This window comes from Bordetella genomosp. 7 (assembly GCF_002261415.1).
In the GTDB taxonomy this organism is placed as follows: Bacteria; Pseudomonadota; Gammaproteobacteria; order Burkholderiales; family Burkholderiaceae_B; genus Bordetella_A.
The window spans coordinates 285,521-334,496 of the sequence record NZ_NEVI01000015.1; the positions used below are offsets into that span (position 1 = coordinate 285,521).

A 48,976-nucleotide genomic window follows, 5' to 3' on the forward strand; every position below is an offset into this window, starting at 1 on the left:
CGGCTGGCATAACGGAAGCTGTCGCCCGCGTGCAGCAGCAAGGCCCGGTCTTCGAGCCAGAGCTCAAGCGTGCCTCGCAGCACCAGGCCGATCTGTTCGCCCATGCTGGTGAAAAACAGGTCGTCCCCGGTCGAGCCACCTGGCGCGATGCGCGCCCGGCATAGGTCCAGCGAGCGGCCCGTGGGCGGCGTGTACATCTCTTTCCAGATGCCCTTGTCGTGCAATTCGATGCGCCGATGCGAGCCGGCTCGCGCCACGTGGCCCGCCGCTTCGCCATCGGCCAGATCGGCCCCGCGCAACAAGGAATCTACGGGTACGCCGAACTGGTCGGCCAACAGACTGAGCAGCTTGACCGACGGCGAACTCAGCCCGCGCTCGACCTGGCTGAGCAATCCCACGGACATGCCGCAGGCCTTGGCCACCTGTACCAGCGACAGGCCATGCTGCTTGCGCAGCTGGCGCAACTGCTGGCCCAGCCAGAAATCGATAACCGACGCAGGCTGCGGCGCGTCAGGCACAGGGGCTGACGGGTCCGGCATGCTGGCGGCCAACTTGGGCATATGAAAATTTCACAGGGAAATAATTTTCAAAATGCTAGCAGGGCACGCAGCGGCCGGCCATGGGGACTTCCCTAGCAGCGGAAATGAAACAATATTGCGGGCGGCGCCCCGCCGGCAAGGGAAGGCCGGCGGAAAATCTACCCGCTATTCAGAGAGGCCAGGAACCGTTCGTCGGCCTTGCTCAGCCAGCCATTACGGCGAGCGCGCTCGATGAGTTCGGGCCGGCGGGCGGCTGTCAGGCGCAACGACTGCTCGCGCCGCCAGCGCGCGATGTTGGCGTGGTGCCCACTGAGCAGTTCGGAGGGCACCGCGTGGCCGTCGTAGATTTCGGGGCGGGTGTAGTGAGGACTGTCGAGCAGGCCCGACAAGTTGTCGTTGAAGGAATCCTGCAGCGCCGAGTCGCCGTCGTTGAGGACGCCCGGCAGCAAGCGGATGGCGGCATCCATGACGGCCAGCGCCGCGATCTCGCCGCCTGAAAGGACGAAGTCGCCAAGCGAGATCTCGTCCGTGACGCACCGATCGATGAAGCGCTGGTCGATACCTTCGTAGCGGCCGCAGATCAGCACGGCACCCTGACCCGACGCCAGGGATTGGGCGGCTTGCTGGTCGTAACGCCGCCCGGTGGGCGACAGCAGCACCACGGGCGCCCTGTCCAGGCCCTGGCCTGCGCGGGCCGCTTGCGCCGCCGTTACGGCGGCTTCGAGCGGCTCGGCCATCATGACCATGCCAGGGCCGCCGCCGTAGGGGCGGTCGTCGACGGTGCGATGCACGTCGTGGGTGTAGTCGCGGGGATTCCAGGTGTGCAGGGCCCACAGGCCCTGCACATGTGCCCGGCCGGTGACGCCGAGGTCGCGCACGGTTCCGAACATGTCCGGAAAGAGCGTGACGACGTCGAAACGCATCAGAATTCCGTGGGCCAGTTGCTGTCGATACGGCGCGCGGCGAGGTCCACCGACAAGATATGCGCGCCGACGAAAGGCACCAGCATTTCGAGTGGACGCCCCTTGGCGTCGAGACGAGGCTCGGGCTCGCCGCCCGGCGCGGGCGCGCGCTGCAGCAAGACGCGCAGGATGGCGTGAGCGCCGTTATCGAAGACTTCTTCGACCGTGCCCACGCGTGCGGGCTCGCCTTCGGCATTGGTATAGAACGCGCAGCCGATGAGATCGACCCAGTAGTATTCGTCTTCGCCAGCAGCGGGGAACAGGCTGCGCGACACCTTGACCGCGTATCCGCGCAAGGATTCGGCCTGGTCGCGGTCGGCGATGCCTTGCAGTTGGGCGACAACGGTAGCGCCATGTGCGCGCGCCTGCTCCACCTTGTATGCAGCAGGCGCAGACGCAACAACGCCTCGCGCCGATTCAGGAGCGAGGCGAGTCAGCCACCAGGTAGACGACCGGAGCAGCACATCAGACTGGGCTGAATGCGGCTGCACCTTGACCCAGCCCTTGATGCCATAGGCCCCAACGATGCGGCCCAGCTCGACCAGGTCGCCGGGTACCGCGCTTGACGTTGCAGTATCAGGCATGCAGCCGGCCGATACGGCGTGGGGTTACGCCTGGCGCGCCATCAGGCGGCGGCGGAAACCTTGGCCGAATATTCTTTGACCAGGCGCTCGACGGCGGGCGACAGCAGCGCGCCGTTGTCGGTCCAGTGTTGCACGCGGTCCATCGCGATACGCAGGTTTTCGGTGCCTTCGCTGGCAACCGGGTTGTAGAAACCCACGCGTTCGATGAAACGACCATCGCGGCGGTTGCGCGAATCGGTGGCTACCAAATTGTAAAACGGACGCTTCTTCGACCCACCGCGGGCCATGCGAATCACCACCATAGGTAATCCCTTGAATTAGTTGTGAAAAACGGAAGATTCTAGCATTGAAAAGAAGGCCCTGGCAAGAAAGCCTTCTTTCGTTGCTGCAGACGCAAGCATACACCCGCGGCGACCCCTGCGGCAGCAACCACCTATCGGCGTCTGAGGAAGTGCAATACGGCCTCTGGGGACTCCTGCTGCGCCAGCAGGGCGTTGCCGCTTTGCTTCGCAAAGGCCTGGAAGTCGCGCACTGCCTTGGGGTCGGTAGTGGTGACCCGCAGGACCTGGCCGCTTTCCATCTGCGCCAGCGCCTTTTTGGCACGCAGGATGGGCAGCGGGCAGGTCAGCCCGCTGGCGTCGACTTCGTGCTGGAACGCCGGCAGGTCGGCCACGGACTCAGAGGCGCTCATGGACCCACTCCTGCACGCTGGCCACTGCTGCCGGCAATGCTTGGGCGTCCGTGCCGCCGCCCATGGCCATGTCGGGGCGGCCACCGCCCTTGCCGCCAACCTGGCTGGCGACAAAGCCGACCAGGTCGCCCGCCTTCACCTTGCCGGTGAGGTCGGCCGTGACCCCGGCCACCAGGCTGATCTTGCCTTCGCCGCCGGCGCTGGCAAGCAGGACGACAGCCGGCTTGAGGCGGTCTTTGAGGTTGTCGACCATGCCGCGCAAGGCTTTGGGGTCTACATCGCCCAGGCTGGCCGAGAGTACCTTGACCCCCTTGATCTCGGCGGCCTTGGCCGCGAGGTCGTTACCCGCGCTGGCCGCCAGCTTGCTGCGGGCCTGTTCGAGATCTTTTTCGAGCGCGCGCAACTGTTCCTGCACTTGCACGATGCGGTCCGGTACGTCGGCCGGCGTACTGCGCAGCAGGCCGGCAGCGCGCAACAGGATGGCATTGTTGTTCTGCACCCATGCGAGCGCGTTGTCGCCGGTGATGGCTTCGACACGGCGCACGCCGGCGGCCACGCCGCCTTCGGCCACGATCTTGAACAGACCGATGTCGCCCGTGCGGACGACGTGCGTGCCGCCACACAGTTCGCGCGAGAAACCGATGTCGAGCACCCGCACGGTGTCGCCGTATTTTTCGCCGAACAGCGCCATGGCGCCGCCCTGGACCGCGTCGTCGTAAGCCATGACGCGTGCCTGGGTGGGATGGTTGGCCAGGATCTCGGCGTTGACGATGGCCTCGACCTGCGCGATCTGCTCGGCCGAAAGCGGGGCGTCATGGGCGAAGTCGAAGCGGGTCTTGTCGGGATCGACCAGCGAACCGCGCTGCTGTACGTGAGCGCCCAGCACCTGGCGCAGCGCCTTGTGCATGAGATGGGTGGCCGAGTGGTTGCGCACGGTGCGCGCACGGCGCACGGAATCGACGCGCGCCACCAGGGTGTCGCCCACCGACAGCGTGCCGGACTCCAGGGTGCCATGGTGACCGGACACGCCGGGCTGTATCTTTTGCGTATCGGCCACCGCAAAGCGGGCGCCGCCGCCTTCGAGCAGGCCGGTGTCGCCGACCTGCCCGCCCGATTCGGCGTAGAACGGCGTGGCATCGAGTACCACGATGGCGTTCTGGCCAGCCTGGACCTGCTGCACGGACGTGCCGTCGACATACAAGGCGGCGACCTTCACGGCGTCGAGCTCGAGCTTTTCGTAGCCTTCGAAGCGCGTATCGGCGCCCTCGTAGCTGAGGCCTTCGGCCATCTTGAACTTGCCGGCGGCACGCGCCTGCTCACGCTGGCGAGCCATGGCGGCGTCGAAACCCGCCATGTCGACGTCAACCTGGCGTTCGCGGCAGATATCGGCGGTGAGATCCACGGGAAAGCCGTAGGTGTCGTACAGCGTGAACAAGGTAGTGCCGTCGAGCTGGCCGCCAGCGGGGACGCCCGCCAACGCACCATCGAGGATCTTCATGCCATGCTCGAGCGTTTCGCCGAAGCGCTCTTCTTCTTGCTTGAGCACCTGTGCGACGCGCTCGGCGGCTTGCGCGAGCTCGGGATAGGCCTGCCCCATTTCGGCCACGAGGTCGGGCACCAGCTTGTAGAAGAACGGCTTGGTCTGGCCCAGCTTGTAGCCGTGGCGCAACGCCCGGCGCACAATGCGGCGCAATACGTACCCGCGACCTTCGTTGCTGGGGATGACACCGTCCACGATCAGGAAGGAACACGCACGGATGTGGTCGGCGATGACCTTCAGGGAGTTGTCTTCCAGATCGCTGACCCCGGTTTCGCGCGCCGCCGCGCGGATCAGGTTCTGGAACAGGTCGATTTCGTAGTTGGAATGCACGCCCTGCAGCACGGCGGCAATGCGCTCGAGGCCCATGCCGGTGTCGACACAGGGCTTGGGCAGCGGTTCCATGTTGCCGGCGGCATCGCGCTCGAACTGCATGAAAACGAGGTTCCAGATTTCGATGTAGCGATCGCCGTCTTCTTCGGGCGAACCCGGAGGGCCGCCCCACACGTCGGGGCCGTGGTCGTAGAAAATTTCGGAGCACGGGCCGCACGGACCGGTGTCGGCCATTTGCCAGAAGTTGTCGGACGCATAGCGTGCGCCCTTGTTGTCGCCAATGCGCACGATGCGCTCGCGCGGCACGCCGATTTCGTTGGCCCAGATGTCGTAGGCTTCGTCGTCTTCCTGGTAGACGGTCACCCAGAGCTTTTCCGCGGGCAGCTTATATACCGTGGTGAGCAGTTCCCAGGCGTACTGGATGGCGTCGCGCTTGAAGTAATCGCCGAAGCTGAAGTTGCCCAGCATTTCGAAGAACGTATGGTGCCGGGCGGTATAACCGACGTTTTCCAGGTCGTTGTGCTTGCCCCCTGCCCGCACGCTGCGCTGCGATGACGTGGCGCGCGTATATGACCGGGCTTCTTTGCCGGTGAATACGTCCTTGAATTGCACCATGCCCGAGTTGGTAAAGAGCAGCGTGGGGTCGTTGCCCGGCACAAGCGAGGCCGAAGGAACGATGGTGTGCCCCTTCGACTGGAAGAACTGCAGGAATTTCTGGCGAATCTCTGAGGATTTCATGCTGGACGAACCGGGGTTTTAGGCGAATCTTTGATTATAGAGGCTCGGCAGTCCGGCGCTACAGCCGCCGCCTGCCGGCCTGCCCGGACGGCTATCCCGCGCCGACACATACGTATGCGTTGGTGCGCAAGCCATCCGGCCCCCACAGGTCGGACGAGACGCGAACCGGCGTATACCCTTTGGGACACGAGCACTTGCCCGTAATGGGATTGACGCTGGAATAGGCTCCGCAGCCATCCGCCCCGGCGACGGCATAGGCGCCGCCGAAGCCGGCGCCGGGCGGAGCTTTCCAGCGCCCGCCGCGGCACTGGAGCAAGCCGCCATCGGCCCCGCGGGCGAACAGGCCGGCCAGGGCCGCCGAGCAGGTGCTGCCGGCGGTGGCCGCAGTTCCGACAGACAGATAGCCGCCGGCGGACAAGTCGCCCTGCGCCGATATGCTGCCGCCCACCGTAAGCGACGCTTCCAGTTCCGGGTCGCGGACATCATGCCTGCGCACATACAGGTCGTAGTCGCTTGCGCCATATCCCGTCCAGACCGCCAGCGTGCCCGGCGCCACGGCGGGCGCGCCGGCAGCCGGCGGATTGGGAAAGTCAAAGTTGACGCCCCTGATTCGCGACTCGACGGCCCAGCCCCCGTACCCGTGCGTGGCCTCGACAGCCGCGCCCAGGCGCATCATGTCGGGCAACCCGTCGGCGGCCAGCAACGGCTGGCTGGTATACGCCAGCACGTCGATGCGGCAGGCCTCGCCCGGGCAGCGGCCGTCGCGCAGGACGCGAATGACGACGTCCTGTCCGAAGGCGCCGGTTTCCGGAAATCCGGCCGGCAGGTGCCCCTGGGCCTTGAGCTCGGACAGGCGCGGGGCGAACAGGTCGCCGTACAGCGGCAACCCGTCTTCGCCGAGCGCCGGCGTGCCTTCCGCGAGGCTGTCGAAATGCCGCTCCAGCATCCTGTCCAGGCCGCGCTTGAGTTCCAGCAGCCAGACACCCGTGGCGCGGCCGGCCGCATCATCGGCCTGATGCACCAGCCGGTTGGCCGTCCAGATAAGGACCATGCTGGCCAGGGCGAGCGCGATGGCCAGTTCCAGCAAGGCAAAGCCTGACTGCCCGGCGCGGGCCTGCCGTGCGCTCCGTCGCCGGGCTGGGAGTAAAGCCGCTTCCATATACCGCCCTTCAGCGCACAGTGAATACAAACGTATTGCTGTCGCCTTCGGCGCACTGCGCCTCGGCGGCGGAGGCGCTGTACGGGACTCGCGGCACGGCAATATTGTCTTTCACGATTGCGGCGCCGCCTCGGCCCTCGATGCTGATGATGTCGGACATGCGCTGCATGACCGACGCCAGTCCCGGACATGCGGCGTTGTTGACGTTGGTGAGGGTGATGGAAAAACCCGACCCTGCGCCCGCCGCGGCGATCGAGGCAGGCGCGATGCTGATGACACCATTGCTGCCCGTGCCGCTGCCGCCAAGCCCATGGGCAACTACGGCGGCCGCCCCCGTGCCTGAAACTGACACCACGCTGGAATCGCGCAACGCATTGGCCAGCGACCCGGTATCGAGATCGGCATAGGGAACGGCGCCCGAGCCTTGCGCGTTGGTCTTGATGCGCGCCACGTAGCGCTGCAGCTCTTCGCCTACCTTGGGCACCTTGTTCTCGATGACGTAGGCTCCGATGGCAGGTATGCCGATGATGGCAATCAGCAGCACGATGGCCGTGACGATGGACACCTCGACCAGTGAGAAGCCGGACTGGCGGCGCCGGGCAGAAACGGAAAATGTACGAGACATGAATGACTCCGGTTGAGATAGAACAGGAAAGGCCGCGCCATTTACTGGCTGGCGTAGAAATTGGTCAGCGCGCGCCGCAGCTCGTCGATGACGGCGTAGTGCCATAGCGTCAACGCGAGCACGGCGGCGACCGACAGCAGCAAAAGCCCCCAGCGCAATGCCTGTGCTTCGCGCCGTATGCGACGCAGCGCCCGCGACTCGGCCCGCAAGCGTGCTTGCTGCACGCCGGCTTCGAGCCCGCGCGCGGCAATGACGTCGCCCATGAACCAGGCGGTTTCGCGATCAAACAGGCCTGTTTCGAACGTACCGGCCCCCACAATGCCGTGCTCGACGCGCGACAGCATTGCGTTTACATGCCAGGCCAGCCATGGCCGGGCGCGCCGAGCCAGCGCCGCGAGCGCTTCGCGCAGCCTAGTATCCAGGTTGCCGCGCTGCCGCAGCATGATTGCCAGCATGGCAAGGAACCGGATCGCATGCGCATCGCGATACAGCCGCCAGGGAAACCAGCGGTCAAGCCGCACGCGCCATGGCCCCACGGCCATGGGCGCGGCCCACACCGACAGGCCTGCGCCACCGGCCAGCAGTACGGCCCAGAAAGGCAGCCAACTCTGCAGCGCGCGGGCCAAGCCGAACAACCCGCGCGTGAGTCCGCCGTAATAATCGGCGGGTACGGCCTGGAAGACCTGCTGCAGGCGCGGCACGGTGAAAAACGGAACGGCCGTCAGCACGCCCACGGCTACTGCCAGTGCCACGACACCAGCGGCCGTTGCGCCCGCCAGCACCTGACGCGCCTGTTGGACGAGACGCACCGCATCGGCCAGCCCGCGCAGCGCATGCGGCAAGGCGTCTCCACCCGCCCGCTGTGCCGTGCCTATCAGTTGCGCTTCGTCATGGGGGATACTGCGTGAGAACGTCGCCGCGAGGTCTCCGCCGGATTCCTGGTAGCGATGCAGCCAATGCAGCGCCAGTCGGCCTCGCACCATGCGGCTGCCATAGCGCCTTGCGTCATCAGCGAATACGTCACGCAGCGTCTTGCGCCCATCCAGGCTGACGATGAGATCGGCCAGATATTCGTAGTAATCGGCGCGCCGGGCCTGGAAACGGCCGGCGTCCCACCACGCGCCAATGCGACGCGCCCAGACGGAAAAGCTCACAGCCAGGCGATCAAGCATCAAGAGCCTCCGCTTGCGGCATGGCCCGCATGCCGGCGGGAGCCCCCGGCAGACGAAAGTGCGATGCGACCGGACGCGGATCCAGTAGCCCGAGCGCAACCTTGTAAAGCGCGCACTCGGCCGCCGACTTTCCTGTCATGTCAGCGTGTTGCAAGGGCGTGCGCGGCCGCGAACGTACATAACGCAGCAGGCCAAGGTTGTCTCTGCGCCGCACATAGATGAGCAAGCCGTCATCCTGGCCCGGCTCGATCATCTCGGCCACTACGGTGCGCCCCGTCAGGCCGTTTAACTGTGGCAGGCCTGCACGCCTGCAAGCCGCACAACCCTGCGGGTTGCGAGCGCGCAGAGATCCGGGTTCGAGCTGGTGAGCGCGGGCGAAGGCCGCCGCCCACTTGCCCCAGTCGTAGCCGCAATCACCCCGCGCCGCTGCGCTGAACGGCAACGCACACGAGGAACACAGCTGCGGCATGAGCGCCTGGTAGACAAGCAGCTTGAGCACCCCAGGAGTCGCCAGAAAATCGCGCGATATGCCGATGAAGTCGGAAGCCAGGCGCTCGGGAATCATGTGCGCCGCGCCTGTATGTGTGGTGGTGTAGATGTTGACGCCCGAACCCGCAAGGTCCGTGAAGGCGCGGCCGGTATCGCGGTCGCGGACTTCGCCGATGAGCAGGTCGTGCATGGCCGACCGCTTGATCGTCTTGAGCTTCGCGTCGAACACGGGGGACGCCGACGCGTCGAGCTGGCGCCCCACGGTGTTCTGCAGCGCGTTGACGATGCGGTATTCGACCGGATCTTCCAGCGTGATGACCTTGCGCGTCGCGGCGATGCCGCGCATCAGGGTGGCAATGGATGTGGACTTGCCCGAGCCGACGATGCCGGCCAGCACAATGGCCCCGCCGGCCTGCTCGCGAGCGCGCTCGAGCATGGCCACCTGGGACGGCAGATAGCCCAGCTCTTGCAGGCTGGAGCCGCCTTCGGCGGCGTCCAGGCGCAGCAGCCGCAGGCAAACCGAAGGGCCGGCATCGGTCGCCAGTGAAGCCCAGCGCACGGTGACCGGACGACCGTCGACGTCGAGCGCGATGCGCCCCTGCTGCTCGACCAGGGGATCGAATACCGCGCCATTGCCCCCACGCACATCCATCCAGGCCACCGCCAGCACTTCCAGCAGCGTGGCCGCGGACATGTCGAGAAAGCAGCCGGGCAGCACATAGGCGCCGTCGATGCTGTACCGGACTTCGGATCGCGCCGGAGGATGGCAGACGTTGATATGCACGTCGCTGGCACGATGCTGCAGCCCCCAGCGCACAATATCGAGAAAGATGGCGGCCAGGGTCGATCGTCGGGCATGAGCCGGCGTGCCGCGAATTTCGCGCAGCGATGCCGCCGTCAGCTGCCCCCGGGCCACCGGCAGCAGCAATGCAGGCGGCAGCGCATAACGCGGCACCGCGGCCAGCCGATGCCCGCGGGCGCGTACCAGCCGTTCGACTTCGGCAATGGCGTCGCCATGCACGTAGTCGTGCAGCGCGAAGATGGCGACCTGCTGCCCTTCGAGCAAGACCGGACACAACCTGCCGGCCAGCAGTGCGAGATCGATTTCGTCCAGGGGGCGCACGAACGCCGGCGTCAGGCGGGCCAGATCGTCATGTGTATGCAGCCAGGGCGCCGTGGCGCCCGCTGCAGCGGGCTGCGCAAGCGTGGACGTGTCATTCATGGCCGGGCTCTTCCGATGCCAGGCAAGCGGTATATGACTGGCCGGCCCGGCCCAGGCGCACGCAAGGGGTATCGATGGCCTGCAGCGTGTAGGGATTCGAATCGCCGGCATTGCCGCCCATCGGAGCGGGACGGCCCGCCCGGTAGAGCAACACCGTGCCGTTGACCGACACATGGGCACGCAGTGCTTTGCCGACGCCGTAGATGGCAACCACCCGAATGCGGTCGGGGCCTTCATGTGATGCGGCGTCATGCCCGGCTGGCCGCAAGGCCGCTTGCGGCGCATCCGGCTGGCGCAGCCAATCCGAGGCCCGCCGGGGCAGCCCGGACGCGGCGCGTGCCGCCTGCGCGTCGATGTGCAGCAGCTCGCGTACCGTATCCCCTTCTGGCCAGCCCTGATCTTCGGCAGCGGCATATCCGCCAGCGTCGTCCACAGGCCCGGACGCAGTGGCGGCCGGGCTCGCGCGTCCGGACGTGGCCAGGCCGCAGGCCGTTATCACGCTCGCAAGCAGTGCTGCGAACCTGTGGACACGAAGCGCATGCAGGTCTGTGAGGCTATGGCTGTGCATCGTTTTCATAGAGAACTCCTTGAAGCTCGGCTGTAAGGGCGCTGACCGCCGTGCCGGGTTCACGCCCCTGCGCCAACCGCAGTACCAGCGAGGACCACGCCACGGCCAGCGACTGCTGCCCCGCCAGCACCGCGACAGAGCGCAGCGGCCCGTACAGCGCCACGGAACGCTGGCGCAGCGCCGGCAGCGGCACTGGCGCTGCGAAGGCCTGCCCGGCGGAATCGCGCGGCGCGGTGATAGGCACGGCCATGGACGGGCCCAGCTTCATCTGCTGGAAGGCCGGGCGCGCCTGCTGCAACGCGCTGGCCAGCACGCGGTCGACGTGGGCGGACGTGGGCACGTCGACCCGCTCGAGCGAGGTATCGTTGCCGGGCACCGTCCACACCAGCTCGGCGTCATCGAGCGGGTGAAGCCGGAACTGCCAGTGCGGGGGCAAAGACTGCAAAAATGCCAGATTGGTGGCATCGGCCTGCACGCGCGCATAGGCCGCGCTGCACCTCCAGGCCCCCTGCCCCGGTTGGCAGCGTGCTTCGCGCAGCAGCCAACCTTGCAGGTTCAGGGGCAGCCGATGCAGCGAACCGAGTACGCGCGCAAGCTCGGGCAAGGGGTGCACGCGCTGCTTCCTGAGAAACCCGTCGACCGCCTGGCGCCACGCGTCTTCTGCGCTGGCCGGCATGGCCTGCGCCGGCGTCGGCGGCGGCACCGGCCATAGATGGCGGATCAGCGGAATCGACGCGGCGAACGCCAGCGTGCACAGGAACACTCGCACCGGCAGCGGCAGCCATGACCAGCGATTGCCTACTGGCTGCATCAACGTGGCGGGGCCAAGGGCCGCCTGCATGGCCCGCAGCGACAGGGCGCCGTCCTGCCGCCGCAAGGAGGGATACTGGTCGGCCAACGCTTGCAGCGCCATCGACGCCTGATGCGCATCGGCATAGAGCGTGTCGCCCCGTGCCACCACGGCGCCATCCTGCGACGCTGCCAGCCAGCATTGGCCGTCCGGCAATGGAACTACACACGCGACAGCGCCTTCCGGATACAGCTGCGCGAACACCTGGGCCGCGGCGTGCACCGGACGACGCTGCTGATGCGCAGCCAGCCGCGCGCACCCGCCGGCCATGGCCCCCTGTCCGCCCGTAACGAAGTGCGTGGCGCGCATGCGCCTGGCGCGGGAACGCGCCATGCTGCGGGCGTGGCTGCCCACCACGGCGAACCACGACAGGCCGATCGCCAGGCTGGCCGAGCCGTCCGGGGTGTCTATCAGCAGCAGCTGGCCGGGAGCCGGTATGGCAGCCATTCAGATGCCCTCCTCTACCATCGCCGTGACGATGACGATGGTGGTGAGCCGGTCGCGCGAGACGCGGTCTTGCCCGCCGGCCAACAGGGGTGCGTCGGGAGTCAGGCGGCGCCGGTCGTACTCGTCCTGGCGGCGGTCGAAGCCTGACAGGATCACGGGCTCGCCGGGACTGAGCGCCACCTGCTGCACCGTGCCGTTGCCATCGATGGTGACTTGCTGGATCTGGATCTGGTTGCCGCGCTCACCGAACGTGACGCTCTTGATCGGCTGGGCCACCGTGTTGTCATATGCGATCGACAGGAGAATGCGTCCGTCGGCCTGCGCGTCGGGCACGAGCGTCAGGAAGGTGCCGACCGTTTCCTGCTTCTGGCTGATGGACACCGAAGGCAGCGCAACGCCCCCGAGTGATGCGTCGACCCCGGCGACGGCCATGCTCTGCACCTGGTCGATATACGAGAATGTGGTGCGCACCGCATGCGTGACCGGGCGACGGTTCAGCGTCAGCACCGGTACGCTGCTATGACGCAGGACAGCGCCAGACTGGCTGAGCGCGGAAACAATGGCCTGCGAGCGCTGAAAGCCGCCTGACTCGACCGTAGCCCCCAGGGCCGCCGCGGTACTGCCTGCCACGGCAGGAATCGTGGCGGTGACGGCCGTTCGCGCGCTTTCGTAGACGGCTTTCCAGTCGACACCGCCTTCGGCGCCGTCGTTGGCCACCACAGTGAGTTCTTCGAACAGCAGGCGCACTCGCCGGGTCAGGGCCTGATTCTCTCCGTCGATGAACTGGGCGATGCGATCGAGGACTTCGGGCGTGTCGGTAATGACCAGCGTGCTGCCCCCGCCGTCGAGCTCTGCGACGGTGCCGGCCTGTGTCAGGAAAGGAAGAATGCGAGCCCGGACGGCTTGCAGGGCATGCTGGTCGCCCGACGACAGCGCGGTACTGGATGTATTGTCAAAGCCGCCTGCTTCGGCCGAGCCCGAGCGACCCAGGCGCGCGTCGGCGCGGCTGGAAAGTGTCAGTGCGCGCACATCGAACACGCGCGTCTGCATGCGATAGAACTCGATGGCGTGACGATGGTAGCGCCAGTTCACGCCGAAGCTCGCAGCGAGCATGTCCAGCGTATCGGGCAGCGGCCGGGGCCCCGCCTGCACCGGCACCCGCAGCGTGGTGGCCAGATCGGCGGGCACGGCATTGCCGAGCCTGGGCAGGAACAGCGACTGCGGCAGTAACGCATCGGGCGCGACGCGTACCGCAATGCCGGTCGCGCGCGTCAGGCGCTCGGCCAGCGCAGGCAGGTCGAGTTTGCCGGCGAACAGCAAGGTCGTGTCGATCTCGCCCCGCAAGGCCGGCGGCAGTACGGCATCGCGCGCCAACGGCTGTGGGCGGCCCGCCAGCCAGGGTTTATCGACATCTTGCGCGGCGATGCGCGCGGCGCGGTCGGATGCCGCTGCGGCGAACTGGCGTTGGCCGGACTCGAGCTGCGTATGCGCGCCGGCAATCGCGTCGCGCAGAGCCTGCAAGGACTGTTGGGCGGCGCATCCGCCCAATGTCAATAATGCAAGGCTGCAAGGCAAAAAGCGCAAAATCATGGGCGGGCCCCCGACGCGGCGGAGCGGTCGCATGCCTGTGTGAACGGCACGACGCGCAACACCTTGTTTGTGTAGAAACACGGTTGAACGGGCCGCTCGCCCAGTTCGGTAGAAGCCAGCAACTGACGCACGGCGGTCTTGAAATCGGCGGCGAAGGTCGCGTGGCCCGCCAGGGGTATATCGACATCGACTGACCAGTGCTGGGGCTCGAACGTCCAGCCGGAATGGGCTGCCCAGCGGGCCAACACAGCCCTGAGCGTGGTGTCGGATGGGCCGGCGTGAAAGGACTGTGCCAACGACGCTTCAGGCGACGCAGCGTCAGCGGGCGGTGGGTCAGAAGGCCGCGTGTCGGTGCGCGGCACGGGCGATACGGCGCGGATTTTCGCTACCTCGGACGCAAGCCGTGTCGGCGCGGGGGCCTCATCGACGGATGCGCTGGCAGGCGGATCGGGATCCGGCAGGCCTGGCGGCGCGGGGCGCGGCCCCGGAATGCCCGAGGACTGCCGCCGCTCGACTCTTGCCGCATGCTGTCCGCCCTGAAGCACCAGCGCGGGCCAGATGCCCTCGACAACAATGTAGGGGTCGCGGCGCACGTGCGGTAAAGGTTTGAGCCCGGCTGGCGTCTGCGCAAACACGGCCGGCGGCGTGCGCCCCGGCGCGTATTGCAGCCAGGTATGCCCGGCGCCGCTGAAGACCTGAAGCGGCGCGACGGCAGGATCCCCCGACAATTGCCAGTCGAAGTCATAGTGCGCTGCCGGCGCGTCACTGCGCCAGGCCGGCGGGCCGGACCATTGCGCGCAAGCCGCCAGCCCCAGCGGCAGCACGCCCAGTAGAAAGAGTCGAACCATGCTCGTCCTGATCGGAATCGCGCTTCGGGTTGGAGCGCGTAGACGGCATGGTGGCGCGCCTTGCAGAAGGCGCCTAGACAGACATATACGAACGGAGCTTTTTGCTCACTCGACACGCAGGAACCATTGCAGCCCCCCAAAAAAAACCGGCCCTGCAGGCCGGTTGCATGCGTACGACGGACCGTGGCGGACGCGGCCGCCCGGCCCGCCGCCGGCTAGCGCTGCTGCGCCAGCTTGCGCGCCTGATCGGCGGCGCGGTTCAATGCCGCCACAGGCGGGGTCTTGCCTTCGAGGGCTTCGTTCAGTTCCTGGTTGAGCACGACTTCGACGCGGTCGTAATTGGCCATGCGGAAGCCGCGGCTGGTCTGGGGCGCTTTCCCGACCATGGATTGCACGATGGCCTGCGCGCCCGGCACCTTGTTGTAGAACGACACATCGGCGGCGCGGAAGGCCGCGTCGGTCAGCGGCAGATAGCCTGTGCGCTGATGCCATTCGGCGGCGATGACCGGCTTGGCGAGCCATGCCAGGAATTGGGCCGTGGCCTTTTCCTGGGCCTGCGAATGGCCTTCGATCGCCCACAGTGCCGAACCGCTGATGAACGGCGCGCCGGCTTCTTTGGTGACCTGGTCGTAATACGGCAACGGTGCAACGCCGAAGGACAGCGAACGCGTATTCATGAACAGGCCTGCGGCGCCCGATCCCGACGTCAGCACGGCGCATTCGCCCTTGGCGAACAGCTTGTCGCTTTCGTTATCGTCGGAATGGGCCGTGAAGAGCAGCGATCGCTTCCAGCTGACCATGAGCGACACATGGCGCATGTACAAGGTGTCGAAACGCAGCGTGGGAGCAGCCTTGGAGGAGGCCAGGCCGTTGTCGTTGCTGGTGAACGCCTGCTTGTTCACCGGCGCGAGGTTTTCCAGGTGCACCTTGACCTGGTTGCTGGATGCATACGGGCATTCGATATTGGCCACGTCGCGCAGCTTGAGAAGGTCGCCCTGCAAGTCGGCCCAGGTGCGCGGCGGGCGGTTGGGGTCGAGCCCCGCCTTTTTGTAGTACGACAGGTTGTAGAACATCATGGGCACTTCGGCCATCCAGGGAAAGGCCAGCAAGCGCCCCTTGGCATCCCGCGTGAAGCTCGACGTAGACGGCAGGAACCAGTTGAGGTCTTTGATGGGGTAGCGCGCCAGCAACTGATGCAGCGGCAGGATGGCCTTGTGGTCCGATACCACTTCGGGTGAACGGTTATCGGACAGCTGAATCAGGTTGGGCCCCTTCTTTTTCTTCAGCGCATCGGCCGCCGCTTGCTGCAGCGCCTGTTCGGTGGGGAAGTCGCGCAATTCGACGCTGACTTCTTTTTGTTCTTTGTTGTATTTCTTGGCAAGCTTTTCGAACTCGGCCTTGTTGGGGCCGGACAGCGTGTGCCAGACCTCGATCTCGACGTCGGCGCCGTGCGCTGCGCCCGCGACGGCCAGCGCCGCGCCGAATACCCAGGTACGCCGACTGGCCACCAGTGCGCGGGCCAGGCCCGCCAGTTGCAATGTCTTCATAGGTTACGAACCAAGAAAAGGAAATTCGGGCTCGGGCCGGCGTCCGCTGAGCAGATCGGCCAGCGCCCGGCCCGAACCGACGCCCATGGTCCAGCCCAGCGTACCGTGGCCTGTATTCAGGTACAGGTTGGGGATGCGGGTGCGGCCGACCAGGGGCACGTTCGAAGGAGTGGACGGGCGCAGGCCCGACCAATAGCTGACGCTCTCGAAGTCGAGCGCGTCGGGAAACAGTTCGCGCGCCAGGCGCGCCATGGCCTGGCAACGGCCGGTGTTCAATTCGCGCGAATAGCCCGACAGTTCTGCCGTGCCGGCCATGCGCAGGCGGTTGCCCAGGCGCGTGAACACGACCTTGTGACTGCTGTCGGTAAGGCTGACCACCGGCGCGCGCGCCGGATCGCGGATATCGAAAGTGGCCGAGTAACCCTTGGCCGGGTATACATTGCATGGCACGCCCAGGGGCCTGACCAGCCTGGGGCTGAAACTGCCCAGCGCCACCACGTAGGCGTCGGCCGCGATGCGGCCGTAGCTGCCGTCGGGCTGAATGACTTCGATGGCCTCGACCTGGCCGCCCCCGGTCACCAGGCGCGTGACGCTGGTGCCGTAGCGGAACTCGACGCCGGCAGCCTCGCATCGCTGCGCCAGGCCGGCCGTAAACAGATGCACGTCGCCGCTTTCGTCTTCGGGGGTGTAGTCGCCGCCGACGATGGTGGCCCGGTGAGCCGCCAGCGCCGGTTCGATGGCAACCACTTCGTCGGCCGTGACGACGCGGCGCTCGACGCCGAAATCGCGCATCAGGCCGGCGGCTTTCTGCGAAATTTCGAACTCGTGGGGGTCGCGGTAGAAATTGAGAATGCCGCGTTCGAGGTGATCGTACGGAATGGCCAGTTCGGCACGCATGGCCTGAAGCGTGGCGCGGCTGTATTCGGCAAGCCGGACCATCGCCCGGATGTTGGGCGCGAGCCGGCCCGGCATGCATTCACGCAGAAACGCCAGGCCCCACATCCATTGGCGCCAATCCAGTTGCGGACGGAACAGCAGGGGTGCGTCGTCCTGGAACAGCCACTTGAGGAGCTTCAGTGGCGCCTGCGGATTGGCCCAGGGTTCGGCATAGGACACGGAAATCTGGCCTCCGTTGGCCAGGCTGGTTTCCTGGGCGGGGCCGCTGCGGCGTTCAACGACCACGACGTCGTGACCCGCCTGGCGCAGCCACCATGCGCTGGAAATGCCGATGATGCCGCTACCCAATACCGCTACTTTCATGCGCGACTTGCTCCTTGCCCCGCGCGCCGCAAAGAGACGATCTCCCTGCGGCCACGGCTCGATCCTGTAGGAATGCCGGTGCGGCAGTGTACTGCGTCGGTACGCCCCCGCCTACAACATAAACAAAGGGGGCGTATCCAGTTGCAGCCGGACGTTTCCGACCGGCCTGCGCCGCCGGCTTCAGCCGGCGCGGGCCAGGTCGGCCTCGGACGTAAATGCATCGGCGTAGAACTCGTCTTCCGGTAGGCCGCATTGGGCGGAAAATTCGCGCCGCGCGGCATCGACCATGACCGGCGCGCCGCACGCATATACCTGGTATCCGGACAGATCGGGATGATCCTGCAGCACGGCCTGGTGCACGAAGCCGGTGCGGCCCGTCCAGCCGTCTTCCGGAAGACCATCGGACACCACTGGCACATATTGGAAATCGGGCAGTGTCCGGGCCCAGGACTGCGCCAGCTCGTGCATGTACAGGTCGCGCGGGCGGCGCCCGCCCCAGTACAGCGCCACGGGACGACGTATGCCATGGTGAGCCATGTGCTCGACAATCGCCTTCACGGGCGCAAAGCCGGTGCCGCTGGCCAGCAGGATAATGGGCTTGTCGCTGTCTTCGCGCAGGAAGAAAGAACCGAACGGGCCTTCCAGACGCAGGATTTCCCGTACCTTCATCTGGGTGTCGCCGGCGCCGAACACGTGGTCGGTGAAGACGCCCCCCGGCATGTGGCGCAGGTGCAGTTCGATCGGACTGCCTGCATGCGGCGGGCTGGCCATGGAATAGCTGCGGCGCTTGCCATCTTTGAGAATGACCTCGATGTACTGCCCGGCGTAATAACGGAATGGTTCGGCCGCCGGCAGTTGCAGGCGCAGCACGGTGACATCGGGCGCGGCCAGTTCCATGGCCTGCACGCGCGCCGGCAGTTTGCGGATCTGGATGTCGCTGGCCAGCCGGACTTCCGTGGATTCGATGACCAGGTCCGACTGCGGCCGGGCCTGGCAAAACAAGGTGTAGCCCTGCGCCAGTTCTTCGGGCGACAGAATCTGCGCGGGATACTCGCCCGCATCGGCCTGGCCCGAAATAACCTTGCCCTTGCAGGTCGAACAAGCGCCGTTGCGGCAGCTGTAGGGCAGCACGATCCCGGCGGCCAGGGCGGCATCGAGCACGGTCTGGCCGGGCTCGGCGGAAAACTGATGCTGGCTGGGTTGTACGGTGACCTGGAAACTCATGGGGACCATCTGTAAAAATCCAATGCGCGGCGCCCGGCGTTGCATTCGGGCGCGGGCGCGCCTGCCCGCAACCGGCGGTCAATTGGGTATTCTATAATTTTTAGCGCGCCGGGACGGCCCGGCGCCGCCCCCGGCCACGGCTGGCGGCATCTTTCCCCGGGGACGACCCCACCGCCGGCGCCAGCCGGCAGCTTTCAAATGGGGTTAAGCATGACCTGGGTCATTCTCGTTTTGGCGGGGCTGTTTGAAGTAGTGTGGGCGGTCGGCCTGAAATACACGCATGGATTCACCCGCCTGATTCCTTCGGCCATCACACTCGTCAGCATGGTGGTCAGCGTCTGGCTGTTGTCCGTCGCGATGAAGAGCCTGCCCCTGGGCACGGCGTACGCGGTATGGGTGGGGATAGGCGCGCTGGGGGCATTCATCTCGGGCATCGTGCTGTTCGGCGAAGCCGTGTCGACCATGCGGGTGGTCAGCGTGCTGCTGATTGCAGCCGGCCTGGTGGGGCTGAAGCTCTCGACCTGAGCAGGACGCCCGCGCGTCAGCGCTAGAAATCCAGTTCGATCTCGACCGGGTCGCCTACCCGCAGGCGGGCGCCCGGCGCTGCGCTGACGATGGCGTTCTGCCCGAACACGACACCGATGTCGAACTTGCGGTATGTGGCCAGCGTGCGCCCGGGTTCGTCGTAGCGCTGCGCAGTCTGCTGGTCGATGTTGGGCATGGGGCAACGCGTGCACGGCTTGACCAGCGCCATGCCGACGCCGTTGGCCGACACCAGGGCGGTGTGGTCTTCGTCGTAGGCTTCCCATTCGCCCTGGATCACGATATTGGGCCGGAAGCGGTTCATGGGCACGGCGGGATGCCCCTGGGCCGCCAGCCGTTGATTCAGCTCATCAAGCGAAGCCTGGTTGGCGATCAGCAGCGGGAAGCCGTCGGCAAACCCGAAATCGTGGTCTCCGTCAAAGGCGGCCGCGAGGTCCGGATGCGCGGCCCGCCAGCGGTCGACCCATTCGGCGCGTGCGGGCCGCTGGGCCTGCGCGTCGATCTTCACCAGTATGCAGTCCTGGCCCAGCACCTCGCTGAGCCACGCCGCCGCCTGGGGACTTTCGTGGCGCGCCGGGACGGTGTCTTTCCAGACCGTGACGGGACGCACGGCCTCGCCCAGTTGCGAGCCGTCGAGCGCAATACTGAGCGCCGGCATGCCGGGCGCGCGCAGTTCAAGACTGTCGGCGGTGATGGCAGGCCGGATCAGGGCCATGGCCGGCCATTGGCGCTGCGTCATGAATTGCCCCTGCGCGGTCAGAATCATCCAGCGCCGGTCGCCGGCCAGGCCGGCGCGGTCGATCGGAGATTCGGCCAGATCAATGGCGGCGCACGATTTGATGGGGTAGATGTGCAGGCTGGCAATGCGTGCGGTCATGGCGGCAGATGGCAGTCGGACATGTGGTCGCAAAGCATACCACTGCGCGTCGGCGCATCAGCCCCCGGCCGTCTGGGCGCACAGCCTGCGTACCGTGTCCAGCGCCGAGCGCAGGTTGGCCTCGAGCGATTCGAGCCCCTGTGGACTCTGCGCCGCGGCATCGCCCGCCGCATTGCCGCCGGACGCCCCGGGAAGCGCGGCATGGATCTGTTCGCCGGCCGGGCCCACGTCGACATCGAACACCAGTTTTTCGGCGCGATGCCAGGTAGTAAACCACTCGAGGGGCTGGCCGTGCTGGTCGTACCCCTGCCCTTCCAGCATCAACAGCGGGCTGCCGGCGGGCACCTGCAATTCGGCCGCAAGGGCGGCATCGGCCGCCACGGCGCGTATGCGGTTGCGGCCGCGGCCGGGATGCAGGCCGTACCGCAGCGCCAGCGTGCGATGCAGCGATGCATCCTGCAGGTGCCCGGCGGACAGCCCCGGCAGGCGGGCGCGCGGCAGCCATGTGCGCACGAACGCCAGAGGCTCATCGTCGACGCGCCGCAGCCGCTCGAGCACCAGAGTCTCGGGGGTATTGAAGAATGCCGCGACCTCGGCAGGCGGCTCGGCCGGTTCGAAACGCAGCACGCGTGTGAGAAGCGTGGTGCCTGTGTGGGCGAACTGCTCAAACAGCCCTGTGGAACGCTGCACCATGCGGTGGTGCTCGCGTGCCGGGGCCACCGTGGGTGCGCGGCCGGGCTCGCGGTGGATCAGGCCTTCGGCCACCAGCGCCGCGAGCGCCTGCCGGACTACGCTGCGCGCCACCCCGAATTGCCTGCACAATGCCGCCTCGCTGGGCAGGACGGTGCCCGGCGCCCACTGCAGTTCGCGGATGTCGCGGCGCAAGGCCTGAGCCACCTGGCCGTGCAGGGGTTGAGTGCTGGACCGGTCAACCGGCCCCTCGGGTTCGGCGGCAAACGCCATGGAATCAGTCTCCGGTGGTGGAGCGCGCAGTTTCCCATACATGCGACCAGCCCGGGGCCAGATGGGCGGCGCGTTCGGCAGCCAGCACCAGGCTTTCTTCGCGGGCGATGCCCTTGCCGGCGATGTCGAACGCCGTGCCGTGGTCGACCGACACGCGCACCACCGGCAGCCCCACGGTGATGTTGACGCCGTCATCGCCATACACCGACTTGAACGGCGCATGGCCCTGGTCGTGATAGCAGGCGATGACGAATTTCCATTTGCCGCGCACGGCCTGCGGGAACAAGGCGTCTGCCGGGATGGGGCCGGCGGCGCGGATGCCCGCCGTGTTGGCCTCGGCCACGGCAGGGGCCAGGATGTCGGCGTCTTCGGTGCCGAAAATGCCGTTTTCCCCTGCGTGGGGGTTCAGGCCTGCCACGGCCACGGGCTCGTCGCCGCGCCCGAGCGCGCGAGCGAACGATCCGGCCAGCCGCAGCACGGCGCGCATGCGCTGCGGGTTGACGTCTTCGATGGCCTGCCGCAACGACACGTGGGTCGTGGCATGGAAGATGTACAGGTCGCCCGCCGAAAGCACCAATGAAAATGTCTTGACGCCGAACTCGTGTGCCAGCAACTCGGTATGGCCGGGCCATTTGTGGCCCGCCAGGTGCATGGCCGCCTTGTTCAGGGGCGCGGTGACGATGCCGTCGATGCGTCCCGCGCGGGCCAGCGCGCAGGCGGTGGTGACAAAGCGCACCGAACCGTCGCCGGCGTCGGCGCTGAGTTCGCCTGGCGGCACATGCTCGAGCGTCGGACCAGCCTGGATGATCTCGATTGTGCCCGGTGTGTTCTGCACCTGCTCGGGCCCTTCGACCACCCGCACGCGCGATGCGTCGGCGCCCAGGGCCAGCGCAGCCTTGCGCATCGCGCCCGCATCGCCTACCACCACCAGGCGGGCCTTCTGCCGCAGGTCGTCATGGCCCAGCAGCATCTTTGCGGTGATTTCCGGCCCGATGCCGGCGACGTCGCCCAGCGTAACGGCCAGAGTAGGAATGCGGACAGGCGTTGCGTCTTGTGTCATGCGGGAAACCTCCGTTCGCGGACCGCACGCGCGGCCCGGATCAATACATCGTCAGTGCCAAAGCCGCCGGCCTTGGTCACAATGGGCAGCCCGGCGGCCCTGCCGCCGGTAAGCGTGCCCAGGGGCACGCCGCCCATCACCTCGTCGACCAGTGCGATGCCGCCGGCCTGCAGTGCGGCCAATACGGCGCTGGCGCCATCGCCGCCCGTAGCCACCACGCCTGCTGCGGCGTCGCCCTGGATAAGCCGGCCCACCAGTTCGCCCAGGCGGGCGGCGACGACGTCGGATTCGAGATCGTCGCGCCGACCCTCGGGGGCCAGCAACAGCAACGTGCCCGGGCCGCTCGCCGCAGCTTCGGATTCGCAGACCTGCGCGGACCAGTCGCGCCAGGCATTTGCATCGGCCAGTTGCGCCAGCGAAGGTGACCAGGTGCGGGCGCCCGCCGCCTGCAAAGCCTGCGCCTGTCGGCGCGAAGCGCTGTGCTGCGACGTCACCACGACAATAACCGTTCCCTGCGATTCGGCGCTGGCCCACTGGCGCGCCAGCGGAATGGCCAGGCCGCCCGACCCCACCGGCAGGGCGCGCTCGCCCATGAGCACGATGGCCTGGGCCAGGCGATCCAGTTCGCCGGTGGTCTGCGCATCCACGACCACGACAGCTCCGGCAGCCGCGATGCGGCCGGCCAGCTCATGCGGCGATTCATCATCACGCATGGACAATTGCGCGCCATCCAGCAGCGTGGGGATATGGCTTTCGGTAACCGGCGTCACGGGGTCGGTGGCCGCCGAAGTCTCTGTGACCGGCCGGCCGTCTACATAAAGCACGCCCTCGCGCACCGTACGTCCGGTTGCCGGAAATGCCGGGCACACCACCGCCACCGCGTCCTCGCGCCAAGCTGCGCGCGCCGCGTCGATCTCGGCGCGAAACGCCCCGCGCAGTGTCGAGTCGACTTTTTTGTACAGGCGCCGCACACCGGCCGCACGCAGCGCGGCGACATCTTCGCGCACCACGGCGGCTGCCTGCGCGCCGGGCAGCGGACGGCTGTGCGTGGTTACCGCGATAACTTCGGCGCGGTGTGCTGCCGGGTCGGACAGTGCCTGGCTGGCGCGGCCCACCGACAACTGCGTGGGCCAACCCGCGCGCACGAATTGCACAGCCGTATCGCCCGACCCGGTCAGGTCGTCGGCCACGATGGCGATGAATGGCGCCATGCTTACACCCGGGCGTCGGGAATTGCCTGCGCGGGTTCGCCCATGGCGAGCGCCACATCTTCAGCAGGCTTGAGCTCGCCGGCGCGCTTCAGGAAATACGAGGCGAGCAAGGGGGCCATGATCGAGCTGATCAGCACGCATGCAGCGACCTGCGCCGTGGCGGTGCCGACGTACTGCTGCAGCGACGGATCGGCTGCGGCCACGACGGCCGGGGTGGCGATCGCGTTGCCGGCGGTGGTGCCGGCCGCAAAGCCGATACCGCTCTTGCCGCCACGACGCAGAATGTAGCGGTAGCCCAAGTACACGAGATAGCCGGTGATGGGGCTGATCAACAGGCCCAGGATAAGGCCGCTCATGCCGCCCGACACGACGGCGCCCAGGTTGATGCCCGTGCCCAGCGCAAAGGCGAAGAACGGGATCACGATGTTCGGCACGGGTTTGAGCACGTTGCGCCATTGCACATCGAGGTTGCCCACCACCACGCCAAGCAGAAACGGCACCAGGGCGGCGATCAGCGCGCTCACCGGAATATCGGCCAGGCCCGACGCGCCCAGGAACAACAGGCTGAAGAAAGGGCCGTCGTTGACGGCGCTGGCCACATAAGCGCCGCGGTCACGGCTGTCGCCGTATTGCCCCGTATAGGCCAGCCACAGGCCACCGTTGCTGTTGTCGAAGGCGGCCAGCATCGCCAGGATGGAGACACCCAGCACGCCGTCCAGGCCCACGTAACTGCCCAGCAGCACAATCAGCGTGGCCGGCACGATGGTTTTTGTCAACAGGATGGTGCCCGCCGTGGCCAGGATAGGCCCGCCGGTGCGCATATTGACCTGGGTGCCCGTGGCGAAGATCAGCAGCGCGATCAGCGGCAAGGCGCTGTTCTTGAACAGCGCCGTGGTGAACCCGCCAATTGCCAGCGCGTCGGGCGCGAACGTGCCGATGATGGATCCCAGGATCAAGGGGAGCAACATCAGCCCGCCCGGCACCTTCATCATGGCGGCGAACATGGGAAAACGGGAAACCTCGGAGGTCATGAAGTGTCTCCAGTACCTTGTCAGGAAGTAGGTAGCAGGCCTGGCTGGCCCGGTGAACCGGGATATTCCGGCGCGTAAAACGGCTAGTGTACCCGATACGTACAGCCTGTACGTACAGTATCCCTACCCTGCGGGTGCTCATAGCCATCGTACCGGCAAGTCGGGCAGATCCGGCGCCCGGGGACACCCGCAGGGAGCCAGCCACGCACTCGGCAAATGTGCGGCTCCGTGCTGATGATGGGTGTCTGACACCCTTCGGGAGTCAGACACCTGTTGGGCGGAATGGGCGGGCTAATGCTGCTGGGGGTGTCTGACACCCTTCGGGAGTCAGACACCTGCTTGCGGGGGTTGGGTGTCTGACTCCCGGAGGGTGTCAGACACCGTTCAACAAGCGCACATCCGGCCACGCGTAGCGCCTGAAAACAAAAACCCCGCAGGGCGGACCTTGCGGGGTTGAAGGGAGCGACCGGCGCCGCCTATTCGACGAGCTTGAGCTTGTCCAGCGGCGTGACGGCCTTGAAGGCCTTGCGGGTGGCGATGTGCTCGGGGCGCGGCTCCAGCCCGTACTTGGGCGGCTGCAGCGTGTTTTCCATGCTGTTGTACACCATGAACACATTCGAGCGCGGCCACGGCGAAATGTTGCTGTTGGAGCCGTGCATCGTGTTGCAGTCGAAGAACACCACGGAGCCGGCCTTTGCCGTCATCGTGCGGATGCCGCCCTGCTCCACCAGCAGTTGCAGGCTGACCGGGTCGGGCACGCCATACTCCTGCTTCTTCAGCGACTGCTTGTAGTGGTCACGCGGCGTCTCGCCCACGCACGAAATAAACTGGCGATGCGAGCCCGGCACCAGCATCAGCGGGCCGTTGCACTCGTTGTTGTCGGTAAGCAGCACCGAGCAGCTCAGCGCACGCATCGACGGCATGCCGTCCTCGACGTGCCAGGTTTCGAAATCGGAATGCCAGTAGAACTCCTTGCCCTTGAAGCCCGGCTTCAGGTTGGCGCGCGACTGGTGGATATACACCTCGGAGCCCAGCAGCTGACGGGCCACGTTGGCCAGGCGCGGATCGCGGGTCAGGCGGGCAAGCATGGGGCTCAACACATGCACCATGAAGATCGAGCGCACCGCATTGCTGCCCGGCTCGGTAATGGCCTCTTCGCGGCGCACAATGGCCGGGTCGCGCGTCATGCGCTCGACCTCATTCACGAGGGCCTGGACTTCTTCTTCGGTAAACAGGTTTTCCAGAAGCAGGAAGCCATCCTGTTCATAGCGCTGGACCAGGTCGGCCGACAACGCATCGGCGTACTTTCCTTCGCCATAGACCACCGGGTCCTGACGGGCAATGATGGCGGAACTGCGATCCGTACGCGAGGCGTACGGATCCTGTGCAGGTGAGATCATGTTCGTCCTCCTGTTCTCAGGCCGCTTCTTCTTCGGCGGGCAGCGCATAGACGCCTTCGGCATCGTGCACTTCCTGACCGGTCAGCGGCGGGTTGAATACGCAGATGACGCGCAGCGGCTCTTTACCGCCGCACAGCCAGTGTTCGTCGTGTTCGTTCAAGGCATACACCACGCCCGGCCCCAACTCGTACGTCTTGCCGTCGGCAACGGTCTCGATCGTCCCGTCGCCTTCGATGCACCAGACCGCTTCAAGATGGTTCTTGTAATGGATGTGGGTGCGTCCGCCGGGAAAAATGGTGGTCTCGTGAAACGAAAAGCCCATGCCGTCCTTTTTCAGCAGCACGCGGCGGCTGACCCAGGTTTCGGTGCGGACTTCGTCCGGAGTGCCAATCACATCTTTCACATTGCGTACGATCATCGACGTTTTCCTCCAAATTTCAATACTTGGGCAGATTGCCCCGATTCGCCCAGCGCGTCGGCCACTGAGGCCTCGATGGCTTCCAGGCCGCGGGCCAGATGTTCATCTTCGATGGTGAGCGCGGGCAGCAGCTTCAGCACCTCGTCATGCGCGCCCGACGTCTCGATGACGACGCCACGCTTGAATGCGTGCTGCGCGATGCGGTTGGCGAGAGCCGGTTCCGCAGTGGCCACCAGACCCTGGATAAGCCCGCGACCCCGCACAGCCAGGCCGGCGTTGGGGAAGCTGTGGGCCAGGTTTTCGAGCCAGTCGCGCACCAGGCGCTCCTTGCGCTGCACTTCGTTGGCGAACGCATCGCTGGACCAGTAGGTGTCCAGGGCCTGCGTGGCCGTGACAAAAGCCAGGTTGTTGCCGCGGAACGTGCCGCTGTGCGCGCCGGGTTTCCAGATATCGAGTTCCGGCTTCATCAGCACCAGCGACATGGGCAGGCCATAGCCCGACAGGGACTTCGACAGCGTAATGATGTCGGGGCGGATGCCGGCCGACTCGAAGCTGAAGAAGCTGCCCGTACGGCCGCAACCAACCTGGATGTCGTCGACGATCAGCAGCATATCGTGGCGGCGGCACAGCTTTTCCAGCTCTTTCAGCCAGCGCAGCGTCGCCACATTGACCCCGCCCTCGCCCTGCACCGTTTCCACGATGACACCGGCGGGCTTGTCCATGCCGCTGCTGGGGTCGTCCAGCATGCGTTCCAGATAAGCAATGGTGTCGACGTCGGGACCGAAGTACCCGTCGTAAGGCATGAAGGTGGTGTTGCCCAGCGCAAAGCCGGCAGCATCACGGAACTTCATGTTGGCCGTGGCGGCCAGCGAACCGCCGCTGACGCCGTGGAAACCGTGAGTGAACGAGATAATGTTGGGGCGCCCTTTTACCTGGCGCGCGATCTTCAGCGCGGCCTCGACCGCGTTGGTGCCCGTGGGGCCGGTGAACTGCAACGTGTACTGCCAATTACGCGGCTTGAGCAGCACGCGATCGACGGTTTCAAGAAACTGCTTCTTGGCGCTGGTGGCCATGTCCAGGCCGTGCACCACACCATCGGACTCGAGATACTCGAGCAGCTTTTCCTTGAAGACAGGGTTGTTGTGGCCGTAATTGAGAGTGCCTGCACCACTGAAAAAATCGATGTATTCGCCGCCGTCTTCATCGATCAGGACAGAGCCTCTCGCCTGGTTGAATATCACCGGAAACGACCGGATGTAGCCACGCACCTCCGACTCCATCCGGTCAAAGATTTTCAAGTCCATAGGATCCTCCCTTCATTTCGTGAATTGACGGATACAGCGGTGCCGCACGGCCCGCAAGACCGTGAAACCCGTGCATCCCCTTTCGATAGGCACTTGCCTGGCCGCCCCTAGCGGGACGGCAGCGAGAACGGGCCTATCTTCAACAGCATCTCGTCGTCATGGTCCGCACCCCCGAACAGCTGCCTGTCGAAGAAGGGCTGTTCGGAGATATGCGCGCCGAGCTCGCCGGCCAGGCCGGCGAAAGTACGGCGCGAAGCCTGGTTGCCAGGCCCCACCGTGGTTTCAAGATGACGAACATGCGCGAGCCCCGGGCGCTGCAGGAGCTCGCCTAGCATGGCGCGGCCCAATCGCTGGCCGCGCGCGCGGGAATGCACCGCAACCTGCCAGACGAAAATCACGTCGGGCCGGTTGGGTGGCAAATAAGCGGAAACAAACCCATCGATGCGGCCGCCGGCGCTTTCGGCCACCACGCAGGTGTCGGAAAAGTGCTCGCACAGCAGCAGATAGGCGTACAGGGAATTGACGTCGAGTGGCGGGCACTCGGATATGAGGCGATGCAGCGCGGCGCCGTCGCTGCGGCGGGGGGCGCGGAACTGCGCGCGCGCTGCCGCCGCCGCCGGCTGGGCAGCCGTGGTAATAGGTGAGTTGGGTTCCAGATTCACTTCCCTCATACGACCAGTCCCGATTCAGGTGGCGTGCCGCCCGTGGGAACTTCAAGAATGGGCGAGGCCACATCGCCATGCGTTTCCACCGCATGCCCTTCTTGTTCCATCAGCGCGACGATGCGCTCGAGCGCGAGCGTGATGGTGGCCTGCTCGAGCTCGGGCAACGCGTTCAACGCGTCGGCCAGGTGCTTTTGCAGGGGAGAAGGCGCCTTGTCGGCCAGTTCGCGGCCGGCATCGGTGGCGGTTACGAATACGATGCGCCGGTCTTCGCGACCGCGCTCGCGCCGCACCAGCCCTTTGTCTTCGAGGCGGTCGAGTATGCCCACCACCGTACTGGGGCTGACGTGGATTTCACGGCTGATAGCCGTGGCAGTAAGCGGCCCATTGGCGATTACTGTGCGCAGGCACATCAGCTGCGGCGCCGTGATGTGGCTGACCGCCGCCAGCTGGCGCGAATGCAGCGCGATCGAGCGCGTGATGCGGCGCAGGGCACGCAGAATGCGCAGATCGTAATGCTGCTGGGACGGTTCGGGCTTCGTGACGTTGTTCATGACTGAAAATAGTTCAGTAGGATTAATTTCTACTCAAATCATTCTACCCAGATAATATGTGCTGCCGGGCCGCAGGTCAACCTTGCCTGTCCATAAAATGTGAACAAATGCGTTCAGATTTCGGCAAGTTGACGAACAATGCGTGCAATTTACCTATTACCCGGAGAAAATCCTCCTGCACCCTGGCTGGTAGCAATTAGCTTGCCCGAGGCGTCGGGGAATACCCTGAGGCGCCAGGAAACACATGTTTTTTAGTGCAGGATTTATTTATCATGTGTTTTTTTGTGCGCCTGGCCTCTTTTAACCGTGTTGTCTTCGCCCCCTTTGCCGGTCATACAGCGGTTGCAAAGCTTGCTCGAGCAATTGCCGCCCGAACTGCAGCGCGCCGCGCACTGGGTAGCCGACCACCCCGCCGAGGTGGGCCTGTGGTCCATGCGCCGCCAGGCCCAGGCATTGGGCGTGGCGCCGGCCACAATGCTGCGGCTGGCCCGTGCTGCCGGCTTTGACAGCTACGAAGATTTCCGCGCGCCCTTCCAGGCTGCCCTGACGGGCGTGCGCCCCGCCAGCCTGCGCGAGCGGGCCGCCGAACTGCAGGCCGCCCAAGGCGACACGGACACACCGGGGCACGACGCCCTTACCGAACTGCAGTCCCGCGCCATCCGCTCGGTGTGCTCGCTCAACAGCTCGGTAGCCTTTGACGCCACCGTCAAGACCTTGCTGCAGGCTCGCCAGGTGGGCTTTCTGGGCACGCGCTCTGCCTTTGGCATTGCCTTCCAGATGCATTACGCGTACCAGCTGGTGCTGCGCAACAGCGTACTTATTGACGGCCTGGGCGGACTGGAAGCCGAATCTATCGATAACCTGCGCGATTGCGACGCATTGATCGCGATTTCACAGTCACCCTACCCCGCCGCCACCGTACGGCTGGCGCGCCAGGCGGCGCAGCAGGGCGTGGCGGTTATCGCCCTGACTGACGACGCGTTGTCGCCGCTGGCGGTCGATGCGCGCCACGTGCTGGTGTTCGAGCGCCCCGACCGCGACGGCGTGCGGCACCAGCCAATGCAACGGGGTCCGGGCTCATTCTTCCATACCACGGCGGGCCTGCTCGGGCTGGCCGAACACCTGATCGCGCGCCTGACGGCGCGCGGCGGCGTCGAAGTGCTGAACCGCCTGAGCGAAATCGAAGAACGCATGCAGGCCGACAAGGTTTTCTGGTCTACGCACCCGATGCAGCACAGTCCCTGACCGCCGCGCCCCGGATGTTTCACGCAGACGCCGCGCGGCGCCCTTTCTTGCCTACTTACCTGATACGACCGACATGAGCACCACCCACGTCTTTCACCGATCATTGCGCGCCACGCCTGCCGTGGCGGTACGCGGCCAGGGCGCCTGGCTATATGACAGCGCGGGGCGCGCCTACCTGGACGGATCCGGCGGCGCCGCCGTGTCGTGCCTGGGCCACAACCACCCCGATGTGCAGGCGGCCATGCACGCACAGATCGACCAGTTGGCCTATGCGCACACCAGCTTCTTCACCACCGAAGTGGCCGAGCGCCTGGCCGACAACCTGGTGCAGCACGCGCCGGCCGGAACCAGCCATGCGTACTTTGTGTCGGGCGGCTCCGAGGCTGTCGAGGCCGCGCTGAAGATGGCGCGGCAGTATTTCGTCGAAATCGGCCAGCCGCAGCGCCGGCACATCATCGCCCGTCGCCAGAGCTACCACGGCAACACGCTGGGCGCCCTGGCGGTAGGCGGCAACGAATGGCGCCGCGAGCAGTTCAAGCCGCTGCTCATCGACGTCACGCACGTTTCGCCCTGCTACGAATACCGCGACCGCCGCGACGACGAGACCCCGGAAGCCTACGGCGAACGCCTGGCTCGCGAACTCGACGACACCATCACGCGGCTGGGCGCCGACAGCGTGATGGCTTTCGTGGCCGAGCCGGTGGTGGGCGCCACGGCAGGCGCCCTGACACCGGTGCCGGGCTATTTCCGCCGCATCCGGGAAGTGTGCGACCGTTACGGCGTACTGCTGATCGCCGACGAAGTCATGTGCGGCATGGGGCGCACCGGCACCCTGTATGCGGTGGAACAAGAGCAGGTCGTGCCCGACCTGATCACCATCGCCAAGGGGCTGGGCGGCGGCTACCAGCCGATAGGCGCGGTCATGGCGCAGGAAAAAATCGTGGCTGCCATGAGCGCCGGAACCGGCTTCTTCCAGCACGGCCACACCTACCTGGGCCATGCCACCGCCTGCGCCGCCGCGCTGGCCGTGCAGAACGTCATCCAGCGCGACGGCCTGCTGCAGCGCGTGCGCGACCAGGGCGCGGGCCTGCGCGAGCGGCTGCAGGCAACGCTGGGCGAGCATCCCCACGTCGGGGATATCCGCGGCCGCGGCCTGTTCATGGGCGTGGAACTGGTGGCTGATCGCGCCACCAAGCAGACGTTCGACCCCCAGCTCAGCCTGCATGCCCGCATCAAGCGCGAGGCCATGTCCCGCGGGCTGATGGTTTACCCCATGGGCGGTACTATTGACGGCCAGCGCGGCGACCACGTACTGCTGGCGCCGCCCTTTATTATTTCTGACGACGAACTGGACCAGCTGACCGAGCGGCTGGCGGGCGCGATCGACGCGGCCATTGCCCAGACCCGGTCGTAGGATTATTGACGCGCCAGGGCACAACCCCGGCGCCGCTACGCCGCGCCCGGACACGGGCGCGCCAATCGCCGGAAACACCGGTATTCTTACGGGGAAAATCCTCAAAAGGAGTTTGTATGAGCAAGTCTGTCAAACACACCTTGGGCACTAAAAAAGGGTGGGGACTGGCCGCGGCGTGCGCGGCGGTGGCGATGGCATTCGCCGCTCCCACGCCTGCTTCGGCGCAACAGAAGTTCGTCAGCATCGGTACTGGCGGCGTGACGGGCGTCTATTACGCCGCCGGCGGCGCCATCTGCCGCCTGGTCAATAAAGACCGTTCCTCGCACGGCATCCGCTGCTCGGTCGAGTCCACCGGCGGCTCGGTGTTCAACGTGAACACCATCAAGGCGGGCGAACTGGACCTGGGCGTGGTGCAATCCGACGTGGGCTACAACGCCTTCAACGGCGTGGGCCAGTTCAAGGACGCCGGCAAGTTCGACAAGCTGCGCTCGGTGTTCTCGATCCACCCCGAACCGTTTACCGTAGTGGCGCGCAAGGAAGCCAACATCAAGTCGTTCGAAGACTTCAAGGGCAAGCGCTTCAACGTGGGCAACCCCGGCTCCGGCACGCGCGCCTCGATGGAAGAGCTGCTGGCCACCATGGGTTGGACGATGAAAGACTTCGCCCTGGCTTCGGAACTGCGCCCCGATGAGCACGGTTCGGCGCTGTGCGACGGCAAGATCGACGGCTTCTTCTATGGCGTGGGCCACCCCTCGGCCAACATCCAGGACCCCACCACCACGTGCGGCGCGCAACTGGTGTCGCTGACGGGCCCGGCGGTCGACAAGCTGGTGGACAAGTACCCCTACTATGCCCATGCCACCATCCCCGGCGGCCTGTATCCCAGCAACCCCAACGACACCAACACCTATGGCGTGACGGCCACGTTCGTCACCTCGGCGGATGTGCCTGATGAGGCCGTCTACACGGTTGTCAAAGCGGTGTTCGACAACCTCGACGACTTCAAGAAGCTGCACCCCGCTTTTGCCCACCTGAAGGCTGAAGACATGGTCAAGAACGGCCTGTCCGCGCCGCTGCACCCCGGCGCCGAGAAGTACTTCAAGGAAAAAGGCCTGCTGTAATGCTGCGCCGGCCGGCCACGCGCGCACCGCGGCGGCGTGGCCGGCCCTGCTTTTCACCATAGCGCCCCGGCGCGCACCGTGCACCAGCGCGGCGCGCGCTTGCGGGCCACCCGAACATTCTGGGGAAATTAATGAAGACCGAGCCGTCTACTACGACAGCCGATCTGGAACAATTGGTCGCGGATGTCGACCGCGGCGGGCGCCAGTGCGGCGGCATCGCCGGCGCCACGCTCGCCATCGGCGCCCTGATGTGGTCGCTGTTCCAGCTTTGGTATGCGTCGCCCCTGCCCTTTGCGTTGAGCTGGGGCATTTTCAACGACACCGAGGCGCGCGCGCTGCACCTGGGCATTGCGATGTTCCTGGGTTATCTGGCCTATCCCGCCCGCAAAAGTTCCCCGCGCGACCGGATGCCGCTGCACGACTGGGTGCTGGCCTTCATCGCGGCTTTCTGCGGTGCGTACCTGTTCCTTTTCTATAAAGAGCTGGCGGGCCGCCCCGGGCAGCCCACCACGATGGACGTGACCGCCGCCGCCATCGGCCTGCTGCTGCTGCTGGAAGTCACGCGCCGCTCGCTGGGCCTGCCCATGACGGTACTGGGCGCCGTGTTCGTGCTGTATGTGCTGGCAGGCCCCTGGCTGCCCGATGTACTGGCCCACCGGGGCGCATCCATCGAACGCCTGGCCTCGCACATGTGGCTGACCACCGAAGGGGTGTACGGCGTGGCGCTGGGCGTGTCAGTGTCATACATCTTCATCTTCGTGCTGCTGGGGTCGCTGCTGGACAAGTGCGGCGCCGGCAATTACATGATGCAGGTATCGTTCGCCCTGCTGGGCCATTTGCGCGGCGGGCCCGCCAAGGTGGCCGTGGTGTCGTCGGCCGTCAACGGCCTGGTGTCGGCGTCGTCGGTGGCCAACGTGGTCACGGGCGGCATCTTTACCATTCCGTTGATGAAAAAGGCCGGTTACGGCGGCGTCAAGGCCGGCGCGATCGAAACGGCTTCGTCTGTCAACGGCCAGATCATGCCGCCGGTGATGGGCGCCGCCGCTTTCCTGATGATCGAATACGTCGGCATTCCGTACACGGACATCATCCGCCACGCCATCCTGCCCGCGTCCATTTCCTATATCGCGCTGTTCTACATCGTGCATCTGGAAGCGCTCAAGCTGGGCATCCAGCCCATGATGGCCGGCGGCAAGCCGCGCACGGCGCTGCAGAAGCTGGCCGGCTGGGGCATGGGCATTTCCGGCACGCTGATCGTCATGGGGCTGATCTACTGGATCGGCATGGGGGTCAAGGCCGTCGCAGGCGACGCCGCGCTGTGGATACTGCTTGCCATCCTGGTGGCGCTGGACATCTGGCTGTTGCGCATCGCCGCGCAGCATCCCGACCTGCCCGAAGAAATCAGCGTCACCAACCCGGTGCGGCCCGAACCCTGGCCCACGGTGCGGGCGGGCCTGCACTTCCTGATCCCCATCGGGATACTGGTCTGGTGCCTGAGCATCGAAGAACTGTCGGCCGGGCTGTCGGCCTTCTGGGCAGCTGTGGCCATGCTGCTGCAGATGGTCACCCAACGCCCCATCATGGCCTGGTTCCGCGGCCAGGAGGTCGCCCCCGCCTTGGGGCGCGGCTGGCGCGAAGCCATCGGCGGGCTGGAGGACGGCGCACGCAACATGATCGGCATCGCCATCGCCTGCGGCACCGCGGGCCTGATCGTGGGCGCCATCACGCTGACCGGCCTGGGCCTGCGCATGACCGCGTTCGTCGAACTCATTTCGATGGGCAACGTGCTGCTGATGCTGGTCTTCACCGCCGTGGTGTGCCTGATCCTGGGCCTGGGCATGCCGACCACCGCCAACTATATCCTCATGGCCACCCTGATGGCTCCGGTAGTGGTGGAACTGGGCGCGCAGAACGGCCTGGTGATTCCCCTGATCGCCGTGCACATGTTCGTGTTCTATTACGGCATCATGGCGGACATTACGCCGCCAGTGGGTCTGGCCACGTTCGCCGCGGCGGCGATCTCCGGCGAAGACCCCATCAAGACCGGCATACAGGGAACCACGTACGCCCTGCGCACGGCGGTACTACCCTTCATGTTCGTCTTCAATCCGCTGCTGCTGCTGATCGACGTGCATGGGTGGGCAGAACTGCTGCTGGTCGTGGGTGGCGCCACGCTGGCATCGCTGACTTTCGCGGCCGCCACGCTGGGCTGGATGCGGGTGCGCTGCAATGCGTTCGAGGTCGTTATTCTGCTGCTGGTGACCTTCATGCTGTTCCGTCCGGACTGGTTCATGAACCACATATCGGACAAGTATGAAGACCGGCCTGCCGCGGATATCGTCTCCATCGCCGCAGACATGCCCGATGGCGGCCGCCTGGTGGCCGTGCTGCATGGCATGAACATCGAAGGCGACGAGCTCACCAAGACGGTGGCCGTGGCACTGCCCGCGCTGCCCGAAGACGACACCAGCACCGGCGCGGCCGCGGGCCGCAAGCGTCTGGCCGAGGCCGGCCTGATGGTGACCGCGCTGGGCGACCAGGTGCAGATCGGCGCCGTGCAGTTCGGCAGCCGCGCCCGCCGTGCAGGCTGGGAACAAGGCTGGGATGTGGTCAGCGTCAAGACGCCCAACCCGCAACGCCCGTCGGAGTTCTGGGTGTATGTGCCTGCGCTGTTGCTGCTGGCCATGGTGTGGGCCATGCAAGGCCGGCGCGAAAAGCGCCAGAACGGCGGCCTGGCCGTCGCCTGACGGCGCCGAAGGCCGCTCACGCCAGTGTCTGAGCCCCCGCGGCAGCCAGACACTGGCGTGCCTGCCGGTTACCGGGGCGTCTGACTCCCACAAGGGCGTCAGACGCCATTTCCGGGCCGACTTCTTGCTTCTTTACAGTACCGGTGACAGCACGGGTTGCTTGGGCCGCACGTCCAGCATGCGGCCCTTGCGGGCGCGCTTGCCCACGTAGGGCTCCAGCGCCGCGCCGGCCAGAATGTCTTCGGTGGGCTTGTTTCGGTAGATGCCGGCTGCGCGCAGGCCGCCTGCACCGACAGGCACGGTTTGCGCCAGCTTGTCGGCGGCGTCCAGGCCCATGAGCACAGTGCCGCGCCCCCCGCCGGAAAGCACCTTTACCTCGTCCAGCCCGAAGACCAGGCACTTGCCCTTGGCCGACAGCAGCGCAAGTTGCCTGGCGCCCTCGAAAAGCGGCACCGGCCGCAGCAGCGCGTCGCCCTGCTCGAGCGTGATGAACTGCTTGCCGGCGCGCTGGCGCGACATCATGTCGCCATGACGCACGGCGAAACCGAAACCGCGCTGCGTGGCCAGCAGCCAGCGGGTGTCGGCGCTGGCCACCACGCTGTGCACAATGCGCGTGCCGGGGCCCAGGTCGATCATCGAGGTGACCGGCTGGCCATCGCCGCGCGCCGACGGCAGCCCGGCCACGGGCACGGAGTACACCCGGCCGTTGTCGCCGATGGCGATCAGGGTGTCGGTGGTGCGGCATTCGAAAGCGCCGTACATGCTGTCGCCCTGCTTGAAGCTGAACTGCGACGCATCATGGCCGTGCCCCTGGCGAGCCCGCAGCCAGCCCTTCTGCGAAACGATGACCGTAACCGGCTCGTCCAGCACCTTGGTCTCCAGCACCGCGCGCTCCGCCGTTTCGATCAGCGTGCGGCGGTCGTCGCCGTATTGCTTGGCATCGGCCTCGATTTCCTTGACGAGCAGGCGCTTGAGCGCAGCGGGATTGTCCAGCAGCTCTTGCAGGCGGCCCTGCTCTTCGCGCTTGCCTGCCAGTTCTTGTTCTATCTTGAAGCCTTCCAGGCGGGCCAGCTGCCGCAGGCGCATTTCAAGAATGTCTTCGGCCTGCCGTTCCGACAGCCGGAAGCGTTCCATCAGCGCGGGCTTGGGCTCGTCGGATTCGCGGATGGTCTGGATGACCTCGTCCACGTTCAGGTACACGACCATGCGCCCTTCCAGCACATGGATGCGGTCGATGACCTTGTCCAGGCGATGGCGGGTGCGCCGCACCACGGTGTCGGTGCGAAACGCCACCCATTCGGTCAGGATGTCGCGCAGGCCCTTCTGCCGGGGCCGGCCGTCGGTGCCGATGCACACCAGGTTGACCGGCACGCTGCTTTCCATGCTGGTCTGGGCCAGCAGCGTATTGACGAACTCGTCGCGATCGACGCGCGAGGTCTTGGGCTCGAACACCAGCCGCACGGCCGCGTCCTTGCCGGATTCGTCGCGCACCGCGTCCAGCAGATTGAGCATGACGGCCTTGCTCTGCTGCTGGTCGGGCGTCAGCGTTTTCTTGCCCGCCTTGACCTTGGGGTTGGTGATTTCTTCGATTTCTTCGAGCACCTTCTGGCACGACGTGCCGGGCGGCAGTTCATACACCACCAGCTGCCACTGCCCGCGCGCCAGCTCCTCGAAGCGCCAGCGGGCCCGGGCCTTGAGCGAACCGCGGCCGGTGGCGTAAATCTGGGCGATATCGGCCGGCGGGGTGATGATCTGGCCGCCGCCCGCGAAATCGGGCCCCGGCACCATCGCGTGCAGTTCTTCGTCAGGCAGCCTGGCCTGCTTGATGAGCGCAACGCAGGCCTGGGCGACTTCGCGCAGGTTGTGCGACGGAATTTCAGTGGCCATGCCCACTGCAATGCCGGACGCGCCGTTGAGCAGCATGACGGGCAGCCGCGCCGGCAGGCTCTGCGGCTCGAGCTGGCTGCCGTCGTAGTTGGGCGCGAAATCAACGGTGCCCTCTTCGAGTTCGTCGATCAGCAGGCGCGAGAAAGGCGTCAGGCGCGCTTCGGTATAGCGCATGGCCGCCGCGTTGTCGCCGTCGCGCGAACCGAAGTTGCCGTGCCCGTCGATCAGCGGATAGCGCAGTGTGAAGTCCTGCGCCATGCGCACCATGGCATCGTAGGCAGCCTGGTCGCCGTGCGGATGGTATTTGCCCAGCACGTCGCCGACCACGCGCGCGGATTTCACCGGCTTGGCGCCAGGGCCCAGCCCCATGTCCTGCATGGCATATAGGATGCGCCGCTGCACGGGCTTCTGGCCATCGCCCACATCGGGCAAGGCGCGGCCGCGCACCACGGAAACCGCATAGTCCAGGTAAGCCTGTTCGGCGTAGCGGGCCAGCGTGATGGCCTCGTCGGCCTCGTTGGCCGCCGCATCGAACAGGCCGGGTTGGTTGCTGTCTGTCATTGGTTTTCGGAGTTGCGTAAAGACTGGCGGGCGGGGCGGCTCAGATGTCGAGCTCGGCCAGGTTGCCCTTTTCTTCGATCCAGGCGCGGCGCTGCGAAGATTCGCCCTTGCCCATCAGCATGTCGAACATGCGCGTGGTGTCTTCGGGCGTAAGGCCGCCGTAGCCCACCGGCAACAGGCGCCGCGTATCTGGGTTCATGGTGGTTTCCCAGAGCTGTTCGGGGTTCATTTCGCCCAGCCCCTTGAAGCGGCTGATGCTCCAGGCGCCTTCGCGCACGCCTTCCTTGCGCAGCTTGTCCTGCGCCGCTTCGAGCTCGCCCGTGTCCAGGCAGTAGATCTTGCGGGCCGGACGCTTGCCTTGCGCGGGGACGTCCAGGCGGAACAGCGGCGGCCTGGCCACGTACACATGCCCCGCCTCGACCAGCCTGGGAAAATGGCGGTAGAACAGCGTCAGCAGCAGCACCTGGATGTGGGAACCGTCTACGTCGGCATCGGACAGGATGCAGATGCGACCGTAGCGCAGGCCCGACAGGTCGGGCGTGTCGTCCGGCCCGTGCGGATCCACCCCTATGGCCACCGCGATGTCGTGGATTTCGTTGTTGGCGAACAGGCGATCGCGGTCGACTTCCCAGGAATTGAGCACCTTGCCGCGCAGCGGCAGAATGGCCTGGAATTCCTTGTCGCGGCCCATCTTGGCCGAGCCGCCCGCCGAATCGCCTTCGACCAGGAACACTTCGGTGCGGCTGGCGTCGGACGATTCGCAATCGGTGAGCTTGCCCGGCAGCACCGCAACGCCCGAACTCTTGCGCTTTTCGACCTTCTGCGCCGAGCGCGCGCGCGCCTGGGCCTGGCGGATGGCCAGTTCGGCCAGCTTCTTGCCATATTCGACGTTGCTGTGCAGCCAGAGGTCGAGCGCGCTCTTGACGAAGCCTCCCACCAGCCGCACGGCGTCGCGGCTGTTCAGGCGCTCTTTGATCTGCCCCTGGAATTGCGGGTCGAGCACCTTGGCCGAAAGCACAAAGCTGGCGCGGGCAAACACGTCTTCGGGCAGCAGCTTGACGCCCTTGGGCAACAGGCCATGCAGTTCGGCGAAACCCTTGACCGCGCCGAACAGCCCTTCGCGCAGCCCCGATTCGTGCGTACCGCCCGCCGGCGTGGGGATGAGGTTGACGTAAGACTCGCGCACGGCGTTGCCGTCTTCGGTCCAGGCCACCACCCATTGCGCGCCTTCGCCGCCGGCGAAGGTTTCGTGGTCGGCGTCGGCGTATTGCTGCCCTTCGAAGAACGGCACCATGAGCGCCGCGCCGGCCAGCGCCTCGGACAGATAGCCGCGCAGCCCTTCGGCGTACTGCCACGTTCGGGTGTCGCCGGTTTTCTCGGTGACCAGCGTGACCTTGACGCCCGGCAGCAGAACGGCCTTGCTGCGCAGCAAGTGCGTCAGTTCGCCCAGCGGAATGTGCGGGCTGTCGAAGTACTTGGCGTCGGGCCAGACCCGTACGCGGGTGCCGGACTTTTTGCGCCCGGGCTCGGAATGCGGGGCCAGGCTTTCGGCGACGTCGCCGCCCTGGAACACCAGGCGGTGCGCGCCGCCATCGCGCCACACCACCACCTCAAGGCGGCTGGCCAGCGCGTTGGTGACCGACACCCCCACCCCGTGCAGCCCGCCCGAGAACGCGTAGGCGCCGCCGCCCTGCTTGTCGAACTTGCCGCCCGCATGCAGCCGGGTGAATACCAGTTCGACCACCGGAGCGTTTTCTTCGGGATGCAACCCTACCGGAATGCCGCGCCCGTCGTCTTCGACCGACACGCTGCCATCGGTGTGCAGGGTGACCTGGATCTGCTTGCCATAGCCGGCCAGCGCCTCGTCGGCGGCGTTGTCGATGACCTCTTGCACCACGTGCAAGGGATTTTCGGTGCGGGTGTACATGCCCGGGCGCTGGCGAACGGGCTCGAGCCCCTTCAGAACCCGGATGGACGCTTCGGTGTAACGTGGTGTAGCCAAGTTATCCCCAACATCTGTGGAAAAAAACCGACATTTTACGGACAAGTCCAGATTCTGCGCGGCCTGAGGTGGGATGCGCACGACCTGACCACGCCCGAATTCGGTACCATGGAGTGCTTGCAGTCCGGCTGCCGCGCCTACCAGGCCGGCGATGCCCCGGGGCCGCGCCGCCACATCCTACACAAAAGCGGCGACCCCTGTTGTTATCAACAGTGGTATGCTTGAATCCTTGTTTTTATCCATCCAGAACAAACCGAAAACGGCAGAGTCGCCCGCGCGGCCCATGCTGCTGAACCGAGAATCACCATGAGCGAGCAAATCAAGAACGTCAGCGACGCAAGCTTCGAGGCCGATGTGATCAAGTCCAGCCAGCCGGTGCTGGTCGATTACTGGGCCGCCTGGTGTGGCCCGTGCAAAATGATCGCCCCCATCCTGGAAGAAGTCGCCGCCGAATACGCCGGCCGCCTGACGGTCGCCAAGCTCAACGTCGACGAAAACCAGGATACCGCGGCCAAGTACGGCATTCGCGGCATTCCCACCCTGATGCTGTTCAAGAATGGCCAGGCAGCCGCCACCAAGGTCGGCGCGCTGTCTAAATCGCAACTCACCGCCTTCCTGGACGGCGCGTTGTAAACTACGTGAATCCCGTGCGCCGGCACTGCCGGCGCCCATATGCCGCGCGGGCCCGTCCGTGGCCCGCCGCCAAAGCCCTTCTCTGATATCCCCCTTTCACCGCGATGCACCTTAATGAACTGAAGGCGCTGCACGTCTCGCAGCTGCTGGAAATGGCCGCCGGCCTGGAAATCGAAAACGCCAACCGCTTGCGCAAGCAAGAGCTCATGTTCGCCATCATGAAACGGCGGGCCAAGCAGGGCGAGCAGATTTTCGGCGACGGCGTGCTGGAAGTACTGCCCGACGGTTTCGGATTTTTGCGTTCCCCCGAAACCTCGTACTTGGCCAGCACCGACGACATCTACATCTCGCCGTCGCAGATCCGGCGCTTCAACCTGCACACGGGCGACTCCATCGAAGGCGAAGTCCGCACCCCCAAAGACGGCGAGCGCTATTTCGCCCTGGTCAAGGTCGACAAGGTCAATGGCGTGGCGCCCGAGGCGATCAAGCATCGCATCATGTTCGAGAACCTGACGCCGCTGCATCCCAACCAGCCGCTGCGCCTCGAACGCGACATCAAGAGCGAAGAAAACCTCACCGGCCGCATCATGGACATCTTCGCGCCCATCGGCAAAGGGCAGCGCGGCCTGATCGTGGCCAGCCCCAAGTCGGGCAAGACGGTGATGATGCAGCACATTGCGCACGCCATCACCACCAACTACCCGGACGCGGTAATGATCGTCCTGCTGGTAGACGAGCGCCCCGAAGAAGTCACCGAAATGCAGCGTACCGTGCGCGGTGAAGTCGTGGCCTCCACCTTCGACGAGCCGGCCACCCGCCACGTCCAGGTGGCCGAGATGGTCATCGAGAAGGCCAAGCGCCTGGTCGAAATGAAGAAAGACGTGGTGATCCTGCTGGATTCCATCACCCGCCTGGCGCGCGCCTACAACACGGTGGTGCCGGCCTCGGGCAAGGTGCTGACCGGCGGTGTGGACGCCAATGCCCTGCAGCGTCCCAAGCGCTTCTTCGGCGCGGCGCGCAACCTCGAAGAAGGCGGCTCGCTCACCATCCTGGGCACGGCGCTGATCGAAACCGGCAGCCGCATGGATGAAGTCATCTATGAAGAATTCAAGGGCACCGGCAACTCCGAAGTCCACCTTGAACGCCGCCTGGCCGAAAAGCGCGTCTATCCGGCCATCAACCTGAACAAGTCGGGCACGCGCCGCGAAGAGCTGCTGATCAAGCCCGAGTTGCTGCAGAAAGTCTGGGTGCTGCGCAAGTTCATCCACGACATGGACGAAGTACAGTCGATGGAGTTCATCCTCGACAAGATGCGCGCCACCAAGACCAACGCCGAATTCTTCGAGATGATGAAGAAATAACGCGCGCCCTGCCCGGCATCCGCGAGTTGCCGGGCAGCGGTTGCCCGTTCACGCCGGCCCGCGCGGTTCATCAGGCGCCGGCGGCCGGCTCGGCGGGCCGGTTCAATGCTCGATGAAACCCTCGACCGGGCCCGGCTTGGGCGGCGGCTTGGTTTCCACCGGCTGCAGTTTGGGGTCATCCCAAGGGCCGGTAACGGTATATTCCATGGTCATGGCGTGGGCCAGCGGGTGTTTCAGCAGCCACTGCGTCAAGAATGCACCCAGCCCGATCAGCGGATTCACGGCCAGCGCGGTGACCATCGCGGCGCCGCTGGCATCCAGATTGGGGATCACCGCGGCGTGCAGGTTCCACTGCTCGGTCACGATGTCGGTGTCGCCCGCCAGCACGATGGTGGCCACGGGGCTGATCAACTTGTAACCCTCGGTGTGCATGATGCCTCGGCCCAGCGCCATGTCGCCGCGGATGGTGTCAAACGGAAAGCCGTCGCGCACCAGGTTGGCGGGGTTGAACTCCAACTTGGCCAGCCGCTGCAGCGACTGCAGCGACAGCAGCTCCAGCAGGCGCGCGCTGCGCGAATTCACCTTCAGCAGGCGCCCCTTGTCCAGGTTGACGCGCGCTTCGCCTTCAATCTTGGCCAGGTCGTGGGTCCATGGAAAGTCGTGCCACGTCAGCTTGCCTGTGACCGTGCCATGGCCGTCAACCATGACCTGCGGCATGCCCATGCCGTCCAGGAAAGCCCCCAGGTTCTTGAAGTCGCCCACGGCATCCACGGTGAGCCCGCGATCGGCCCCGGCCAGGCGCCAATTACCGGTGGCGTCCAGCGTGGCTGACGGATTGGATATGCGCAGCTTGTCCAGGCGCCAGGACTTTCCGCGCGCCAGGTTGGTACCCTGCACTTCCAGGGTGCCCAGGGGATGGCCATACAGCGAAAACTGCTCGGCCCGCAAATCGATGGCGGGGATATCGGATAGATCGTCGCTCTGGGTGGGCGGGTCGGCCGTGTCGGCCTTGTCCGGGTCGCCCAGGGCCAGGTGAGTCAGGCGCGCCGTAACCTGGCCGGCGATGGCGCCGGAAGCCTCTTGCCAGGCCAGCGAACCGGCGGCCTGGCGCGAGTCCAGCGTGACCTGCCAGTGCTGGGGTTTGGGCCGCACGGCGTTCAGGCTCAGCTTGTCGATCGTCCAATCGCCGGTATGCAGTTTATCGGCTTGCAGGAAGACGCGGTTCAGCGGCGGCAGAACAAGCTGGCTGCGGCCGGACGCCGATTTGCCTGCCGGCCCGGGCGGGTCTGCCTCGGCCGCGATGGCTTCCCAAGCGTCGAGATCGATGTCCGGCCACTGTATATCGGCAACCAGCCCCGATGGCGGCAGTGCCGCCGGACGGTTCACGCCCAGCGCGCCGCGCGAAAAATAAGGCGCTGCGCGCGCCGAGCGCTCGTGCTCAAGCACAAGCGACAACGCCGCGCCCAGGCTGGCCGACAGTCGGTCGCGCCTGCCCGCGGCAGACGCGACCGGTTGCCAACGTACCTTCAGGGCCCGCGTTTCGTTCGCTTTCTTGCCCACCGGCGCGGGCATGTCGACCGCCAGTCCGGCCAGGTCGGACTCCACAGTAATATCCAAGGCCCCGTCGGACCCGTAGCCCACCAGACCCCGGTAATGCGTCTGGCCCGACAGGCGCCGCAGCACCGCATTGCCGCCCCATTGGGCCAGCCCTTGCGCTGGCAGCGTGCCGGACACGCGCAAGGCGTCGCCGTCCTGTTCGAGCTTGCCGGCTATGGTGGCCGGGCCGCCCAGGAACACGGTATGCAGGCCATCCGTATGCAGCCCCAGCTCCGAAAAACGCAAGTCGCCTCGCAGATTGCGCAGCTCGGGCATTTGCGGCACAAAGCGGAACGTGTTGTCGTTGAAGGTGATGCGACCGTCCACCTTGGTTTCTTCGGCGTCCAGCAGCGGCACTTCCAGCTTCAGCGCAACCTGCCACGGCCCGGAGCCTTCGGCCGTATCCAGGGCGCCATCAAGCAATTCGCCCAGCGGCGAATGGTGCGCCAGCGCCAGGTAGGCCGGCACCGGACCGGCCGTCTGCCCATCGACGAACAGCGTAGACGCGTGCTCCATGTCGGGAATAGACGCCGTGACGGCGCCAAGCGTTACCGTTTGCCCGTTGCCCGTATGAACCACGCCCCCGCCCGGGCTGTCGAGCGACAGGCTGACTTTATCCACGGCGAAACGGCCCGAAAGATTCTCGAGCCGCGGCCAGCCCTTGGTATTGCCGTGCGCCGGCGCATAATCGACGACCGCCCCGGCATAGGCGCCCGCGATGCGGAACTCGCCCACGTCGCCCGGGTCTTCGAAGGGAAAATCATCAAGATCACCCTTGACGGTGACGGACGCGTCGCTGGCCTGGCCGGCGGGCAGGCCGCTGGCCAGCCACTCGCGGGCGTCGGCGTTGACCTCCAGCGGCAGGTACTTGTAGATGGCCGGCATGGCCGCGCGGGCCAGGTTGCCGCCGATCTCGGCCGTGCCGGCGGCGGTCTTGCCCTGGCTGGTCCAGCGGCCGTGCAGGCGCGCGTCGAGATCGGCATTGACGATATCGAGCTGGCGCACATCGACCACCGCCGGCTCGGCTTCCGGACGCCGCACGCTGGCGTCCAGCCGTACGGTATCGGCCTGCAGCAAGGCGGGGTCGAAAACCTGCGGCAGATGGGCGCGCAAGCCCGTCAGTTCACCGCGCACCGCCAGGCCGGCTTCGGGCTCGCCGCGCACCAGGGCGACGTCGGCCAATCGCACCACATCGCCCGGCGCGCCCTGCAGGCGCAACGCGCCTTCGTCTACGCCCACCCACGTCGAACGGTCGGCCGCGTGCCAACGCACGCCACGCACCACCGTATCCAGCGTCATGCCGGTGACCGCGCCGTCGTCCAGATCGACCCAGGCGCGCGCGGCGCCGCGCCCCGCAATCTGCGGCACGGGCAGCCAGGGGGCCCATGCCGCAGGCTCGGCATCATTGATTTCGGCATACAGTTCGCCCGTCCAGCCGCCGCCCAGGAGCGCATGGCGCGCGATACGGCCGCGCACGGACGCATCGCGCGCCAGTTCTGCGGGAGGTTCGGCACGTAACGCAAAACGGTGCGACAGCGCGCCGTTGTACACGCGCAGGCTTACCTGTTCAAAGGTGACCGGCGGCGCCTGGCGATAATCGTCTTGCCAATGCACCGTGGCGTTGAGCAGCGCCAGATCGCGTTGCGCGCCCAGCCAATGCAACAGGCGCGACGAGCCACGCGCATCTTGTCCGGCGTCCAGGGCGATCGACTGGCCCGCCACCCACAGGCGATTGCCCGCGTCGCGCCGCACCTGCAATTCCGGGCCTTCAATGCGCAGGCTCAGCAGTGTGGGCGACAGCGTCAACGCACTGCGCCAGCCCAGCACCGCCGACACCGACGGCAGCATCAGTACGGGCGTCGCGTCTTCGCCATAGATGGTCAGTCCGTGTAGCGTGAGCGACGGGTTCAGCGCGCGCCAGTCGGCAGCCAGGCTGCCGATCTCGACCCGCGCGCCCAGCGCCTGGCTGGCATAGGCTTCGATGCGCGGGCGCCAGTGGTCTATCTGCGGCAGTACCCAGTACCGCAAGCCGAGCAGCAAGACGGCCGCGATGAGATAGGCGGCCAGGGCAAACCATAAAAGAAACCGGGCGGCTTTGGCGGGCAGAGACACAGAAGAGTGGGCAGGATATGGCGTCTTGGGGTATCGTCCCCTTATACCTGAAACGCGCCTTTCCGTCTGCCTTCCATCCCCATGTCTGCTTCCCTGCTTGCCCCTGCCCTGGCCTGGTCGGGCTACCTGCGCCGCCGTGTCGATGCGCATCCCGATCTGGCAGCGTGGCTCGAAAGCGCCGCACGCCATCCTGTCACGCCCAATGCGCTGGCGTCCTGGCAGGCCGAACTGGCAGGCCCGCAAGCCCCTGAAACGCTGCCGGTGGACCAATGCCGCGAGGTCCTGCGCCGATTGCGCGAACGGGTGTTCACCGCGCTGATGGTGCGCGACGTGGCCGGCCAGGCAAGCCTGGAAGAAGTGGTGGGCGCCATGTCGGCATTGGCCGACCTGGCGGTGGCGGCCGCCTACCGCAGCGTGGCCGCCGAGCTGGCCCAGGTGCATGGCTTGCCGCGCGACCCCGCCACCGGCGCGCCCCAGGAAATGCTGATCGTGGGCATGGGCAAGCTCGGCGGTTGCGAACTGAATGTATCGTCGGACATCGATCTGATCATGCTGTATGGCGAGGAAGGCGAAACCGAGGGGCCCCGCCGCATCAGCCACCACGAGTTCTATGGCCGCCTGACGCGCCGCATGATGCCCGTGCTGTCCGAGGTGGATGCCCATGGGCAGGTGTTTCGCACCGACCTGCGGCTACGCCCCGACGGCGACGCCGGGCCCCCGGCGTGGAGCCTGGATGCGCTGGAGCACTACCTGGTGGCGCAAGGCCGCGAGTGGGAACGCTATGCATGGCTGAAAGCGCGCCTGATTCCGGCGCAGGCATTTCCGGACAGCGACTGCGCAGCGCAGGCGCGCCAGCTCGAGAGCCTGCGCGTGCCTTTTGTGTACCGCAAATATTTTGACTTCGACACCCTGTCGTCATTGCGCTCGCTGCGCGAACGGATCCGCCAGGACTGGCAGCGGCGCGCCCTGGCGCGCAACGGCGTCGATACCGCCCATAACATCAAGCTGGGCGACGGCGGCATCCGCGAAATCGAATTCGTGGTGCAGCTGTTCCAGCTGGTGCGCGGCGGACGCATGCCGGCCCTGCAAAGGCGCGGCCTGCTGGCCGCGTTGCATGCCGAACGCGACGCCGGCCTGGTCAGCCCCGACGATGCCGCGAACCTGGAGGCGGCCTACCGGTTCCTGCGCCGCGTGGAACACGTGCTGCAATACCGTGAAGACGAGCAGACCCATCTGTTGCCCGGGGACCCCGCGCAGCGCGCACGCCTGGCCGCCGCCCTCGGCATGGACGCAGACGCGTTCGAAACCACCCTGGCCGCACACCGGGGCTTTGTGTCCCGCATGTTCCGCAATGCCTTCCGCCTGGCCGGCGTGGGAGGAGACGACGCGCCCGGCGCCTCGCCCTGCGCCACGCCCGGGTGCCCGGCGCCGGCGGCAGACGATGCCGAAAGCCGCCTGGCCATGCAGATACGCCAGGCGTTCGGAGACGATGCCGATGACCTGCTCAGGCGCGCGGAATCGTTGCTGGACAGCCATCGGATACGCGCCCTGCCCGACAGCAGCCGGCGGCGGCTCGATGCCCTGCTGCCCGCCGCCGTGCAGGCGGCCCTGCAGACGCCGGCCCCGCGCGAAGCCGCCATACGCCTGTTCGACCTGATCGAGACCATAGCCCAGCGAAGCGCCTATCTGGCGCTGCTGGCCGAATATCCCGACACACTGGCCCGCGTGGCGCGCATGGTGGCAGCCAGCCCCTGGGCCGCGCAGAACCTCACCCAGTCTCCTTTGCTGCTCGACAGCCTGATCGACTGGCGCACGCTGTTCGAATCGGTGGATTTCGCGCAGCTGGCCCGGCAGCTGGCCGCCGACCTGGACGCCTGCGTACTGCCCGACGGCGATCCGGATATCGAGCGGCAGATGAACCTGATGCGCGACATACAGCGGCAGGTCAGCTTTCAACTGCTGGCGCAGGACCTTGAAGGGCAACTGACTGTCGAGAAGCTGGCCGACCAGCTATCGGCACTGGCGGACATGCTGCTGGCCGAGACCGTGCGGCGCGTGTGGCCCCTGGTCAACCGCGTGCCCGGGGCCGAACCGCGCTTTGCGGTCATCGCCTACGGCAAGCTGGGCGGCAAAGAACTGGGCTATGCGTCCGACCTGGATCTGGTGTACTTGTTTGACGACCCCCGCGAGGACGCCGCCGAGGTCTATGCCAAGCTTGGCCGCCGCATGACGTCCTGGCTCTCGACGATGACGTCGTCGGGGCGGCTGTACGAAACCGACCTGCGCCTGCGCCCCGACGGCGAGGCCGGCCTGCTGGCCGTGTCGGTCGAGGCGTTCGAGCAATACCAGTTGAAGCACGCCTGGGCCTGGGAACACCAGGCCCTGACCCGGGCCCGCTACGCGGCCGGCGACACCGCCGTGGGAGCACGCTTCGAGCGCATTCGCGCGGAAGTGCTTGTGCAGCCCCGCGATACGGCAGCGCTGCGCACCGAAGTACTGGCCATGCGCGACAAGATCAGCGCGGGACACCCCAACCACAGCGGCGACTTCGACCTGAAGCACGACCGCGGCGGCATGGTCGATGTGGAATTCGCGACACAGTATCTGGTGCTGTGCCATGCAGCCACGCACCGCGTGCTGGTCAATAACCTGGGCAATATCGCCCTGTTGCGCCTGGCTGCCGAGGCGGGCCTGATTTCGGCCGGGCTCGCGCAGCGCGCCGGCGACGCCTACCGCACGCTGCGCCGCATGCAGCATCAATTGCGCCTGCAGGGCATCGAAAAAGCCCGCGTGCCGCAAGACCAATTGACCGAAGAGCGCGCCGCCGTCAGCGAGCTGTGGACGCAGGTGCTGGGCGATGCCCCGGGTGCCCCCCCTGGACCACAGGGCAAGTCAGCGTAAAATAAGGGTTTTTACCGCAGCAATAGCGTTGTCCATGTCCGAATTCGTGCGCCCTCAACTCGAACTGCCCGCCGGCCGCCAAAAGGTGCTGCTGCACTCTTGCTGCGCGCCCTGTTCCGGCGAAGTCATGGAAGCCATGCAGGCCTCGGGCATCGACTATTCGATTTTTTTCTACAACCCGAACATCCATCCGGTCAAAGAATACGAGATCCGCAAGCAGGAAAACATCCGCTTTGCCGAGCAGCACGGCATCGAGTTCATCGATGCCGATTACGACATGGATAACTGGTTCGAACGGGTAAAGGGCCTGGAACACACGCCCGAGCGCGGCGAACGTTGCACCGTGTGTTTCGACATGCGTTTCGAGCGCACGGCGCTGTACGCGCACGAGCATGGGTTCGACACGATCACCAGCTCGCTGGGCATCTCGCGCTGGAAAGACATGAACCAGATCAACGGCTGCGGCGAACGCGCGGCGTCCCGCTACGATGACCTGGTGTACTGGACTTACAACTGGCGCAAGGGCGGCGGCTCGCAACGCATGATCGAAATCGCCAAGCGCGAAAACTTCTATCAGCAGGAATACTGCGGCTGCGTGTACTCGCTGCGCGACACCAACCGCCACCGCCGCGCACAGGGCCGCGACCGCATCCATATCGGCGTGAAGTTCTACGGCAAAGACGAACTGGTCGACAAGACCACGCTGCTGGACTAGCCGCCAGACGCTTCCCTTCCTGGCAAGGTGTCTGACACCCTTCGGGAGTCAGACACCGTCAACGTCGTTACGCGTGCGATGCAAGCGCATCGCTGGTGGTGTCTGACACCCTTCGGGAGTCAGACACCGATCAATGCCGTTACGCGTGCGATGCAAGCACATCGCTGGCGGTGTCTGACACCCTTCGGGAGTCAGACACCGATCAATGCCGTTGCGCGTGCGATGCAAGCACATCGCGGGTGGTGTCTGACACCCTTCGGGAGTCAGACACCG

39 protein-coding genes (1 of these 39 only partly in view) are annotated in these 48,976 nt (G+C 66.1%); 9 read left to right on the top strand and 30 right to left on the bottom strand.

The window, feature by feature from the left end:
* The 17 genes from CAL18_RS10545 to CAL18_RS10625 all read right to left on the bottom strand — a co-directional run.
* Positions 1-560 carry the 5' portion of a helix-turn-helix domain-containing protein gene (locus CAL18_RS10545; RefSeq protein WP_094796277.1) on the bottom strand. It extends 91 nt beyond the left edge of the window, so 560 of the gene's 651 nt are visible here — the first part of the coding sequence; the start codon lies at positions 558-560; its stop codon lies beyond the left edge, outside the window.
* Positions 561-697: 137 nt separating this feature from the next.
* Positions 698-1,462 (bottom strand): tRNA (guanosine(37)-N1)-methyltransferase TrmD, encoded by a 765-nt coding sequence (gene trmD / locus CAL18_RS10550; RefSeq protein ID WP_094796276.1) that lies wholly within the window; start codon positions 1,460-1,462, stop codon positions 698-700.
* Positions 1,462-2,085: a ribosome maturation factor RimM gene (gene rimM, locus CAL18_RS10555; protein WP_026638331.1), complete on the bottom strand. Its 624-nt coding sequence runs from the start codon at positions 2,083-2,085 to the stop codon at positions 1,462-1,464. The genes trmD and rimM overlap by 1 nt, the downstream gene beginning before the upstream one ends.
* A gap of 41 nt (positions 2,086-2,126) precedes the next feature.
* The gene (rpsP, locus tag CAL18_RS10560; protein ID WP_026638332.1) at positions 2,127-2,387 is read right to left on the bottom strand and encodes a 30S ribosomal protein S16; all 261 of its coding nucleotides are present in this window, start codon (positions 2,385-2,387) and stop codon (positions 2,127-2,129) included.
* A 131-nt stretch (positions 2,388-2,518) separates the two neighbouring features.
* Positions 2,519-2,776 (bottom strand): sulfurtransferase TusA family protein, encoded by a 258-nt coding sequence (locus CAL18_RS10565; protein ID WP_026638333.1) that lies wholly within the window; start codon positions 2,774-2,776, stop codon positions 2,519-2,521.
* Positions 2,763-5,384, bottom strand: a complete 2,622-nt coding sequence (gene alaS / locus CAL18_RS10570) for an alanine--tRNA ligase (protein ID WP_094817814.1) — start codon at positions 5,382-5,384, stop codon at positions 2,763-2,765. The genes CAL18_RS10565 and alaS overlap by 14 nt, the downstream gene beginning before the upstream one ends.
* 91 nt (positions 5,385-5,475) lie before the next feature.
* Positions 5,476-6,471, bottom strand: a complete 996-nt coding sequence (locus CAL18_RS10575) for a hypothetical protein (protein WP_094817815.1) — start codon at positions 6,469-6,471, stop codon at positions 5,476-5,478.
* 82 nt (positions 6,472-6,553) lie between these two features.
* Positions 6,554-7,168, bottom strand: a complete 615-nt coding sequence (locus CAL18_RS10580; RefSeq protein WP_094817816.1) for a type 4 pilus major pilin — start codon at positions 7,166-7,168, stop codon at positions 6,554-6,556.
* Positions 7,169-7,209: 41 nt separating this feature from the next.
* Complete coding sequence (locus CAL18_RS10585) at positions 7,210-8,340, bottom strand: general secretion pathway protein (protein ID WP_094817817.1); 1,131 nt, start codon at positions 8,338-8,340, stop codon at positions 7,210-7,212.
* Positions 8,333-10,051: an ATPase, T2SS/T4P/T4SS family gene (locus tag CAL18_RS10590; RefSeq protein WP_094817818.1), complete on the bottom strand. Its 1,719-nt coding sequence runs from the start codon at positions 10,049-10,051 to the stop codon at positions 8,333-8,335. Before CAL18_RS10590 ends, CAL18_RS10585 begins: the two co-directional genes overlap by 8 nt.
* On the bottom strand, positions 10,044-10,628 hold the full coding sequence (locus CAL18_RS10595) for a hypothetical protein (RefSeq protein ID WP_141217759.1): 585 nt from the start codon (positions 10,626-10,628) through the stop codon (positions 10,044-10,046). Before CAL18_RS10595 ends, CAL18_RS10590 begins: the two co-directional genes overlap by 8 nt.
* Positions 10,606-11,916: a type 4b pilus protein PilO2 gene (locus CAL18_RS10600; RefSeq protein WP_094817820.1), complete on the bottom strand. Its 1,311-nt coding sequence runs from the start codon at positions 11,914-11,916 to the stop codon at positions 10,606-10,608. Before CAL18_RS10600 ends, CAL18_RS10595 begins: the two co-directional genes overlap by 23 nt.
* Entirely contained in the window at positions 11,917-13,506 is a 1,590-nt protein-coding gene (locus CAL18_RS10605) for a hypothetical protein (RefSeq protein ID WP_026638338.1), read from the bottom strand.
* Positions 13,503-14,354, bottom strand: a complete 852-nt coding sequence (locus CAL18_RS10610) for a TcpQ domain-containing protein (protein ID WP_094817821.1) — start codon at positions 14,352-14,354, stop codon at positions 13,503-13,505. The genes CAL18_RS10605 and CAL18_RS10610 overlap by 4 nt, the downstream gene beginning before the upstream one ends.
* A 215-nt stretch (positions 14,355-14,569) precedes the next feature.
* Positions 14,570-15,901 (bottom strand): extracellular solute-binding protein, encoded by a 1,332-nt coding sequence (locus tag CAL18_RS10615; protein ID WP_026638340.1) that lies wholly within the window; start codon positions 15,899-15,901, stop codon positions 14,570-14,572.
* A 3-nt stretch (positions 15,902-15,904) separates the two neighbouring features.
* Positions 15,905-17,161 carry a D-amino acid dehydrogenase gene (locus CAL18_RS10620; RefSeq protein WP_094796266.1) on the bottom strand — a complete coding sequence of 419 codons (1,257 nt, stop codon included), beginning with the start codon at positions 17,159-17,161 and terminating at the stop codon, positions 15,905-15,907.
* A 180-nt stretch (positions 17,162-17,341) separates the two neighbouring features.
* Positions 17,342-18,385 carry a CDP-6-deoxy-delta-3,4-glucoseen reductase gene (locus CAL18_RS10625; protein WP_026638342.1) on the bottom strand — a complete coding sequence of 348 codons (1,044 nt, stop codon included), beginning with the start codon at positions 18,383-18,385 and terminating at the stop codon, positions 17,342-17,344.
* Positions 18,386-18,595: 210 nt separating this feature from the next.
* On the opposite strand from CAL18_RS10625, the gene sugE reads away from it, so the two are divergent.
* Positions 18,596-18,910 carry a quaternary ammonium compound efflux SMR transporter SugE gene (gene sugE, locus CAL18_RS10630; protein WP_026638343.1) on the top strand — a complete coding sequence of 105 codons (315 nt, stop codon included), beginning with the start codon at positions 18,596-18,598 and terminating at the stop codon, positions 18,908-18,910.
* Between the two features lie 22 nt (positions 18,911-18,932).
* Here sugE and CAL18_RS10635 read toward each other — a convergent pair whose 3' ends face one another.
* From CAL18_RS10635 to CAL18_RS10680, 10 genes are all read right to left on the bottom strand, one after another.
* On the bottom strand, positions 18,933-19,805 hold the full coding sequence (locus CAL18_RS10635) for an MOSC domain-containing protein (protein WP_094817822.1): 873 nt from the start codon (positions 19,803-19,805) through the stop codon (positions 18,933-18,935).
* A 57-nt stretch (positions 19,806-19,862) separates the two neighbouring features.
* Complete coding sequence (locus tag CAL18_RS10640; protein WP_094817823.1) at positions 19,863-20,768, bottom strand: GntR family transcriptional regulator; 906 nt, start codon at positions 20,766-20,768, stop codon at positions 19,863-19,865.
* Positions 20,769-20,772: 4 nt separating this feature from the next.
* Positions 20,773-21,828: a 4-hydroxythreonine-4-phosphate dehydrogenase PdxA gene (gene pdxA / locus CAL18_RS10645; protein WP_094817824.1), complete on the bottom strand. Its 1,056-nt coding sequence runs from the start codon at positions 21,826-21,828 to the stop codon at positions 20,773-20,775.
* Positions 21,825-23,039, bottom strand: a complete 1,215-nt coding sequence (dtnK, locus tag CAL18_RS10650) for a D-threonate kinase (protein ID WP_094817825.1) — start codon at positions 23,037-23,039, stop codon at positions 21,825-21,827. The genes pdxA and dtnK overlap by 4 nt, the downstream gene beginning before the upstream one ends.
* A 2-nt stretch (positions 23,040-23,041) precedes the next feature.
* The gene (locus CAL18_RS10655; protein ID WP_094796261.1) at positions 23,042-24,070 is read right to left on the bottom strand and encodes a 2-keto-3-deoxygluconate permease; all 1,029 of its coding nucleotides are present in this window, start codon (positions 24,068-24,070) and stop codon (positions 23,042-23,044) included.
* 476 nt (positions 24,071-24,546) lie between these two features.
* Positions 24,547-25,470 carry an ectoine hydroxylase gene (gene thpD, locus CAL18_RS10660; protein WP_026638349.1) on the bottom strand — a complete coding sequence of 308 codons (924 nt, stop codon included), beginning with the start codon at positions 25,468-25,470 and terminating at the stop codon, positions 24,547-24,549.
* A 16-nt stretch (positions 25,471-25,486) separates the two neighbouring features.
* Positions 25,487-25,888: an ectoine synthase gene (locus CAL18_RS10665; RefSeq protein ID WP_026638350.1), complete on the bottom strand. Its 402-nt coding sequence runs from the start codon at positions 25,886-25,888 to the stop codon at positions 25,487-25,489.
* Entirely contained in the window at positions 25,885-27,192 is a 1,308-nt protein-coding gene (gene ectB / locus CAL18_RS10670) for a diaminobutyrate--2-oxoglutarate transaminase (RefSeq protein ID WP_026638351.1), read from the bottom strand. The genes CAL18_RS10665 and ectB overlap by 4 nt, the downstream gene beginning before the upstream one ends.
* A gap of 107 nt (positions 27,193-27,299) precedes the next feature.
* Positions 27,300-27,863 (bottom strand): diaminobutyrate acetyltransferase, encoded by a 564-nt coding sequence (ectA, locus tag CAL18_RS10675; RefSeq protein ID WP_094796260.1) that lies wholly within the window; start codon positions 27,861-27,863, stop codon positions 27,300-27,302.
* Entirely contained in the window at positions 27,860-28,408 is a 549-nt protein-coding gene (locus CAL18_RS10680; RefSeq protein WP_026638353.1) for a MarR family winged helix-turn-helix transcriptional regulator, read from the bottom strand. The genes ectA and CAL18_RS10680 overlap by 4 nt, the downstream gene beginning before the upstream one ends.
* A 342-nt stretch (positions 28,409-28,750) precedes the next feature.
* Here CAL18_RS10680 and CAL18_RS10685 point away from each other — a divergent pair, with 342 nt between their 5' ends.
* From CAL18_RS10685 to CAL18_RS10700, 4 genes are all read left to right on the top strand, one after another.
* Positions 28,751-29,653 (top strand): MurR/RpiR family transcriptional regulator, encoded by a 903-nt coding sequence (locus CAL18_RS10685; protein ID WP_231494521.1) that lies wholly within the window; start codon positions 28,751-28,753, stop codon positions 29,651-29,653.
* A 73-nt stretch (positions 29,654-29,726) separates the two neighbouring features.
* The gene (locus tag CAL18_RS10690; RefSeq protein ID WP_026638355.1) at positions 29,727-31,067 is read left to right on the top strand and encodes an aspartate aminotransferase family protein; all 1,341 of its coding nucleotides are present in this window, start codon (positions 29,727-29,729) and stop codon (positions 31,065-31,067) included.
* 116 nt (positions 31,068-31,183) lie between these two features.
* Entirely contained in the window at positions 31,184-32,188 is a 1,005-nt protein-coding gene (locus CAL18_RS10695; RefSeq protein WP_094817826.1) for a TAXI family TRAP transporter solute-binding subunit, read from the top strand.
* 131 nt (positions 32,189-32,319) lie between these two features.
* Entirely contained in the window at positions 32,320-34,935 is a 2,616-nt protein-coding gene (locus tag CAL18_RS10700) for a TRAP transporter permease (protein ID WP_026638357.1), read from the top strand.
* 132 nt (positions 34,936-35,067) lie between these two features.
* Here the strand turns inward: CAL18_RS10700 and parC are convergent, their stop codons facing one another.
* Entirely contained in the window at positions 35,068-37,383 is a 2,316-nt protein-coding gene (gene parC, locus CAL18_RS10705) for a DNA topoisomerase IV subunit A (protein ID WP_094817827.1), read from the bottom strand.
* A 40-nt stretch (positions 37,384-37,423) separates the two neighbouring features.
* The gene (locus tag CAL18_RS10710) at positions 37,424-39,385 is read right to left on the bottom strand and encodes a DNA topoisomerase IV subunit B (RefSeq protein WP_170940320.1); all 1,962 of its coding nucleotides are present in this window, start codon (positions 39,383-39,385) and stop codon (positions 37,424-37,426) included.
* A gap of 306 nt (positions 39,386-39,691) precedes the next feature.
* Here CAL18_RS10710 and trxA point away from each other — a divergent pair, with 306 nt between their 5' ends.
* On the top strand, positions 39,692-40,018 hold the full coding sequence (gene trxA, locus CAL18_RS10715) for a thioredoxin TrxA (RefSeq protein WP_026638360.1): 327 nt from the start codon (positions 39,692-39,694) through the stop codon (positions 40,016-40,018).
* A 104-nt stretch (positions 40,019-40,122) separates the two neighbouring features.
* Positions 40,123-41,379: a transcription termination factor Rho gene (gene rho, locus CAL18_RS10720; protein WP_026638361.1), complete on the top strand. Its 1,257-nt coding sequence runs from the start codon at positions 40,123-40,125 to the stop codon at positions 41,377-41,379.
* Positions 41,380-41,481: 102 nt separating this feature from the next.
* On the opposite strand, the gene CAL18_RS10725 is transcribed toward rho, so the two are convergent.
* Positions 41,482-45,087 carry a YhdP family protein gene (locus tag CAL18_RS10725; RefSeq protein WP_249278399.1) on the bottom strand — a complete coding sequence of 1,202 codons (3,606 nt, stop codon included), beginning with the start codon at positions 45,085-45,087 and terminating at the stop codon, positions 41,482-41,484.
* 81 nt (positions 45,088-45,168) lie between these two features.
* Between CAL18_RS10725 and glnE the strand changes: the two genes are divergently transcribed.
* Both glnE and CAL18_RS10735 read left to right on the top strand, forming a co-directional pair.
* The gene (gene glnE, locus CAL18_RS10730; protein ID WP_094817829.1) at positions 45,169-47,988 is read left to right on the top strand and encodes a bifunctional [glutamate--ammonia ligase]-adenylyl-L-tyrosine phosphorylase/[glutamate--ammonia-ligase] adenylyltransferase; all 2,820 of its coding nucleotides are present in this window, start codon (positions 45,169-45,171) and stop codon (positions 47,986-47,988) included.
* Positions 47,989-48,022: 34 nt separating this feature from the next.
* Positions 48,023-48,703: an epoxyqueuosine reductase QueH gene (locus CAL18_RS10735; RefSeq protein ID WP_026638364.1), complete on the top strand. Its 681-nt coding sequence runs from the start codon at positions 48,023-48,025 to the stop codon at positions 48,701-48,703.
* Positions 48,704-48,976 lie beyond the last annotated feature (273 nt).

Excerpts from the sequence above, each read along its gene's own strand:
- thpD (WP_026638349.1), bottom strand. The coding sequence starts at position 25,470 with ATGATCTCACCTGCACAGGATCCGTACGCCTCGCGTACGGATCGCAGT.
- trmD (WP_094796276.1), bottom strand. The coding sequence starts at position 1,462 with ATGCGTTTCGACGTCGTCACGCTCTTTCCGGACATGTTCGGAACCGTG.
- CAL18_RS10605 (WP_026638338.1), bottom strand. The coding sequence starts at position 13,506 with ATGATTTTGCGCTTTTTGCCTTGCAGCCTTGCATTATTGACATTGGGC.
- CAL18_RS10620 (WP_094796266.1), bottom strand. The coding sequence starts at position 17,161 with ATGAAAGTAGCGGTATTGGGTAGCGGCATCATCGGCATTTCCAGCGCA.
- trxA (WP_026638360.1), top strand. The coding sequence starts at position 39,692 with ATGAGCGAGCAAATCAAGAACGTCAGCGACGCAAGCTTCGAGGCCGAT.
- CAL18_RS10610 (WP_094817821.1), bottom strand. The coding sequence starts at position 14,354 with ATGGTTCGACTCTTTCTACTGGGCGTGCTGCCGCTGGGGCTGGCGGCT.
- ectB (WP_026638351.1), bottom strand. The coding sequence starts at position 27,192 with ATGGACTTGAAAATCTTTGACCGGATGGAGTCGGAGGTGCGTGGCTAC.
- rho (WP_026638361.1), top strand. The coding sequence starts at position 40,123 with ATGCACCTTAATGAACTGAAGGCGCTGCACGTCTCGCAGCTGCTGGAA.
- pdxA (WP_094817824.1), bottom strand. The coding sequence starts at position 21,828 with ATGACACAAGACGCAACGCCTGTCCGCATTCCTACTCTGGCCGTTACG.
- CAL18_RS10585 (WP_094817817.1), bottom strand. The coding sequence starts at position 8,340 with ATGCTTGATCGCCTGGCTGTGAGCTTTTCCGTCTGGGCGCGTCGCATT.
- CAL18_RS10635 (WP_094817822.1), bottom strand. The coding sequence starts at position 19,805 with ATGACCGCACGCATTGCCAGCCTGCACATCTACCCCATCAAATCGTGC.
- CAL18_RS10690 (WP_026638355.1), top strand. The coding sequence starts at position 29,727 with ATGAGCACCACCCACGTCTTTCACCGATCATTGCGCGCCACGCCTGCC.
- CAL18_RS10655 (WP_094796261.1), bottom strand. The coding sequence starts at position 24,070 with ATGACCTCCGAGGTTTCCCGTTTTCCCATGTTCGCCGCCATGATGAAG.
- sugE (WP_026638343.1), top strand. The coding sequence starts at position 18,596 with ATGACCTGGGTCATTCTCGTTTTGGCGGGGCTGTTTGAAGTAGTGTGG.
- dtnK (WP_094817825.1), bottom strand. The coding sequence starts at position 23,039 with ATGGCGCCATTCATCGCCATCGTGGCCGACGACCTGACCGGGTCGGGC.
- CAL18_RS10665 (WP_026638350.1), bottom strand. The coding sequence starts at position 25,888 with ATGATCGTACGCAATGTGAAAGATGTGATTGGCACTCCGGACGAAGTC.
- CAL18_RS10615 (WP_026638340.1), bottom strand. The coding sequence starts at position 15,901 with ATGAAGACATTGCAACTGGCGGGCCTGGCCCGCGCACTGGTGGCCAGT.
- glnE (WP_094817829.1), top strand. The coding sequence starts at position 45,169 with ATGTCTGCTTCCCTGCTTGCCCCTGCCCTGGCCTGGTCGGGCTACCTG.
- CAL18_RS10595 (WP_141217759.1), bottom strand. The coding sequence starts at position 10,628 with ATGAAAACGATGCACAGCCATAGCCTCACAGACCTGCATGCGCTTCGT.
- CAL18_RS10680 (WP_026638353.1), bottom strand. The coding sequence starts at position 28,408 with ATGAACAACGTCACGAAGCCCGAACCGTCCCAGCAGCATTACGATCTG.
- CAL18_RS10580 (WP_094817816.1), bottom strand. The coding sequence starts at position 7,168 with ATGTCTCGTACATTTTCCGTTTCTGCCCGGCGCCGCCAGTCCGGCTTC.
- CAL18_RS10625 (WP_026638342.1), bottom strand. The coding sequence starts at position 18,385 with ATGAGTTTCCAGGTCACCGTACAACCCAGCCAGCATCAGTTTTCCGCC.
- alaS (WP_094817814.1), bottom strand. The coding sequence starts at position 5,384 with ATGAAATCCTCAGAGATTCGCCAGAAATTCCTGCAGTTCTTCCAGTCG.
- CAL18_RS10590 (WP_094817818.1), bottom strand. The coding sequence starts at position 10,051 with ATGAATGACACGTCCACGCTTGCGCAGCCCGCTGCAGCGGGCGCCACG.
- ectA (WP_094796260.1), bottom strand. The coding sequence starts at position 27,863 with ATGAGGGAAGTGAATCTGGAACCCAACTCACCTATTACCACGGCTGCC.
- CAL18_RS10640 (WP_094817823.1), bottom strand. The coding sequence starts at position 20,768 with ATGGCGTTTGCCGCCGAACCCGAGGGGCCGGTTGACCGGTCCAGCACT.
- rpsP (WP_026638332.1), bottom strand. The coding sequence starts at position 2,387 with ATGGTGGTGATTCGCATGGCCCGCGGTGGGTCGAAGAAGCGTCCGTTT.
- rimM (WP_026638331.1), bottom strand. The coding sequence starts at position 2,085 with ATGCCTGATACTGCAACGTCAAGCGCGGTACCCGGCGACCTGGTCGAG.
- CAL18_RS10565 (WP_026638333.1), bottom strand. The coding sequence starts at position 2,776 with ATGAGCGCCTCTGAGTCCGTGGCCGACCTGCCGGCGTTCCAGCACGAA.
- parC (WP_094817827.1), bottom strand. The coding sequence starts at position 37,383 with ATGACAGACAGCAACCAACCCGGCCTGTTCGATGCGGCGGCCAACGAG.
- CAL18_RS10735 (WP_026638364.1), top strand. The coding sequence starts at position 48,023 with ATGTCCGAATTCGTGCGCCCTCAACTCGAACTGCCCGCCGGCCGCCAA.
- CAL18_RS10695 (WP_094817826.1), top strand. The coding sequence starts at position 31,184 with ATGAGCAAGTCTGTCAAACACACCTTGGGCACTAAAAAAGGGTGGGGA.
- CAL18_RS10700 (WP_026638357.1), top strand. The coding sequence starts at position 32,320 with ATGAAGACCGAGCCGTCTACTACGACAGCCGATCTGGAACAATTGGTC.
- CAL18_RS10600 (WP_094817820.1), bottom strand. The coding sequence starts at position 11,916 with ATGGCTGCCATACCGGCTCCCGGCCAGCTGCTGCTGATAGACACCCCG.